62 protein-coding genes (1 of these 62 running past the window's edge) are annotated in these 57,671 nt (G+C 36.2%); 15 read left to right on the forward strand and 47 right to left on the reverse strand.

The features are described 5' to 3' along the window. A partial coding sequence (locus FF105_RS06185) for an IS3 family transposase (protein ID WP_290046486.1) occupies positions 1-125 on the forward strand: 125 nt, incomplete at its 5' end. A gap of 211 nt (positions 126-336) precedes the next feature. Here the strand turns inward: FF105_RS06185 and FF105_RS06190 are convergent. The 7 genes from FF105_RS06190 to FF105_RS06220 all read right to left on the reverse strand — a co-directional run bounded on the left by FF105_RS06190 (position 337) and on the right by FF105_RS06220 (position 7,555). Next, positions 337-1,134 carry an alpha/beta fold hydrolase gene (locus FF105_RS06190; RefSeq protein ID WP_290046459.1) on the reverse strand — a complete coding sequence of 266 codons (798 nt, stop codon included), beginning with the start codon at positions 1,132-1,134 and terminating at the stop codon, positions 337-339. Next, positions 1,131-2,534, reverse strand: coding sequence for a triphosphoribosyl-dephospho-CoA synthase CitG (gene citG, locus FF105_RS06195; protein WP_147651509.1), 1,404 nt, complete (start codon positions 2,532-2,534; stop codon positions 1,131-1,133). The genes FF105_RS06190 and citG overlap by 4 nt, the downstream gene beginning before the upstream one ends. A 79-nt stretch (positions 2,535-2,613) precedes the next feature. Next, positions 2,614-4,152, reverse strand: coding sequence for a citrate lyase subunit alpha (gene citF / locus FF105_RS06200; protein ID WP_147651507.1), 1,539 nt, complete (start codon positions 4,150-4,152; stop codon positions 2,614-2,616). Continuing rightward, positions 4,142-5,050 (reverse strand): citrate (pro-3S)-lyase subunit beta, encoded by a 909-nt coding sequence (citE, locus tag FF105_RS06205; RefSeq protein ID WP_050892381.1) that lies wholly within the window; start codon positions 5,048-5,050, stop codon positions 4,142-4,144. The genes citF and citE overlap by 11 nt, the downstream gene beginning before the upstream one ends. After that, the gene (gene citD / locus FF105_RS06210) at positions 5,050-5,343 is read right to left on the reverse strand and encodes a citrate lyase acyl carrier protein (RefSeq protein ID WP_050892382.1); all 294 of its coding nucleotides are present in this window, start codon (positions 5,341-5,343) and stop codon (positions 5,050-5,052) included. Before citD ends, citE begins: the two co-directional genes overlap by 1 nt. Further along, a complete protein-coding gene (gene citC, locus FF105_RS06215) occupies positions 5,333-6,394 on the reverse strand; it encodes a [citrate (pro-3S)-lyase] ligase (protein ID WP_290046487.1) in 1,062 nt (353 codons plus the stop codon). The genes citD and citC overlap by 11 nt, the downstream gene beginning before the upstream one ends. A gap of 9 nt (positions 6,395-6,403) precedes the next feature. Further along, entirely contained in the window at positions 6,404-7,555 is a 1,152-nt protein-coding gene (locus FF105_RS06220; RefSeq protein ID WP_290046460.1) for an NAD(P)-dependent malic enzyme, read from the reverse strand. Positions 7,556-7,818: 263 nt separating this feature from the next. Between FF105_RS06220 and FF105_RS06225 the strand changes: the two genes are divergently transcribed. Next, on the forward strand, positions 7,819-8,757 hold the full coding sequence (locus FF105_RS06225; protein WP_114667624.1) for a sugar-binding transcriptional regulator: 939 nt from the start codon (positions 7,819-7,821) through the stop codon (positions 8,755-8,757). Positions 8,758-9,110: 353 nt separating this feature from the next. Here FF105_RS06225 and FF105_RS06230 read toward each other — a convergent pair whose 3' ends face one another. From FF105_RS06230 to FF105_RS06240, 3 genes are all read right to left on the reverse strand, one after another. Continuing rightward, positions 9,111-9,944 carry a hypothetical protein gene (locus FF105_RS06230; RefSeq protein ID WP_147651501.1) on the reverse strand — a complete coding sequence of 278 codons (834 nt, stop codon included), beginning with the start codon at positions 9,942-9,944 and terminating at the stop codon, positions 9,111-9,113. After that, positions 9,941-10,258 carry a PadR family transcriptional regulator gene (locus tag FF105_RS06235; RefSeq protein ID WP_200136121.1) on the reverse strand — a complete coding sequence of 106 codons (318 nt, stop codon included), beginning with the start codon at positions 10,256-10,258 and terminating at the stop codon, positions 9,941-9,943. The genes FF105_RS06230 and FF105_RS06235 overlap by 4 nt, the downstream gene beginning before the upstream one ends. 263 nt (positions 10,259-10,521) lie before the next feature. Further along, a complete protein-coding gene (locus FF105_RS06240) occupies positions 10,522-11,643 on the reverse strand; it encodes an alpha/beta fold hydrolase (RefSeq protein WP_290046461.1) in 1,122 nt (373 codons plus the stop codon). A 113-nt stretch (positions 11,644-11,756) separates the two neighbouring features. Here FF105_RS06240 and FF105_RS06245 point away from each other — a divergent pair, with 113 nt between their 5' ends. Further along, the gene (locus FF105_RS06245) at positions 11,757-12,320 is read left to right on the forward strand and encodes a TetR/AcrR family transcriptional regulator (RefSeq protein WP_147651498.1); all 564 of its coding nucleotides are present in this window, start codon (positions 11,757-11,759) and stop codon (positions 12,318-12,320) included. 69 nt (positions 12,321-12,389) lie between these two features. Here the strand turns inward: FF105_RS06245 and FF105_RS06250 are convergent, their stop codons facing one another. The 11 genes from FF105_RS06250 to FF105_RS06300 all read right to left on the reverse strand — a co-directional run bounded on the left by FF105_RS06250 (position 12,390) and on the right by FF105_RS06300 (position 22,716). Beyond that, positions 12,390-13,982 (reverse strand): LysM peptidoglycan-binding domain-containing protein, encoded by a 1,593-nt coding sequence (locus tag FF105_RS06250; protein WP_147651496.1) that lies wholly within the window; start codon positions 13,980-13,982, stop codon positions 12,390-12,392. Positions 13,983-14,227: 245 nt separating this feature from the next. Then, complete coding sequence (locus tag FF105_RS06255; protein ID WP_147651494.1) at positions 14,228-14,743, reverse strand: DUF6622 family protein; 516 nt, start codon at positions 14,741-14,743, stop codon at positions 14,228-14,230. Positions 14,744-15,030: 287 nt separating this feature from the next. Next, positions 15,031-15,714: a histidine phosphatase family protein gene (locus tag FF105_RS06260; protein ID WP_290046462.1), complete on the reverse strand. Its 684-nt coding sequence runs from the start codon at positions 15,712-15,714 to the stop codon at positions 15,031-15,033. Positions 15,715-15,719: 5 nt separating this feature from the next. Beyond that, positions 15,720-16,436 (reverse strand): glycerophosphodiester phosphodiesterase family protein, encoded by a 717-nt coding sequence (locus FF105_RS06265; RefSeq protein WP_147651491.1) that lies wholly within the window; start codon positions 16,434-16,436, stop codon positions 15,720-15,722. Between the two features lie 3 nt (positions 16,437-16,439). Continuing rightward, positions 16,440-17,768 (reverse strand): ABC transporter substrate-binding protein, encoded by a 1,329-nt coding sequence (locus tag FF105_RS06270; protein WP_114667584.1) that lies wholly within the window; start codon positions 17,766-17,768, stop codon positions 16,440-16,442. A 49-nt stretch (positions 17,769-17,817) separates the two neighbouring features. Continuing rightward, positions 17,818-18,636, reverse strand: a complete 819-nt coding sequence (locus FF105_RS06275) for a carbohydrate ABC transporter permease (protein WP_147651489.1) — start codon at positions 18,634-18,636, stop codon at positions 17,818-17,820. Further along, a complete protein-coding gene (locus FF105_RS06280; protein WP_147651487.1) occupies positions 18,623-19,525 on the reverse strand; it encodes a carbohydrate ABC transporter permease in 903 nt (300 codons plus the stop codon). Before FF105_RS06280 ends, FF105_RS06275 begins: the two co-directional genes overlap by 14 nt. A gap of 33 nt (positions 19,526-19,558) precedes the next feature. Next, a complete protein-coding gene (locus FF105_RS06285; protein ID WP_228928844.1) occupies positions 19,559-20,662 on the reverse strand; it encodes an ABC transporter ATP-binding protein in 1,104 nt (367 codons plus the stop codon). Between the two features lie 238 nt (positions 20,663-20,900). Beyond that, positions 20,901-21,761, reverse strand: a complete 861-nt coding sequence (locus FF105_RS06290; protein WP_147651485.1) for a GNAT family N-acetyltransferase — start codon at positions 21,759-21,761, stop codon at positions 20,901-20,903. Positions 21,762-21,854: 93 nt separating this feature from the next. Further along, on the reverse strand, positions 21,855-22,211 hold the full coding sequence (locus tag FF105_RS06295) for a DUF1304 domain-containing protein (RefSeq protein ID WP_010280298.1): 357 nt from the start codon (positions 22,209-22,211) through the stop codon (positions 21,855-21,857). Between the two features lie 43 nt (positions 22,212-22,254). Next, positions 22,255-22,716 (reverse strand): MarR family winged helix-turn-helix transcriptional regulator, encoded by a 462-nt coding sequence (locus FF105_RS06300; protein WP_147651483.1) that lies wholly within the window; start codon positions 22,714-22,716, stop codon positions 22,255-22,257. Positions 22,717-22,865: 149 nt separating this feature from the next. Between FF105_RS06300 and budA the strand changes: the two genes are divergently transcribed. Continuing rightward, positions 22,866-23,573 (forward strand): acetolactate decarboxylase, encoded by a 708-nt coding sequence (gene budA / locus FF105_RS06305; protein WP_290046463.1) that lies wholly within the window; start codon positions 22,866-22,868, stop codon positions 23,571-23,573. A 144-nt stretch (positions 23,574-23,717) separates the two neighbouring features. Here budA and FF105_RS06310 read toward each other — a convergent pair whose 3' ends face one another. From FF105_RS06310 to FF105_RS06320, 3 genes are all read right to left on the reverse strand, one after another. Next, the gene (locus FF105_RS06310) at positions 23,718-24,713 is read right to left on the reverse strand and encodes a zinc-binding dehydrogenase (RefSeq protein ID WP_290046464.1); all 996 of its coding nucleotides are present in this window, start codon (positions 24,711-24,713) and stop codon (positions 23,718-23,720) included. A gap of 76 nt (positions 24,714-24,789) precedes the next feature. Then, positions 24,790-26,184, reverse strand: a complete 1,395-nt coding sequence (gene uhpT / locus FF105_RS06315) for a hexose-6-phosphate:phosphate antiporter (protein WP_147651478.1) — start codon at positions 26,182-26,184, stop codon at positions 24,790-24,792. A gap of 634 nt (positions 26,185-26,818) precedes the next feature. Further along, positions 26,819-27,790 carry a Gfo/Idh/MocA family protein gene (locus FF105_RS06320; protein ID WP_147651476.1) on the reverse strand — a complete coding sequence of 324 codons (972 nt, stop codon included), beginning with the start codon at positions 27,788-27,790 and terminating at the stop codon, positions 26,819-26,821. A gap of 259 nt (positions 27,791-28,049) precedes the next feature. Between FF105_RS06320 and FF105_RS06325 the strand changes: the two genes are divergently transcribed. Beyond that, entirely contained in the window at positions 28,050-28,406 is a 357-nt protein-coding gene (locus FF105_RS06325; protein ID WP_147651474.1) for a winged helix-turn-helix transcriptional regulator, read from the forward strand. A 90-nt stretch (positions 28,407-28,496) separates the two neighbouring features. Here FF105_RS06325 and FF105_RS06330 read toward each other — a convergent pair whose 3' ends face one another. Both FF105_RS06330 and FF105_RS06335 read right to left on the reverse strand, forming a co-directional pair. Next, the gene (locus FF105_RS06330; protein ID WP_147651472.1) at positions 28,497-29,063 is read right to left on the reverse strand and encodes an NADPH-dependent F420 reductase; all 567 of its coding nucleotides are present in this window, start codon (positions 29,061-29,063) and stop codon (positions 28,497-28,499) included. A gap of 132 nt (positions 29,064-29,195) precedes the next feature. Then, positions 29,196-30,584 carry an aminotransferase-like domain-containing protein gene (locus tag FF105_RS06335; protein ID WP_147651471.1) on the reverse strand — a complete coding sequence of 463 codons (1,389 nt, stop codon included), beginning with the start codon at positions 30,582-30,584 and terminating at the stop codon, positions 29,196-29,198. Between the two features lie 98 nt (positions 30,585-30,682). On the opposite strand from FF105_RS06335, the gene FF105_RS06340 reads away from it, so the two are divergent. The 3 genes from FF105_RS06340 (at position 30,683) to FF105_RS06350 (ending at position 33,223) form a co-directional block, all read left to right on the forward strand. Continuing rightward, on the forward strand, positions 30,683-31,366 hold the full coding sequence (locus tag FF105_RS06340) for an AzlC family ABC transporter permease (protein WP_147651469.1): 684 nt from the start codon (positions 30,683-30,685) through the stop codon (positions 31,364-31,366). Next, a complete protein-coding gene (locus FF105_RS06345) occupies positions 31,367-31,690 on the forward strand; it encodes a branched-chain amino acid transporter permease (protein WP_010280319.1) in 324 nt (107 codons plus the stop codon). A 195-nt stretch (positions 31,691-31,885) separates the two neighbouring features. Beyond that, positions 31,886-33,223: a hypothetical protein gene (locus FF105_RS06350; RefSeq protein ID WP_147651467.1), complete on the forward strand. Its 1,338-nt coding sequence runs from the start codon at positions 31,886-31,888 to the stop codon at positions 33,221-33,223. A gap of 75 nt (positions 33,224-33,298) precedes the next feature. Here FF105_RS06350 and FF105_RS06355 read toward each other — a convergent pair whose 3' ends face one another. The 3 genes from FF105_RS06355 to FF105_RS06365 all read right to left on the reverse strand — a co-directional run bounded on the left by FF105_RS06355 (position 33,299) and on the right by FF105_RS06365 (position 36,971). Continuing rightward, complete coding sequence (locus FF105_RS06355; protein WP_147651465.1) at positions 33,299-34,009, reverse strand: gamma-glutamyl-gamma-aminobutyrate hydrolase family protein; 711 nt, start codon at positions 34,007-34,009, stop codon at positions 33,299-33,301. A gap of 7 nt (positions 34,010-34,016) precedes the next feature. Beyond that, positions 34,017-35,612 carry a peptide ABC transporter substrate-binding protein gene (locus FF105_RS06360; protein ID WP_290046465.1) on the reverse strand — a complete coding sequence of 532 codons (1,596 nt, stop codon included), beginning with the start codon at positions 35,610-35,612 and terminating at the stop codon, positions 34,017-34,019. 66 nt (positions 35,613-35,678) lie between these two features. Continuing rightward, a complete protein-coding gene (locus FF105_RS06365; protein WP_147651461.1) occupies positions 35,679-36,971 on the reverse strand; it encodes an O-acetylhomoserine aminocarboxypropyltransferase/cysteine synthase family protein in 1,293 nt (430 codons plus the stop codon). Between the two features lie 660 nt (positions 36,972-37,631). Here FF105_RS06365 and FF105_RS06370 point away from each other — a divergent pair. Further along, positions 37,632-38,021: an MmcQ/YjbR family DNA-binding protein gene (locus tag FF105_RS06370; protein ID WP_010280331.1), complete on the forward strand. Its 390-nt coding sequence runs from the start codon at positions 37,632-37,634 to the stop codon at positions 38,019-38,021. Positions 38,022-38,125: 104 nt separating this feature from the next. Beyond that, complete coding sequence (locus FF105_RS06375) at positions 38,126-39,352, forward strand: MFS transporter (protein ID WP_211640423.1); 1,227 nt, start codon at positions 38,126-38,128, stop codon at positions 39,350-39,352. Between the two features lie 96 nt (positions 39,353-39,448). Here the strand turns inward: FF105_RS06375 and FF105_RS06380 are convergent, their stop codons facing one another. From FF105_RS06380 to FF105_RS06390, 3 genes are all read right to left on the reverse strand, one after another. After that, positions 39,449-39,925 carry a PASTA domain-containing protein gene (locus tag FF105_RS06380; protein WP_290046466.1) on the reverse strand — a complete coding sequence of 159 codons (477 nt, stop codon included), beginning with the start codon at positions 39,923-39,925 and terminating at the stop codon, positions 39,449-39,451. 43 nt (positions 39,926-39,968) lie between these two features. Next, positions 39,969-40,571, reverse strand: a complete 603-nt coding sequence (locus FF105_RS06385; protein ID WP_010280337.1) for a sugar O-acetyltransferase — start codon at positions 40,569-40,571, stop codon at positions 39,969-39,971. An 85-nt stretch (positions 40,572-40,656) separates the two neighbouring features. Then, positions 40,657-41,229 carry a uracil-DNA glycosylase family protein gene (locus FF105_RS06390; protein ID WP_147651458.1) on the reverse strand — a complete coding sequence of 191 codons (573 nt, stop codon included), beginning with the start codon at positions 41,227-41,229 and terminating at the stop codon, positions 40,657-40,659. Between the two features lie 149 nt (positions 41,230-41,378). Between FF105_RS06390 and rarD the strand changes: the two genes are divergently transcribed. Both rarD and FF105_RS06400 read left to right on the forward strand, forming a co-directional pair. Next, a complete protein-coding gene (rarD, locus tag FF105_RS06395; protein WP_139968582.1) occupies positions 41,379-42,263 on the forward strand; it encodes an EamA family transporter RarD in 885 nt (294 codons plus the stop codon). Between the two features lie 29 nt (positions 42,264-42,292). Continuing rightward, positions 42,293-42,688, forward strand: a complete 396-nt coding sequence (locus tag FF105_RS06400; protein WP_139968581.1) for a hypothetical protein — start codon at positions 42,293-42,295, stop codon at positions 42,686-42,688. 142 nt (positions 42,689-42,830) lie between these two features. Here the strand turns inward: FF105_RS06400 and msrA are convergent, their stop codons facing one another. The 9 genes from msrA to FF105_RS06445 form a co-directional block, all read right to left on the reverse strand. After that, positions 42,831-43,661, reverse strand: coding sequence for a peptide-methionine (S)-S-oxide reductase MsrA (gene msrA, locus FF105_RS06405; protein ID WP_188353290.1), 831 nt, complete (start codon positions 43,659-43,661; stop codon positions 42,831-42,833). Positions 43,662-43,719: 58 nt separating this feature from the next. Then, positions 43,720-45,051 carry a dihydrolipoyl dehydrogenase family protein gene (locus FF105_RS06410; RefSeq protein WP_290046471.1) on the reverse strand — a complete coding sequence of 444 codons (1,332 nt, stop codon included), beginning with the start codon at positions 45,049-45,051 and terminating at the stop codon, positions 43,720-43,722. A 184-nt stretch (positions 45,052-45,235) separates the two neighbouring features. After that, positions 45,236-45,727: a hypothetical protein gene (locus FF105_RS06415; RefSeq protein ID WP_200554207.1), complete on the reverse strand. Its 492-nt coding sequence runs from the start codon at positions 45,725-45,727 to the stop codon at positions 45,236-45,238. Positions 45,728-45,959: 232 nt separating this feature from the next. Next, positions 45,960-46,595, reverse strand: coding sequence for an ABC transporter ATP-binding protein (locus FF105_RS06420; protein ID WP_147651449.1), 636 nt, complete (start codon positions 46,593-46,595; stop codon positions 45,960-45,962). A 2-nt stretch (positions 46,596-46,597) separates the two neighbouring features. Beyond that, positions 46,598-47,212 carry a hypothetical protein gene (locus FF105_RS06425; protein ID WP_147651447.1) on the reverse strand — a complete coding sequence of 205 codons (615 nt, stop codon included), beginning with the start codon at positions 47,210-47,212 and terminating at the stop codon, positions 46,598-46,600. Beyond that, positions 47,209-47,910 carry a hypothetical protein gene (locus tag FF105_RS06430; protein ID WP_188353288.1) on the reverse strand — a complete coding sequence of 234 codons (702 nt, stop codon included), beginning with the start codon at positions 47,908-47,910 and terminating at the stop codon, positions 47,209-47,211. Before FF105_RS06430 ends, FF105_RS06425 begins: the two co-directional genes overlap by 4 nt. Continuing rightward, a complete protein-coding gene (locus FF105_RS06435) occupies positions 47,907-48,563 on the reverse strand; it encodes a hypothetical protein (protein ID WP_168441517.1) in 657 nt (218 codons plus the stop codon). Before FF105_RS06435 ends, FF105_RS06430 begins: the two co-directional genes overlap by 4 nt. Positions 48,564-48,723: 160 nt before the next feature. Then, positions 48,724-49,152, reverse strand: coding sequence for a DUF2712 domain-containing protein (locus FF105_RS06440; protein ID WP_228927836.1), 429 nt, complete (start codon positions 49,150-49,152; stop codon positions 48,724-48,726). Between the two features lie 239 nt (positions 49,153-49,391). Further along, positions 49,392-49,988, reverse strand: coding sequence for a histidine phosphatase family protein (locus FF105_RS06445; protein ID WP_010280363.1), 597 nt, complete (start codon positions 49,986-49,988; stop codon positions 49,392-49,394). Positions 49,989-50,328: 340 nt separating this feature from the next. Here FF105_RS06445 and FF105_RS06450 point away from each other — a divergent pair, with 340 nt between their 5' ends. Together FF105_RS06450 and FF105_RS06455 are read left to right on the forward strand one after the other, a co-directional pair. After that, positions 50,329-50,586 carry a hypothetical protein gene (locus FF105_RS06450; RefSeq protein WP_010280368.1) on the forward strand — a complete coding sequence of 86 codons (258 nt, stop codon included), beginning with the start codon at positions 50,329-50,331 and terminating at the stop codon, positions 50,584-50,586. 25 nt (positions 50,587-50,611) lie between these two features. Continuing rightward, a complete protein-coding gene (locus FF105_RS06455; protein ID WP_010280370.1) occupies positions 50,612-51,196 on the forward strand; it encodes a DJ-1/PfpI family protein in 585 nt (194 codons plus the stop codon). Positions 51,197-51,288: 92 nt separating this feature from the next. Here the strand turns inward: FF105_RS06455 and FF105_RS06460 are convergent, their stop codons facing one another. Next, the gene (locus FF105_RS06460) at positions 51,289-51,999 is read right to left on the reverse strand and encodes an ArsR/SmtB family transcription factor (protein ID WP_010280371.1); all 711 of its coding nucleotides are present in this window, start codon (positions 51,997-51,999) and stop codon (positions 51,289-51,291) included. Positions 52,000-52,085: 86 nt separating this feature from the next. Here FF105_RS06460 and FF105_RS06465 point away from each other — a divergent pair, with 86 nt between their 5' ends. After that, positions 52,086-52,700 (forward strand): flavin reductase family protein, encoded by a 615-nt coding sequence (locus FF105_RS06465; RefSeq protein ID WP_228927838.1) that lies wholly within the window; start codon positions 52,086-52,088, stop codon positions 52,698-52,700. Positions 52,701-52,725: 25 nt separating this feature from the next. Here the strand turns inward: FF105_RS06465 and FF105_RS06470 are convergent, their stop codons facing one another. The 5 genes from FF105_RS06470 to FF105_RS06490 form a co-directional block, all read right to left on the reverse strand. Then, positions 52,726-53,547 (reverse strand): oxidoreductase, encoded by an 822-nt coding sequence (locus FF105_RS06470; protein ID WP_147651442.1) that lies wholly within the window; start codon positions 53,545-53,547, stop codon positions 52,726-52,728. Positions 53,548-53,676: 129 nt separating this feature from the next. Continuing rightward, on the reverse strand, positions 53,677-55,641 hold the full coding sequence (locus FF105_RS06475; RefSeq protein ID WP_211640420.1) for an FtsX-like permease family protein: 1,965 nt from the start codon (positions 55,639-55,641) through the stop codon (positions 53,677-53,679). 1 nt (position 55,642) lies between these two features. Then, positions 55,643-56,398: an ABC transporter ATP-binding protein gene (locus FF105_RS06480; RefSeq protein WP_010280380.1), complete on the reverse strand. Its 756-nt coding sequence runs from the start codon at positions 56,396-56,398 to the stop codon at positions 55,643-55,645. A 62-nt stretch (positions 56,399-56,460) separates the two neighbouring features. Further along, positions 56,461-57,387 (reverse strand): sensor histidine kinase, encoded by a 927-nt coding sequence (locus FF105_RS06485; RefSeq protein WP_233610688.1) that lies wholly within the window; start codon positions 57,385-57,387, stop codon positions 56,461-56,463. A 97-nt stretch (positions 57,388-57,484) separates the two neighbouring features. Then, positions 57,485-57,671 carry the 3' portion of a response regulator transcription factor gene (locus tag FF105_RS06490; protein ID WP_188353284.1) on the reverse strand. It continues 491 nt past the right edge of the window, so only the last 187 of its 678 coding nucleotides appear in the window; the start codon falls outside the window, past its right edge; it ends in the stop codon at positions 57,485-57,487.

The raw sequence follows: 57,671 nt of genomic DNA on the forward strand, positions 1-57,671 counted from the left end.
TTCATGATTTCAAAGTGGTCGTTGATGACTTTATCAATTATTACAACAATCACCGTATCAAACAAAAACTCAATGGTCTGTCGCCGGTTCAATATCGACAACTCACCACTGAGTCCGCTAGTTAATTCTATTTTGTCCAACTATTGGGGTTCACTTCACAACCAATCCAATCCCGCTAATTTTAATTTTGTCCACAGCACCTAAAGCACTTTTGAGCTTTGACTTATTGCCGTTTGTTTCTTTTTCGTTTATCATGATTAACTTCTTTCGCTTGTTATTTTATTCACATAAAATGTTAAAAATTTTTAAAAAAATAGACACCAAACTTTTAATCATTTAAGTATTTTTAAGAAAAAAATCTATTTCACTGTTAAAGCGTTCTGCGTCTTCGATTTGCGGAAAGTGCCCTGTATTTTTAATTAAAGTTTTAAAAATATTTATATTGTTCTTTTTTTCACAATAATTACTATAATCACCTGCCCATAATGGTGATTTGTCACCGACAACAAATAATTGAGGAACTGTTATGTTAATAACGGTTGTCCGCCAATCCTGTTTCATATGATCTAATAGTAGTCCGTATCCCAAATCAGCATCAAATGGATGATCTGTTTTAAATCTATTACGAATATTTTTCAATGTTGCTGGCATCTGCTGTTCAGTCAATGGTTGCTGCAAAATTAACGGTGCCAATTCAATAAAATTATCCCAATTAAGGTTTTTTATTCCTGCTTGCCAACCGACATCATTAATTAGTTTTGGTGATTCGTCGACTGTAATTATTTTGCTAACATTTGTTTGTCCAAATATTGTCACATACGCCCAAATCACAATAGCACCCATTGAATGACCAATCAAAATGACATTTTCTAACTTTAAGGTTGTAATCAGTTCGTGTAAATCGGCAGCTAAACGCATGATTTTCATATTTTTGGCTGTATGCGCTGAACACCCATGGCTTCTCCAGTCCAAACAAATAATACGGTACCCATTTTCGGAAAAGTATTTAGATTGAAAATACCACGTCTCTTTGATATCAGAGTAGCCCGGTAAAAATATCATGGTTGGACCATCTCCAACATCACTGTAAGCGAGCCTGACGTGATCGTTTGTCACAATGTAGCTCATACTCATAAAGATCCCACCAATCTTGCTAAGAATATGGTTAAAATTAAGTTATCTGCCGCACCGCCCATGCTAAGGTTTCGTTTAATAAACATTTGATCTAAATCATTGAGAAACTTTAGCCCCTCTGGTGTGTAACTACCACCAATTTGGAAAAACGTCATTGACCAGTGCTGCATGTCTTTTGAAATCGTAGCATCACCGGCCCTTTTGATTAGATTAGTATCATCAATATTACCCGCAATCTTCATCAACGTGTTTAATAGTCGTTGATTTAAGTTACCCTGTTGCTCACAGAGAAATGGCAACGCAAGATTCATCACGATTGGAAAGCCTTTTTCAGCCTCACCACGAACACCCGGAATTTTATATTTAATGAATTGACGTTCTCCTGCTGTTTGTCGATTTTGGCTATTGCGTAAGTTGTTTTTACCTAAATCGTTTTTTACGAGATCTTGAGTCATGTCGCTAATTACTTTTTGAATCGTCAGTAAGTTAGTAATACCTTTCTGTGTTGCATACGCAACTGCCGTTACCATAATTCCTAACGAGAATACAGCACCTTTATGGGTATTGACACCATTCGTCGCTGCAAACATATCCTTTTCAGCCCTTATGCCAGCATTCCTTAATAATGAAAACATCCTAGGTAAATCTGTCCCTTTAAATTGATTACCAATACGATATGCTTCATTTAAATAAGGTTGTAATGCCAATGAGCTATCTATGAATGTAAAAACCGTCATATCTTTGTGCGCGCCATTACTGATTGGATCTACAAGGCCCGGTTTCGGGGCTAACGATACTTCATAAAGCATGCCAGTAAGTGCTGCATTAACAACTTGACTTTGAGTCATTTGTGGCACAATCATTTTTGATTTTTCAAAATTATGAAGCATCTTATTAATCTGAATGTATCCCTCTGCAAGAGAATGATTACCTTCTTTTATGCAAGTTTTGGCATCTTTTCCACACAACAAACACTTTCTTGGGGCAAATCCCAGTTCTTCGCGAGATAATTGCTTATCAGCGTTTTGACACATGACATCTAAATCAAGCAAACGTCCCAGTGGGTGGCTTTCCTCAAAAGTAATCATGATTTGCTTTACTAGTTTCAAACAACCGCTCGTGACAAAAAATATTTCAGGGCCAGTGCTTTGATCTACAAATGATGCTTCTTTAATAATTTGAAGATCTTTGAAAACTGGGTTCAAGTCATTAATTATGTTTTGGAATACTGACTGTAATTTTGGTGACGTTTTGATAGGTCCCGGCAAGTTAAGCTTGACACTAGTGATGACAGCTGTTGGGAAACTTGCCATTAACTGTTTTTGGTATTTTTCGCGCCATTCTCTATTATCAAGAACTTGCATTAAGTTAAGGCGTTCTCCACCTTCAAAATAGTCCATTCGTTTTTCCTTCTGCTTTTATTTGCTATGTACGCGAATCAAATATGATTCGCTTTTCGCCAATAAAATACGCAATCACTTAATCTGCGACTTCTTTGATAACATCAATGACTGAACCATCACGATATTCTGCCACAGCTACTACACGATCTGTAAATTTGAGGGGTGCTGGTTGGCCAACAATTTTTTCAGCCTTTTGTTGCAACTCTTCAATACTGTAAATTGGCAATCCTGGCACTTGCTTTAGCTGTTCTACCAAATCCGTTCTTTTAGGATTAATCGCAATACCAACCTCTGTGACCACAACATCAATTGAATCTCCGGGGGTGATAACAGTATTAACTTTAGGAACAATCGTCGCAATTCTGCCTCGAACTAAGGGTGCAGAAATAATAGTCAATTTGGCAGTTGCAGCGTCTTGATGTCCACCAATTGCACCTCGGATAACGCCATCAGAACCTGACATGACATTGACATTAAAGTTAGTATCAACTTCTAAGGCCGACAAAATAGCAACATCTAATTTATCAACCATTGCGCCTTTGTTAGCAGGATCGGCATACCAAGAAGCATCAATTTCTTGCTGATTAGGACTTAGCTTCATAGAGCTTGCGGCACCTTTATCAAAGTCTTGTACGTCCATTACACGATTAACTAGGCCTTCATTTAAAAGATCAACAGTAGGTTTAGTGATACCACCCAATGCAAATGAAGCCTTGATGTTTTGGGCCACCATTGCCTCTCTCAAGAATCTAGTTACAGCAAGTGCAGCACCACCTGATCCTGTTTGAAATGAGAAATCATTCTTGAAATACTTAGAATTAACAATAACGTCATTAACCGTTTTTGCTATCTTTAGTTCCTTTGGATCTTTTGTAAATCTTGTCGCACCTGATCCAATTTTGTCGGGATCACCTACTTTATCTACCTTAACGACATAGTCAACCTGAGTCTGCTTAATTGAAGCGGGTGTGTTGGGGTAAGGCATAATCGTATCTGTAATCAAAACTAGTTTATCCGCATACTGCGCATCAATTAGTGCATATCCTAGTGATCCAAAAGCAGCGTCACCATTCATACCGTTAGCATTACCCATTTCGTCTGAATTAGGTACACCTAGAAATGCAACATCAATTTTGATTTCACCAGATTCAATTGCACGTGCACGTGCGCCGTGAGAACGGAAGATAACTGGATTTTTGAGAATACCATGTGATACCGCATCACCAAGTGTGCCACGCATACCAGAAGAAGTGATATTAGTGACAACACCCTTTTTAATTGCTTCAATCACAATATCATTCATAACATTTGTTAAAGAAGAAGGCGCTAATGTAAGATTTTGATAGCCCATGTCAATAATTTTTCTCATGACTTTGTTAAAGACAAAGTCACCTTCTCGAAAGTGATGATGAAATGAAATTGTCATGCCATCTTTTAAAGTATTTGACAAGACATCATCAATTGAACTTTGAACTTTACTTTCTCCAGTAGTGGCTCGCACCTTAGGACCAACTCTTTGAATCTCAGGATTGCCATAATTTGTGCTTTCAAACACACTATCATCTAATTGTTCCAAAATAGCATCAGGAACGTCGATATTTACTTTATTTTTCAATGTAATTTCCCTCCGAATCTACTAAATGATTGGCGTTAGCTAGTTTCATCACACGTTGTGCACGCAAGACAACTGGTCTATCAACCATCTGCCCGTTCATTGATATAACACCAGAACCCTTTTGTTTGGCTTCTTCAATAGCAGCAATAACATTTTGCGCGTTGTTAATTTCTTTTTCTGTTGGCGCATAAACTTTATTTACCATCTCAATTTGACGGGGGTTAATCAATGATTTACCGTCAAATCCCAATTGATGAATTAACTGAGTTTCTCGATAAAATCCTTCTTCATCATTCAAATTGGTAAACACAGTGTCAAATGCTGCGATACCGGCGGCACGTGCAGCATGTAAGATAACATTACGTGCATACAAGAGTTCTTGGCCATCAGGATAACGATGTGTTTTCATATCAGTTGTATAGTCTTCGGCTGATAAAGCGATACCAATCATACGGTCAGAAGCATTAGCAATTTCAACCGCATTAACGACACCAAGCGCCGATTCAATAGCTGCCATCATATGTGTTGTGCCAACTGGACGACCAAACTCTTTTTCCGCGTCGGTGATTAGACTTTCCAATTCATGCATCATCGCTGCCGTTTCAACTTTAGGCAATCTAATAACGTCAATACCAGCTTTCACCATTGCTTTAATATCATTTTTATAAAACGGTGTATCTAGTCCATTGATACGCACGACTAATTCTGAAGAACCATAGTCTACTGTTTGAAGCGCTTCATAAACCAGATAACGTGCTGAATCTTTCTCAGCCAAAGAAACTGCATCTTCCAAATCAAACATGATAGAGTCAGCTCCAAAAATTCCTGCATCTTTAACCATAGCTGGGTTATTACCAGGAACAAACATCATTGTGCGACGTAATCGTTCGTTATTCATTACAAAACCTCCCAATTTGGTTGATCAACAGCATCTAAAGCTCTTTGAATCGCCGTAAGGGTACGTGCCTTGATAACCATGTCCAATGCCCCTTTATCAACAACTTTCACCACAGCATTTTCTATGCCATACAATCCCAATGTTTCTTTAATTGTTGATTTAATATCATCGGCAAATTGTTTTGCCACATCAGAAACCAAATCAAATTCCACTCCAACTGTCCCTTTGCTTAACATGATTTGAACATCGGAAGATTCTAATGTTCCCGCAATGGCTGTTTTTTTAATTTCCATTAATATTTTGTCCCTTTCTAATACGTTGTTGCAATTCTAGTAAGTTATTTGAAATAAAATGCTGTGTCGTTTCAGGCACCATTCTTTGCCATACTGTTTCATCTCCTTTATCAATTGCTTCACGGACGGTGCGTGCCGATATAACACCCAGATTACCCGTCGCTAGTTTCCTCTGAATAACATGAACTTCAATTTGCGGATTTAATTCAGAAATTAACTTTTGATTGTACAAGTTTGTGGTGTGTGATAGCGGTTCACTGCCAACATATCGACTAGTTATGCCTAAAACTGAAGCAATTTTATATTTAAACAATCTGACATCTATTGTTGTTTGATAATCAATGGCAGAATCGTTATGTTTTAGAAAATACGCAGGAAACGTCAGATAACTAATGATATAAGCACCACCATTAACCACAATGACGTTGGATAAGTCTTGCACACCTGACTTGACGAGCGCAATACGCTCATCGGTATGAAATAACGAAGCTTCTTGATTTAATACAAACACATAGACCAGTTCATTATCTCGGGATGCCTCTTCAATTAGGAAACGATGACCGTTTGTAAATGGATTGGCATTTATAACAACACTGGCTACTTTATCAATAGGTGTTTTGGGACGCGGAATTGTTGACAAGTATTCCTTAATATCTGGCAATCCTTTTTCCAGCAAAATTCCTTGTTCACATTCAGCCAACGTTTTGAACCCAATGTATTCAAAACTTTTTTGGTAAATTGGTTTGGTGAAAACAAATTGATGAAAACGTCCCTCAACGGCCATAAAGTTTTCTAGTTTTGTCATGAGTTGATTAAAGAGTGTACTGTGACCCGATATTGTTGTTTCTTGCACTGCAACGTACTTAATCACGTCCCAAGCAATCGAACCAGTCCCAACAATTTCCTCGTTTTCATACACCGCGATTGTGATATCTAAAGGATTTAACTCACTATCATCAAAATTTTTGATGCCACAAGCCATTAAAAAATTTTGCCAACCACGTCGTACTGACTTATCCTTTAAATCTATTGTTTTAATTTCATTTGACATCATATCGTTTTAAGCGTGCTGTTTAGCATAATCAACTACTGCTGTTTCTACCGAGTTCACAACGTCATTATCAAAGACAGCTGGTACAATATGGGTGGCATCTGGATCACTAATCATGTTTGCCAAAGCACGTGCAACATTAAGTTGAAGTGCCATGTCAACGTGTTTAATACCACTTTCCAGCAATCCTTTAAACAAACCAGGAAATACAAGTACATTGTTGACTTGGTTTGGCCATTGTGACGAACCAGTAGCAATAACTGCTGCACCAGCTTTTTTAGCATCATCAGGTGAAATTTCTGGTACAGGATTTGCTAATGCAAAAATGATAGGATTCTCGTTCATCCGAGCTACTTGTTTTCCGCTGAAAACATTGGCATCTGACAAACCAATAAATGCATCTTGATTTGCAATAACATCGTCTAATGATTTGCCATCTACTTGAGTAACCTCACGTACAAGCTCTTGCTGGTAACTGTTTGAATTTGCGTCGCCCAAATTAATAACGCCGTTAATGTCTACCAATGTAATATTAGAAATACCAGCCGCAATCAAAATTTTTGTTGTTGCCACACCTGCAGCACCAATACCGTTAACAACAATTTTCAAATCATGAACATTTTTACCAACAACTTTTGCCGCATTAATAATACCCGCTAATACAACAATTGCTGTTCCTGTCTGATCATCGTGATAAACCGGTATGTCAAGTTCATGGCTCAAACGTCGTTCAATTTCGAACACCTTAGGTGCCGAAATGTCTTCCAAATGAATACCAGCAAACGATGGTGCAATAGCTTTAACTGTATCAACGAATTGATCAACACTCATTTGATTCAACGCCATGGGTAAAGCGTCAACATTTGCAAAATTTTTGTAGATTAATGCTTTACCTTCCACAATTGGCAAGCCAGCTGCTGGCCCAATATTGCCTAAACCAAGAACAGCAGATCCATCTGTAATAACTGGAATTAGTTTCCCACTCATTGTGTAATCGCGTTTTTTTGACGTATCTTTAGCAATGAGTTTCGCTAGTCCAGCAACGCCTGGTGTGTATGCTTCACTTAAATCAGTTGGTGTGGTGATATCAAAACAAGATTCAATATCGAGTACACCTGTATGTGCTTGATGAACTGAAAGCACTTCATCCATATTTACCATAAATAACTCCTTTTTCTTTTTCAGTTATTACAAAACGCATAACTGATAACAAACTCATTCTATGGTTGTCATTCTAAAAAGTCAACTGTTTTTTTAAAATATTTAAAATAAATTTTGTTTAGATTTTTTATTTTTAAATATTTAAAAACGATTTAGTTTTTTTAAATTAATATTTTTAAAATCATTTATTTTTTTTGAAATAATTTGATATTTTTATAAATTATTTGTACAATTTGTAAAGATAACAAATGGAGGCATTCGTCATGCTCGAAAGAACAATACTTTCCCAAATTGCTGAGGATTATTATTTAAACAAATTGCCGTTCGGTGATATTTCAAAAAAATACAACATTAGTCGTTATTTAGTTAATAAATACCTTAATGAAGCGGTTAAAGTTGGAATTGTTAAGATCGAAATCACTGAAAATTCTAATCGTAATCCGCAGATTGAGCATATTTTGCGCGACAAGTTCAAAGACATCAATTTTTATGTGGTTCAAGATGACATTAACAATATAACAACATCCGAGCACCTTGCTAATTTTGCCGCTACCTACGTTGATGAGGTTCTACAAGATAATAATAAAATTGTTGGTTTAACATGGGGCGAAACCATCTACACCATGATTGATAGTTTAAAAAACAGACCGCTTGAGCGTGTTAAATTCACACAGTTTTTGGGAGAAAACATGAAGTATAATTCAACCGCCGGCTCAATGAGAATGGTTGAAAGAGCCGCAAAAAAAGTTTCTGGTGAATTTTTAACCTTACCAGCACCGTTGTACATTTTAAACGACAGTGTTCGAAATGGTTTGTACTCAGAGCCTTCTTTACAAAATACCATTGCGGTCGCCGATAATATGGATGCGTTGATTACCGGTGTTGGCACAATATTATCACTTGATTCTATTCCAATTTGGAAGCAAAATTTGAATGCAATTTTTTCTACTGTTAATACTCAAGAAATTGCTGGCTTGATTTATGGTCGCCCTTACGATATTAATGGTCGTTTTTTAAATCTTGAAGCCGATAAAGTGTTGGGTCTTAGCATTGACCAAATATTGAAGGTCCCAAAAAGAATTTGCTTGGTGAGAGGAAAATCAAAATATAAGCCAGTTATTGGTGCAATCAAAGGCAAATTAATTACCGACGTCATCATGACGGAAGGTATGGCGTATAAAATTTTGAATGAAACATCCTAAATTCAAGTTGCAAACTAAATTGCTACGAATCATGATCCAATCTTCGCGCCAGTGTTACATTTCGATGGCAATGCGTTTTCATTTGTTATAGCTAAGTAGGTTGAACAATGTCTTGGATTAACTGGCGCTTTTTTTGTGCTACAGTTGCTCACTTTCATTTCTGAATTCTCATGAAAGTACTTTAATTATTATCAAAAAAGCAATCTTCAATGTTTAAGAAACAAAGAAGATTGCTTTTAATGTGCTATCAACTAATTGCACATTGTCATTAAATTACTAACAAATTGTAAATAAAAAAGAAGTTAAATTTTTTAAAAAAAGTATTTTTTGGAAGAATCAGCTGCTACTTAATGTTAGTTCGTAGCGTCATTTTTCATGAGATAACGGTAAGTTCCAAAGCCAAATGCAACTGCAACGATTGGCACGCCAATTAATATAACCCATAATGCGGTTGATTTAGAAATCGGTTGTGTTAACAAATCAGCAAAACCCGGAATTCGGCTACCAATACCCAGTAGCGTATCAAGTACAATCAAAACATAAATAGTAATAAGAAAAGGCATCCGTTTACGCTCAACTAGGAAAATGGTTGTTGTGATAACAAATAAAATTAGGATAGTACCAATACCCCACCAACCCGGTAAACTCAAAGAAAGTGGTGTTTTCAGGAAAACACTTCCTATGATCAGGCCAACAAAAATCAAAGCACAAGCAGTGTAACTAGTATATTTTTTGAATTTACTTTTTTGATATGTTTCTTGCCCTATCAACCATAAAACGCCTAGAGACCAAATGAAACCAAGTACGCCAGTTATCATTAAATTACCAAGGTCAAATTTTGCTGAAGGTATTGCCATGCTGGGAATGGTAAAGAAGAGAACATAACCAAACAAGATATAGCAAGCTAGTTTGAAAGTTTCAAAAAAAGATTTGGGTAATGTTTGCAATATTTCATCAGCCAAGGCTTGTGGATTTTTACCAAAATAGCTTTCGGCAGATTGTCCATTACTTTGAGCGTCAATTAAGTCGTGCAGCATGTCTAACATGAGTTGCTCTACATCTCTTTCTCTATTAAACATTGATTTGCCGCGGATATAGGTTAGCAAATCTTCATAGTATTGTTTGTTTGCTGAATTTAATTTTTCCCGTAACTGATTGTTTCTATTAATCAAATTATCGTTGTTCATGAATCATTCCTTCTTTCATTTATTAAATCATTGACATTGAGTGACAGCGTATCCCATTTATTTAGAAATGTTTGTCGAGCTTGTTTACCATTGGCCGTTATATGGTAATATTTGCGTTGTGGTCCATCTTTCGACGGTTGCATTTTACCTATAATCAGACCTTTTTTTTCCATACTCATCAATAATGGATAGATTGTGCCCTTTGGCACATCAGCAAATCCATATCTTGAAAGTTCTTGACTGATTGCATAACCATAATAAGGTCGCTGATTAATTAGAATCAACAAACAACCTTGCAGAATACCTTTAAGCATTTGACTGGAAATATCATTTTGCGGCAAGTGATCACCCCTTCTCCTCTATTATGTATTGCAAACTAGTAGTGTAACACAAATCACTAGCTTGTAAAGCAAAATAGTAATAATAAATACATTAACGACAACATTAGATTAAATCTGCCTATACACAACAATACGATTACCTACCAATAACGCCAAAAAAGTAAGGTGACTTCATTATGTCACCTTACTTTTTAAAATGAATGTTACTAAATTACTATTAACACACTCAACTAAAATCACCCCAGAAAGTGATTAATTTTGTCAAAAGCAATTTGTTTATTGCCAACTTGACAGTGCCTCTCCCCACCACTTGCCTGATCAAATAGATAGGTGATAACCGATTTGGCATTTATTAATGACTTGGCTACGTCATCAACTGTTTTTGATGGCACATACATATCATGATCACCCGCTAATAATAAGACATCTTGTGTAATCTTGTCCTCGATACCAGCCATTGTAAACTTTGAAATAGCTTTGATTAAATCCGATGGCTTTTTTGTATGCATCACTTCATTGCCTTTTTGAATTTTAAAGGCCATATCCACATCGTTTTGCGTTGCCGCCATGATTTTACGATTAACTAGGGCTGCAATCACTGGATTGTTGATTTTATGGACTGCATTCACTGCCTTATCAGGTAATTTCATTATCAAAGAATCCATCATACTATAATAGACATCAAAGGCGATCACTTTTTTAATTCTAGGTTCAAACGCAGCGGCCCGCATTGACAGATAACCACCTAAGGACATCCCCATCAAGTCAGCTTCCTCAAGGTTATAATAATCAAGAACAGCCTTAACAGGAAGCTCCCATTGGCAAGTCATTGGCAAACCAGATTTTAGCGACATCCCCTGACCTGGCCCTTCAAATAATACAAAATTGTATGACTTTAATGCTCCGATACAATGAGTCAATACCAAACGGATCAATTCCTCCAAGTAAGAATCAAAGCCACCGTGAAAGACCAAAGTTTTTGTAGCACCCACCTGACGGATAATTGCAACTGGTATTTTACCATGTTGATAAGGTATTTGGTCAAACTCAATTTGAGATTTATCAATGGATTGATAATAATTTGACTTAAACAATGAGTAAGTTTGTGCTTTAATTGGATCATCTTCGCCGACAAAAAAATCTGCAAGTTGGTAGTAAGCAGAAGACAGTGCGTACTGCTTTGCATCATTAGCTTTCTGTCCTAATGCCATCCAAACCGAAATCCAGCTTTTAACATCAGTAATGTGCTTTGCAGCAGCATAGACATCAGCCTGAACCGTTTCATTTTCATAAAAAGGTTCAATGAATCGGTTGATTTGAAAATTGAATTGTTCGTCTGTATGATAATTCTGATACATATTGTATCCTCCTTTTCCTAAATACTACGATAACGAACTATTTAGATAAAAACGAGTTACAATCACGGGCAAATTGTTACATTCCCACCATTTTTGAAAGGATAAACGCTACTATGACAACTAGATTTGAAATCACTAACCAAGAAATTCAAACTGCCTTTTTAAATGTACTCAAGTCAACTGATTTTTCTAAATTAACCATCAATCAAATTTGTGACGAGGCTGGTATTAGTCGTATTACTTTTTATCGGCACTACGCTGACAAATACGATTTACTCTCCGCGATTAATACTACCCAAATCAACACGCTGAAAAAGTATATTCAAAATAGACTGCATCAAAAAGATATTTCAAATGCCCTATTACAAATGACCGAATTTCTTGAGCATGATGCTGAAATAATGAAGCGACTCTTTGAAATAAAACATATTAACCATCAAGACAGTTTAGAATATAAACTCAAAAACTTGTTGTATGACGAATTCTATGATTACATGCTTCAAGAACAGCAAATTGATATCATCAAAGGCATGCCAGTAGCCTATTTTTCAGAATTATATGCTGCTAATGCAACGATTTTTATCAAATATAGTCTTGATAAAGGACCAAATCCACAACTGATTACCTCTTTGAATCAATTGCAAAAATTTGTATTTGAGTTCTTAAAATCAGATTAGGCCGTTATTGATAATAGTAAGAAAAAAAATCGTAGTAAAAACTACGACCTTAGCAATTATGCAACTTAACTAATCTAATGATTGCAAATTATATCGTTCAACTAAGCTAATCAATGTACTAGCATAGGTTGGTGCAGTCGCATACCCTGCTGCTTGTAAGCCATTAGCCATCGCCACATAATTTTTGGCATTAATCACCCCGTTAGCAGCGTAGCGACTATTCGTCAATAAGAAATTCGTGTGGTCCTGAAACGAAGCCATCTGTGAACTATATGATCTAAATGGCGCCAAGACTGTCACCCACTTGCCATTCACATATTCAGACGTGTTCATGTTTACAATTGAACCTTGCCAGCCAGTCCCTTGCTTAATGCCAAATAAGTTATAATATGGTGCTGAAGCTAAAGTTGATTGCCCCCAGCCACTTTCAAGAATTGCCTGTGCCACTGTAACCGAGGCTAATACACCTGTCCCAGCTGTGGCAGCTTTTGCATCAGCCACAGCAGTATTTAGCCAAGCAGCTTGGGTAGCGCTCAATCCAGTAGTTAAAATACTTCCCCCTGTTGACGTTGCTAAATTTGTAGTATTAGGAGTAGTAGTGGTAGCTGTTGTTGCAGCAGTTTTTAATACTTGCCCGACATAAATTGTACTTGACAAATTCAAGCCATTTAAAGACAACAATGTATTAATATTTACTCCTAATTTCGCAGCAATGGCATAAAGTGTATCGCCAGAATTAACCTTATAACTACCGGTTGTTGTCGTTGTACTGGTACTGGTAGTTGTTGTTGCCTTAGAAGTAGTGGTTGATGATTGATTAGCACTCGTAGTAGTTTGGGAAACTTTCAAAACCTGCCCAATACGAATCGCATTGACATTGCTTATTTGATTTAAACTAGCAATTTGCGTAAGGCTCATATTATAGTTTGCAGCTATTTTAGAAAGTGTATCACCCGATTTAACTGTATAGGACGCTGTATTACTAGTACCAGTAGTTGTATTACTAGTACTAGTTGACGCGCTTGTTGCAGACTGAGCTGCGGTAGTTGTTTGCGTCACTTTTAGGACTTGACCGACCTTGATCATGTTCACATTTGTTATGTTGTTTAGCGAAGCCAACTGTGCTACCGTCATTTTATTTGAACTAGCAATTTTGGAAAGTGTATCACCTGATTTAACTGTGTAAGTGCCTGTGTTAACCGACACTTTACTAGTGGTAATATTCGTCGCACTACTTTGGCTAGTCGTTGCACTTGTACCAGCTACTTTTAGAATTTGACCAACACGAATAACATTAACATTACTTATTTGATTTAAAGTAGCAATCTGAGATACGCTCATACCATAGCTTGTGGCAATCTTTGATAATGAATCACCAGATTTAACCGTATATGTATTACTAGATTTTGTCGAAACTGTGGTTGATGCAGTCGTGCTAGATGTGGCTGATTTATCTAATATTAACTTTTGCCCAGAATAAATAGTGTTTGAACTCAAATGATTTGTTAGCTTAATCTCATTAACACTTAAATTATTTTTTAATGCAATGGCATATAAGGTATCACCCGTTTTGACATTATACGTTGTACTAGCAGAAACCTCAATTACCTGTCCACTAACAACTGAGGCCGCAACAGCACTTACTAACAAAGATTTTTTCATACATTCTTTCTCACTTTCAAGATCACTGGATAATTAAATTATAACACATTTGATAAGAATGTTAAGAATTAATTAAGATTATAAACGACATTTTTGCTAACATTATAACTATAAACTGTCAAAAAAAAGCAAATCAGCATTAACTGATTCACTAAATTTGTCACATTCCTGCTATCTATTATGTCAATGATTGATGAATACATTACCATAGTGTGCCTGCCAAACCTAATTCTATTTTAAGATGATTATTTCGTTGTGAACATTTGTTTCTGCGCAGTAAGCGTTTTGTAGATACCCCCAAAGAATAATCCTACCGTAAATCCAGAAATAATACCGTAAAAAATATTAAATTGCATTTGGTTATACAAAGCCGGGTGCATCGCCGTTAAAACATTCAAAAAATATTTTACGAAAAAGTTTGATAGCATGATCGTGATTGGCAATTTACTCCCCGCTTGGATTAACTGCCCATTCTCGACATAAAATTTGCGATTCATATATAATAAATAGCTTAACAAGAATCCTGGAAGCAATGATACAATATAAAATCCCAAAATCACATCAGGATCTGCAAACTTTGTCACTACTGTATTTAATCCCCACACAATGAAAATTAGTGGCATAATAACTGACTTTCCCAAAGAACTAGGACCATCATGCATTAATGCAGTTCCTCGTTTAACAAGTATGATTAGCACCACCCAAACCCAGAAAGGTGTGTTGTGAATTATTTGAAAAATAATTTCTAAAATATTTGCCATGATAAAAACTCCTTTTGATCGTTTCAAGATTTCCAAAAGCGATTTGTTCAATTTTTTGATCGTATACCTTTAGATTGTTTTACTTGAACACTGACTATCATAGTTGAAAAAAGTTTGCTGATGTTCATTTGCTGGTTAAGTGGTTCGAAAGCAACGATGAGCGGTTCGTGACGGAAGATAAGTGACTGTTCTAATTAACTCAATTAAAATAAAAAATCTCTGATGGCAACCAGAAAATTAGTCCATATTTCTGGTTAACATCAGAGAATGTCAAAAAAATAAAATATTTATAAAGATGATTTCCTAGATACTAATTGATCGTATGAAACCAATTTCATGCACTTTGTTTCATCCATTTCAAAAATTGATAAAGAAGCATTGTCAGGATTTTGATGATAAGTGCCCGTAAAACGTGTTGCCAATTTTCTAATGAGGGCACCGTGGGTTATAATCAAAATTTTGTCACCATCATGCGCTTTCGAATAAACATAATTGAATCCCTGATCCACTCTTTTCCAAAATTCTGAAGCATTCTCAGCTTCATGAGTTGGATCAACTAATTTGAATTGATTCATAATGTCATCTTCAGATTTGAATTTAGCTAGTTCACTATCATTGACAACCGATGACAACAGTTTATCATCATCCTCAAAAAGCTGTGATAGCATGTTGAGATGGTCACCTTCAAATGAGCCAAAGAATTGTTCTCTAAAGTTAGGCACTATTTCTAACTCATCCATCATCTTGTCATGCCTAACAGATAATACTATATCTGCCGTTCCCTTGGCGCGACCTAAATCACTGCTATAAACTTTTGAAAACGGTAAATTTTTTAGACCGTCACCTAAAATAGCTGCTTGATTGACACCAGCTTTAGTAAGTAACGAGTCAGACCAGCCTTGAATTTTTTGACAGGTATTAAAATATGTCTCACCATGTCTAACTAAGTATAATTTAATGTTTTGTGTCATGATTACTAACCACGGCAATTTCTAATCTGCATGGCATGAACAAAATCGTCCGTAAACACGCCTGCCACGCCAAGATCAATTAATTTAGCAAGCTCGCCGTCTTCATTTACAGTCCAAACCCGCTGTATAACATCACCGTCTTGCACGCCTTCAAGAGCTGGATGTAAAGCATTTAAATGATGCACTTGCATGAAATGGGAAAAATCATTTACTGGTTGCTCACTTAAATAAGCTAAATTTAAGGTTTGATCAATGGCATACAGTCGATCTAAAGTGTCAATGTTAAAGGACGAAAAAATCACCGGTTGGTCAAAGTGGAAATGAGGGATTGTATTCAAAACAATTTTTTCAATACCTGAATAGTCAAAGTTATCCGTTTTTAATTCAATATTCAACTGTATTTGTGTATCACTAAACACTGCTAAAACGTCATCAAGTGTCGGGATGCCTTCATTTTCTTGCACTAATTGCTGTTCACGATTCACATCATTGATTAGTTGAAAGCTTTTTAATTCCTCATAGTTAAAATCTTTGATGTATCCTGATCCATTTGTCGTTCGATCTATTTTTTCATCGTGCATGATAACAGGTATGAGATCTTTGGTTAAATGCACGTCAAACTCTACTGCCTCACCATGGTCTGCCAAATACTTGAATCCTGACATGCTGTTCTCAATGTATTTTTCAGGAATACCACGATGACCAAAAACTGTCGTCGTCATTCTTTATTCACCTGCTTGCTCATTAGCTTGTTTGATATCAGATGTGGTTTGTTTTTCTGCTTTGCTGAGTTCTGAATCAACATCCTTACCATTAATCACATTTTCCATTGCGTTTTGGGTGTTAACACGCTCCTTTGGCATAGCAGTGATCAATGCGCCTTTACTTGCTGCATTAATTTTTGTAGCTTTCAATTGGTTGACTGGTGCCGCTAAAATAGGTGTCTCTTTGAAGGCATCTTTCAATTGTTTTGTGTCATATGATTTAGTGTTAACCGCAAAGTAACCAGTGTCGATAGACCATTGTGCCTGTTCTTTAGCTGATGTCGCAAACTTCAAAAATTCAAAAGCACCTTTCTGAACCTTAGTAGATTTTCCTTTTGACATCCAGATACTTGCTCCACCAATTACAACACCATTAGCTTTTGTACCTTCTGGTCTTGGTAAATAGGTCACACCAACATTGAACTTAGCATCTTTTTTGATGTTGCCAAGAGATGCTGATGAATTCATAAACATATCAATTTGCCCAGATGTAAAGGCTGATAACTCAGTATCACCTGCGTTTGCACCTGTACCGTAATCAACTAATGTACCAGCACTTGCATTAGTCTTGATCCAGTTCATAATATTTTTTCCGGCTTTATTATTGAAAGTTGCTTTAGTAGCGGTCTTTTTACGACCGTTGCCATTATTAACAAGTGTCTGGTTTTGATTGGCTAGTAATTCTTCAAAAGTCCACCCATAAGGTAGAATAGACAACTTCGCACTACCGGTCTTCTCTTTCAACTTTTTGGCCGCAGCAGTGACTTGTTCATACGTCGGACTAGTTGGTAGATCATCAATTCCAGCTGCCTTGAAGGCATCTTTGTTGTAATACAATACTGGCGCACTTGAATTAAAAGGCATTGAATATAACTTACCATTGATAGTATAGTAGTTCAAAATATTTTTTCTAAGATTTTTTGTACTATATTTATATTTTTTAATGAGCGTCTGCATTGGCTCAATCATGCCCGAAGTAGAGAGTTGTTTCGTAGAAATTTCGTTCGATTGAAACAAATCAGGTGCTTTACTGGTACCACCCACGGATAAAAACTTTGGAAGGGCTTCAACATATTGCCCCTGAAATTCTGGTGTCACCTTGTATTTTGTCTGTGAAGCGTTAAAATCATTCACAATGCGCTCAATGGCTTGTTGATTCTGACCCGTCATAGAATGCCAAAAGACAATATTTTGACGTTTTGAATCAGCAGCATGCACCTGAACCATTGGAACAACAGCACTCAAACCAATTGTGGTCAACGCAACGTATTTGGCTACATTTTTAAACATTATTTTTCTCCTATTCTCATTCTCGTTCAACTAAAACCTAAAACAAACTTTATTTGATAACACCATTTGTCAAACCTTTTTTAAAGTATTTTTGCCCTAAAAAGATGATTAACAATGTTGGAATAACAGACACTATTGTTGCTGCCATAATTAATCCCCAATTGCTGGCGGTATCTTGTGATCGCAATTGTCTTAATCCAATTTGCACAGTTCTCACATTATCATTAGTTGTGGCGATCAATGGCCACAAATACATATTCCAATTAGTCAAAAAACTATATAAAGCAAAAGTAATAATGCTAACTTTTGTATAAGGCATGACTACCCGTGTTGCAAATTGAAAATGGCTCAGCCCCTCAATGTCACTTAATTGCTTTAATGCTGTTGGAATTTGTTCAAAGCTCGTCTTCATCATAAAGGTACCAAAAGCTGACGCTAAGAAGGGTAATCCTATTGCAGCGTAAGTATTTAACAAATTCAAATCACGCATTGTTGCAAAATTAGGAATAATTTGAGCCTCAAACGGCAACATCATTGTACTTAAGAATAAAATAAATGCCGCCTTTTTGAATCTAAATTCCAAAAATACAAACGCATACGCAGCCATGATTGATAATATAACTTGACCAATCATAACCGAACCTGAAATGATAAAACTATGCCATAGAAACTTTGTCATCGATGTGCTTGTAAACACTTTGACATAGTTCGCAAATTCTAAGTGATCAGGTAACAAATGTCCTTGTGCAATTGACTGACTAGATGACAAACTTAGAGAAATACCCACAAATAATGGCAATAATAATAATAGTGTTAGCACAATAAGTGTTGCTAAACGAAAACCCTTTTTAACGTTACTCGTTTGCATAATTTGCTCCTTTTCTGTTTTTCACGTAAAACTGAATCATAGTAAAGAGCATGATAATAATTGTCAAAATAACTGACTGTGCGCTGGCACGACCAACGCTATGATTAACAAACGCGTCTTGATAAATAGCATATACTAACAAGTTAGTATGATAATCAGGACCGCCAGATGTCAAAATATCAACCTGACCAAACGTTTGAAAAGCGTTAATTAAAGTAACTACCGTAACGAAAAAAATAGTTGGGCTGGTTGCCGGAATCGTGATTTTTCGTAATCTCATTAGCCATGATGCACCATCTAAATCAGCTACTTGATACAAATCCTGAGGTATGGCTTGGATTGCACCGAGCAAAATCAGGAATGCAAATCCAAGATTCATCCAAACGGTCGTACCAATAATGGCCACTAATGACCATGTTGGATCAGATAAAAAATTGATTTGTGGTAAGTGTAAAAATGTCAATATTTTACTGAACATACCAATTTGTGGGTTAAACATAAATAACCAAAGTATTGATGCTACTGTTACCGAAACACCCATAGTTGACGAAAACATTGTTCTAAACACAGCGATACCCATAATTTTTTGACTTGCACTCATTGCCATCAAATATGCCAGCACTAGCGTCAATAGTGTTGAAAAGAAGACAAAAATAAGTGTAATCGTAAAGGACGTCATAAAACTATCAGATGTAAACAAATTTGAAAAATTTTTAAATCCAATAAATTTAATTGGATTACCCATTAAATCTGTTAATTGTGTACTTAAGAAAAATGTTTTTAACATTGGATAGAAAACAAAAATACCCAGAATGATAAATGATGGCAGTAACAATAACCAGCCTAATACTAATTGGTTACGAAATTTCAAATTGCTTGTTTTTTTCATAATATATTAATCCAACTTTGTAAAACGAAATATCTAAATTACTGCCGATACTGATTTTCCAGTATTAAGCAGTTGACCACTCGGCGTGAATAGTAGTGCTCTATCTATCAAAACATTGAAAGACACTACATCCCCCAAAGTCAAGTCCAGTTGTTCGCTAACTTTGATTCTCACGGATTGATTTTGCCCAATGTTTACTTCAATGTTGGTCCCATCACCTAACGGTTCTATATGAGTCAGCTCTCCTCGCAAAGCACCATTTTCACTGATGACAATATTTTCAGGCCTAACGCCCAATATATATTGACCCTCATCAATATCAACATTGGTTGGCATCTCAAACTGGTCGTTTAAGTGAAAGCTATTTTGTCTCATTTTCACGTCTAATAAATTAATGGAGGGCGATCCGAAAAAATCAGCAACAAAAGTATTAGCTGGCGCATTATAAAGTTCTAACGGCGAACCAATTTGTTCGATTTTACCTTTGTTCAGAACCATTACTTGATCGCCCATTGTCATTGCTTCAGTTTGATCGTGTGTGACATAAATAACAGTGATACCCAGTTGTTGCTGTAAAGCCCTTATTTCTTTTCTCATCTCTGCGCGAAGTTTTGCATCCAAATTTGACAATGGTTCATCCATTAAAATAATTTGTGCATCTGAAACCAGTGCACGAGCTAAAGAAACACGCTGCCGTTGGCCACCGGATAAGTTGCCCGGTTTTTTATTTTTATATTCTTCTAAATGAACTAGATTTAAAACATCATTTAATTTTTGTTGTTGAATATCTTTTGCAGTATGTCTAGCCGCCAAGCCAAAGACAATATTCTCAGCCACCGTAAGATTAGGCATTAACGCATAGTTTTGAAAAACCATTGATAAATTACGGTCTTTTGGCGGTAACTGAGTGACATCTTTTTCATTAATCACAACAGCACCATCGTTTATCGGAATAAACCCTGCAATAGCATTCAAAATAGTGCTTTTCCCCGAACCCGATGCGCCCACCAGTATGTAAAACTGTCCATTTTCGATTGTTGCATTAATATCAGTTAAAACTTCTTCGCCGTTATCGTACTTCTTTTTCAAATGTCTCAATTCAATCGTCATGTATAGCTGTACTCTTTCAAATGCCATCGATGTCATTATTATTATTGTTGTTAACAAAATTATTGTAACAATCTGATGTAAACTCGTCATAACGATGACGTAAAGATTAAAAAAAGCATTATATGAGCGATAATCACCGTCATATAGCACTTTTTTTATCTATACATCAATCTATTAATTAAAAATAATGAATTCATCTTGACACTTTTTACAGTAACAATATATAAAACGTAATAATTCTCCTTAAAAAGTTTGGTTTCGATTTCTACTTTCTTAACATAGCCGCAACGTTTGTCTCTATGCATTGAAAATCTAATCGTTGATATAAATTAAATGCTGCAGCAGCTTTTTGATTTTGAACCAGTGAGAGACGTTTGACGTGCCTAGCAACCAAATCGTTAAAAATGGCTGTTACTAGTTGCTTAGCTCCACCCTGCCGTAAATATTTAGTCTGTGTACCGATAAAATCTAGATGTGCCGTCTCACCACTCTGATTAATATCGATAATCGCGTAACTGACAATGTCATTTTGTTCATGCAGAACACATACAAAATGGTACGGTGACAGGTTTTTCAATAACGTATCCATCCCTCTCTGGGGATGATGAAAGACACAATTATGAATATCATTCAACTCATTTGCAACATCAGAATTGATTGTCTCTTGATAAAAAGAGACATTTCCAGAAACCACATTTTGCGGTAGATCTATAAGTGATTTGCACCATAAATTTTCTGTCGTAAAATCAGCTCGCCGCAATTTGAGCTGTTCGAATAACCAAGTATCAGTTGGCTTGAAGAAAAAATTGGGCTGTGCAGACGCAACTTTGTTTTCTAAATAACAATCAAACAAATGTTGACGAACCGAATCATCGTACGGCAACGTCAGTGGTCCCCATACCTCGTCAATTAAATTGTCACCGCTACGGTACCTATCGACAATTAATGCGCCAACTATATCCCCATTCTGATTTAATTTGAGGCATGAGTTATCAATATCAATCGTTTTCAGATCTTGCGTAATCTCTTGCGCTTCATCAGCAATCATGACGCACGTTTGTCTCTGATCAAGGTTAGCCGCCATTAAAAACTGACTCAATTTAGAATAGTTGACATCACTTAACACGCTGTTTCTCCTAATTTATAACCCAGTCTGAAACGCCACAAAACTGATTTGTTCTCAATTGCTAAAGGGTTGCACTTACCGTGCCAATTCACCTCATAAAAATAGTGCAATCAAAGCAAGAAATGCGGGTAATCCTTGCATCACAATAATTTTTCTTGCTGCTGTCAAACTACCATAGATGGCAGCCAGTAGCACAAATACCATTTCTAATTTTAACATCAGTAGTTGTTGTGGCCCAGTCAAAAGCAATAATGTGGCAATAATTAATGCGCCAAACAAACCATTGTATATACCTTGATTAGCTAGTAATGTTTTAACTTCTGGTATTTTGACAAACGACTCATCTAGTTCAAAGGCATTCGCTTGCTGTTGTGCTGACCCAAACATTTCTAGCAACATAATGCCGATTGCCTCAATACTGACAAGCACTACTAAAATATATCCAATCATAATTTTCTCCTCTGTTCAATATAAAACATCATCACTAGCCATCTCAATCATCCCTATGATTTCGCGTTGCAATCATTTTCTGAAGGGTTTCGTTTAATGCTTGGTTTTCCTTAATCATTGCAGTCACAGATCTTGTGCTATTAGCAATCAATTCATCTCGAATAACAGCAACATCGGATAAGATTTCTTCAAAAATATCTTTTTTTGAATCTGCTATCTTTAAAGATTTCACTCGCCGATCCAACTCACTAGGTATTTTGATTAACCATTCTTTTTGGACTAATCTATCAATAACTGGTGTTAGCGTATTACTCGATAACTCTAATTTATTACCAATGTCCATCAACTTAGCCGATCCATTTTTGTAGATGATCAGCAATGACATATACTGCAAATAGGATAAGTCATATTCTGCTAAAACATCCCCGTAAAGCCGATGAAAATAGCGATTCGTATTATATATCGACAAACATAATTCATCATACAATTCGTTTTGATCAACCATACCAGAAATCCTCTTCAACTATTATATCGTGCACGATATAAATTCGCAATTAAATTTTGCTCCTTTTACAACTTGGCGTTGCAGTTATTAAAATTGATTTAATCTGGCTATTGTTTACTTATAGTAAGTAAACAGTAAAAGGAGTTATTATGGCAACGATATTTCAACATGGTACGTTAGAACTCATTATGAACGGTCTTTATGATGGTACCACCTCTTTGGCCACTATTTTAGATAACGGCGATTTTGGTATCGGCACTTTGGACCGCCTAAATGGCGAGCTGACAATAATGAATGGCAAAGTATACCAAACTAATGCCGGTGGCATCACACAAGAAATTCGAAAACTGGAGCTCACAACACCGTTCTCATCATCTCATTTTGAAGCAAGTAACAATCGTTTTGTTCAGGAACCAAAGCTGTCTTTCTCCGGACTTGAAACATTAAACCACTATGTCTCCCAAAATGTACCAAACAGCCTGCGATTAAACGGTTTCTTTAAATCATTAAAGGTCAGAGTAGCGCCAAAACAAGCAAAGCCTTATCCAGATTTCCTATCAGTAAGTGCCGAGCAGCCTACTTTCGAATATCAAAACGTTGAAGGCACCTTAATTGGCGATTTTGGTCCAGACATATATACAGGTGTCATGGCAAATGGATGGCATTTACATTTTTTGAGTAACGACTTCACCATAGGCGGTCATGTATTAGACTTCTCTGCTGAGCATTTGAGTGGTACCGATGATACTTTTGATACAGTTAAAGTATCCATGCCGATTCACAATGATTCGTTTATGTCTCACAAGTCAAATATTTCCGACATTCGACAAGCAATTGCAAAGGCTGAGGGCGAATAAAAAACCTTGCACTTTACAGCAACAAGGTTTTCCAAAATTTTCCTGCTATGCGTCAGTTAAATTATTTTTTCAAATCCGAATAATTGTAAAATCACAATTATCTCACGACTTTGCATAGGCTATAAAAACATTTTGATATGAAATCTACGACAATTTAACAACTATTTTACCGGTTACTTGAGATGCTTTCAAAGCGCTTAACCCATCAACCAAATTGTCAAATGATATTATTTTTCCAATCATAGGGTCAAGCTCGTTATTCGCTATCATTTGAACAAGTTCTTGGGCCATCGTAGCTAAATCCGCTTTTTCAGACAACGTATGAAATCTGTGAGCGCCACCCAAATTCAACGCAGAAATAGTTAAGCCTTTCTCCGCAAGATCCAGCATATTAACATTAAAAGGCGAATTTGTTAAAGAAATAACCTGACCATTATAAGCTAACCGATTAAGAATATCTTGCATAATTTCTTCATTAGAAATTGAATTAATACTAATATCAACCCCTTGACCATTTGTTAATTTTAAGACGTGCTCAGTCACGTTTTCAGTTTGATAGTCAATAATATGGTCTGCACCAGCCATTTTAACGAATTCAATTTTTTTGCTTGAAACCGTTGTTATCACTGTTAAGCCTAGTCTCTTGGCCAATTGAATAGCCACAGAACCCACGCCGCCCGCACCACCGTGGATTAAGATGGTGCTTTTACCCGTTAAATTTGCTTTTCTATATAGGGCTTGAAACGCAGACATACCACCACATAAAATACTTGCAGCTTGTTCAAAAGTTACTGTTTCAGGTATTAAAGCAAGTGAATAATCATGCATTAATACATATTCACCGAAAGTGCCATTCTCTTCAAGGTTCGCATGACCACAAACTCTGTCACCTACACGAAGGCTAGTTTTAGCATTTTTGCCACATGCCACAATTATCCCAGCTACATCTACACCTAATACATGAGGAAAATGCCAGTTTTGATTGCCATCATCTGCTAGTTTGTAATCGACGGGATTTAATCCTACTGCTTCAGTTTGAACTAATACAAAGTCATCTGTTGCATTAGGAGTTGGGATGTCCATCAATTTCAAATTATCCGCGCCTAAATTTTGTGGCCCAGAAATAATATATGCTTTCACTTAGATATCTCCTCTATCATCAAATTTTTTTAATGCTTATGCCTAAAAATTTAACTATTTTTTCAAAAATACTCGATTAAACCGATTGTTTTTCAGTCTGTCTAATCTTACGTTCTTCCGCAAACGCCACAAAAATGAGTAAAATAACTGCAATGATAAGAGCAGCATACATGACAACAAAAGTTGAGGACCAACCATGCAATACTGTGCCAAATATCTTTAAGCCATTTGATTTTGGGTCGGCAATATATCCTAATCCTACCTTTGCCAAGGAATCCCCAAACAGATAAGCAAAAGTACCGGTCAAACCATTTGCCACAGATAAAGCCTGTTTTGGCACAAATCCGACAACCGAAACGCCGATTAAAAGTTGCGGACCAAAAACCAGCCATCCCATCACAAACAGGGCCACAAATAGTGCTGTCTCATTGTGAGCCACAGTATAAATATGAAGCACAAAAAACTGAAGAAATACAGAAAATAGTGCCACAACAATACGACGTCCTTTAAGTAGATCTGATATCCAGCCCCAAGATAATGACCCCACTAGTGCACCCATTTCAAAGTAGAAAATAGTCGATACTGCTGCGGTGTTGCTCAAATGTAAAGCTTGTACAGCATATAAGGGTGCCCAATTATCAATACCAATGCGGACAATATACACAAAAACATTGGCGATTGCTAACAACCAGACCCACGGATTTTTCAAAACAAATTCTTTCAATATTTGTTTTTTAGTCATCGTGGCTGCTTGTTGATTTTGAAGTGATTCAGGTTCATTGAATATAATTGGTGCTGAATCCCATCCAAGTTCCTCAGGTTCATCTTGACCCACAAACATGCCAACAATACCAATTATTAATACAATAAAGGCGGGAAAAATGAACATCCCAGCGACATTACCATGAAACAAATGATTGGCACCCCACAAAGCTAGTATGCCTGCCAGCCCACCACCAATATTGTGAGATGTATTCCAAAATCCTAGCCATCTACCACGTTTCGTTTCTGGTGTCCAACGTGAAATTGTAGAATAAGAAGCTGGCCCACCAGGCGATTGGAACAAACCATTTAATCCCCATAAGGCAATCAACACACCAGTCATGGCGTTATTAATTAGCAATACAATACCAAATAAAAGTGATAAAAATGCTGAGATTGTTAGAAAAAACGAAATCATGCGCTTAGCGTTGTGCCCATCCACAAACGTTGACATCAAGGTCTTTCCAATCCCATAGGTAATTGAAAATGCCAGACCAATCACCCCCATTTGAGTTGTCGTGATCGTACCATTTTCAACGAGCAATGGTGTGGCAGCTTTAATATTGTTTCTAACCAAATACATACCAAAATACACAAAAAAAACGACAGCAAAAGATTTGATAAATTGCTTAAACCAAAGCTTCCGTTCCTCGTTGACAGAAATATTTATTTTATTTGGATGGTGCAACGCAAAAAATTGATTTAACATTTCATACTCCCCTAATTCTTTTTCTGAAGGGATTGCAGCAGAGCCTTCACCTGCTTTGTATGTAAACGTTTACATTGTTATTATACACGTTTATGGTTAATTTGTGTTTATTTTATGTTTATAAACGATATTAACAAAACAGTATGCCGGATAATCACTTTGCAGCAATTCACCGTATTAGGCAGAATGGTCTTGGATTTCACCTTGATTTTTACTAATCAAAAGTGACTCATTTTGTAGTCAATTTTGATATCATCTTTTTTGACATTCGATAATTTTACAATTACGGTGAAACGAGTTTACGTTTAGGCAAATGTCAACCTATATTCCACATGTTTAAAATTTGTAATTCGACCATATTTTACTGTTATGGTGATTATTTAGCTTAATAGAAAAAAATCTTTCAAAAGTAAATACAGTGAAAGATTTTTTTAACTCAATAAGAACATCCAAAAAAGGAAAATAATTTATATAACCTAAAGTACTGCCATGTTTTCAACTATTGGTTACAACATATTTATAAAACAAAGTCTTGCTCGCTAAAATAAAGCCAACTCTATTTGAGTCAACGGTCCAATGTTCCCCAAGTTTGAGTAGCAAACACTTTTTTGACAAGAAACAAATTAGATCTTATTTAGAGTGTCAAAGTGAATTTTTTAGCTGTTTCAAGTACTTCCAATACAGCTTGCGTATGATTAAGCATCTCTGACATCAGGACATAATCATCTTCACGAATACTTTTTTCAAACGTTTCAAACTCATAGTACATACGATGTTTGGCTGTGTGTAATGTCTCGGTCTGGCTTTCAGAACCCACTAATGAAATATCAGCGAGCTCATTAGATGGACTCTCAATTTTAATATACCCTTGCTCACCTTCAATTACGCTGTTAGATTGTTGGATTGAAACAACATCCTTGCCAGCAAACGCAGAACCAATGGCTTCATGATATTTGAGTGTTAGAATACCAGAAGTATCAACCCCTTTTGCCATATTAGGTAAATAGCGTATCGCTTCTGGCTTTCCAAAGAGACCAACTAACACATGAATATTATAGATATTTAAATCTTGTAATGCGCCCCCGCCACGATTCGGATCAAACGCTGGTAAGATTTCCCCTTGCTTAAAAGCATCGTAACGAGATGAATACTGAGAATAATTCAAAAAACTAAAATGGATCGGTGCTATTTTTGAAATCCAACTCTTGAGCATGTTAAAGTTTGGTGAATACTGATTACTAATCGCTTCATACAAATGGCGATGCTTAACTAAAGCAAGTGCTTTTAAAGTTTCAAATTGATCTAGTGTTTGCACAAAAGGTTTTTCAACGATAACATGTTTTCCAGCCTCTAATCCCCTTTTGGCATATTCAAAATGTAAATCATTTGGCAATGCAATATAAAGCGTATCAATATTCTCATTTTCTAGTAACTGATCATAGTCGGTGAAAACACGATCAATATGATTCGCCAGCTGCATACGCTTCAATTTATCTAGACTTTTTTCTCTACCGTAAATCGCAGTTAAGTGAATTGCGGGTAGATCACCGATAAATTGAAATAAATCATCCACAATTTTACCTGACCCAATAATTGCTAAATTCATAGAAACCACCTTTCTCTGCTTTCAGACTCATCCCAAAATGAAATGGCTATTCATTAAAATACTGCAAAATGCCAACTATTTTCTGGGAGTATTTTTTTAAATATATCTAATCGTTAACCCAAAGTCAATCAAACTGTTTTTAGAGCGCCTTTACAAGCTAAATCTTGCATACTTGAGGTATAGCCATTATAATTTCATATAGATACTTTTAGTGACCTAAGGTATTATAAATACCGAAAATTGATGATAAGGTGATACGATGTCAAAAAAATTACTCGAAGAAAACGGCATTTGCCCGGTAGCAACCACGATTGACTTATTAAGTAGCAAATGGAAAGTTCTAATCATTCGCGATTTACTACCTGGTACAAAACGCTTTACGCAATTAAAAACAAGTGTAGCTGGCATCAGTCAAAAAATGTTAACTCAAAGTTTGCGCGAAATGGAGCATGATGGATTAGTTGTTCGACAAATTTTTCCTGTCGTACCGCTTAAAGTCGAATATAGTTTATCAAAACTTGGTCGGAGCATGGAACCAGTCATTAATTCGATGGCAGAATGGGGAAATTTTTATCTTGATCAAAATCCAGATAAACGCAAAGAACTACCTAAATAAAACACTAATTAATCAAAATATTTTGAGATAAACAGAACCCGATAGCATTGAATGTCAAGCTATCGGGTTCTGTTTATTTGACTAGTTGTTTCACTTGATAGTCGCAAAACCACCAGTCCAACCAATTTGCTCATTAGCTGCAAGTGTCATTTGTAAAAATCCAGTTGCTTCAAGTTCACGGGCACGCTTTAAGGCCCCAGCATCTCTTACTTGAAGAGAAGAGCCAGTTAGCGCAGTAATCAAAACCTGTTTGGCAGCACTATCTCCAGCTACTAAAACAGTCGTAGCTTCGTTACCTATTTTGCCTGTTGCTAATGTACTAGCAAAATTAGTATTAAACGCTTTCAATACAGTACTTTCGGGTAAAAGAGCCTGCAATTGTTCAGCCGCAGAACTGTCAGCCGGCACGACTAATCCATCCCATGTTTCAAAATTCAGAGGATTTGAAATATCGACTACAACTTTACCTTTCAGTTCTTTTTGATATTTTTCAGCAATCGTTGCCAAAGCAGGATATGGCACTGCCAAAATAACCAGTTCACCCAAATCACTTGTTTCTGAACTTGAGTCTAAAAGTGTGATTTGATGATCGCCATTGGCTAAATTTTTAGCAATGGCCTGTCCCATATTACCTTTTCCAAAAATCGTAATATCCATGATACATACCTCTCTTTTATTTAATTTATCTTACATCGATAACTATAATCTAGTTTGGCACTAAATGGAAGTAGGCAGTTAAAAGTGTTTTAGTATATTTAAGTAACTATATGTAATTACTTATATTATCACTCAAAGTATGATTGACTTTAACCTTTTAAGAGCATTCGTCAAGTCATTTATTTCTTCAACAGCAGACAACGAAACCCTTAAAAATGAATTGTCTGGTCGTGGCCCTACCAAAAAACGATCGGAATGGAATATTCTGATGCCATTATCTAAACATAATTTTTCAAGCTCATCACCGCGCTGTTTACTTTTTAAGTGTAATGGTCGGAAAAAACTTGTGGCATTGTACGCATTAACTTGTTGTTCAAATACACGATCAAATATTTGATTTGCGACCAATAGTTTATTTATTTTACGATGCATAATTTTATTTGCTGTGCCATTTTCTAATGCCTCTGCAACAATTGCCGCATCCAGTGCAGAAGTTTTAACAGTACTGTTAAACATTGCTAATTCAATCTGCAATTTGTATCGATCGGGCACACGCATAAATGCTACCCGAAGTCCAGAAGCCAACGGCTTCGACATGCTGCATATATATACACTGTTTTCCGGAACTAATTCACTTAATTTAATCACAGGTACTTCACGAAATAAATTTAGAAAGTTGGCATAGTCATCTTCGATGAAAGTCAAATCATAGTGTTTAATAATCGTAGCAATTTCTTTACGACGTGACAAAGTAATTATCTCTGTTGTGGGATTGTTACAATCAGGCATTAAATAAATACCTTTAATCACATCGTTTTGGCAAGCTTTTAATATTAAGTCAGATCGAATGCCATCATTGTCCGAAGGAATCGGAATTAACTTGACTCCTCGTAATCTGCATAGCTCAATGAAGTTAACATATGTGAATTGGTCAACTATTATCTTATCTCCTGGATTAAAAAGACCCAGTAAAGTTATTGTCAGCGCATTTTGGCCACCGGAAGCAATCAATGTGTTCTGCTGATTAACGTTCATACCTATCTCACGTAAATACCGCGTTGCGATCTTTTTGTGTCGCGGCATACCGGTTGGATGCTCATAATTTAATAGCTCGGCAAATTTTTTCTGCTTTGCGATGTTAATAATCGTGGATTGGAGGGCGCCATTTTCCGACTCAAAGGAGGAGACAAAACCCAGCTCTTGAATATTTTTGTTGTCTTGATGTGTAATTGTTAGATCAGTTTTGACGTTTGGAGAAACGTAAGTGCCTTTACCAACAACCCCATAGGTCAACCCCTCGGCCTGACTTAGTTTATAGGCCCTCGTTATAGTTGTAAAACCTACATCCAAGTAGTCCGCAAGTTCTCTTTGTGGGGGTAGTTTTGTGCCTGGTAAAAGTAGACCATTATTAATATCTGCCCGCATCTGTCTTGCCAGACCCTGATAGTAAGGTCTTGTTAACGTTGCTTTAACCGGTTTCCAACTTAAAGGATAATTAGAAAAAAGATTAATTGACATCATTGTCCTCTCAAAAAAACATTGTAATGAATACAATTATATCAATAAATGTATTCAAATAAATGATAAAATCATCTTACTATCATTGAAAAGAGATTTTTATGTCTAGACACGAAGTATTTCATTTTGCACTGAAAAAAACAATTCCCATTATGACTGGTTTCATATTTTTAGGAATTGCTTATGGCTTATATATGCACCAGCAAGGATTCAACGTTATTTATCCAACTGTCATGGCAATGACAATTTTTGGCGGTTCAGTTGAATTCATCATTGCCAATCTGTTACGCGAACCATTCAATCCGTGGCCAGTGTTTTGGCTAACACTAATTGTAAACTCGCGGCACCTATTCTACGGTATTTCAATGCTGGAAAAATATCGAAATGCGGGTCGTCAGAAAAAGGTATTAATTTTCGGATTATGCGACGAAACATTTTCAATTAATTATGCTATCAAATTACCAAGCAATGTCAATGCGATCACATTCTATTTTGATGTCACTTTATTAAACTATTTTTACTGGGTTTTAGGTGCCTTTCTTGGTGGTCTGCTTGGACAACTTGTGGTCGTGAAATTAGAAGGATTATCCTTTGTGCTCACAGCATTGTTTTTAGTTTTGTTTGTGGATCAATTGCAACGTGAACAAAGCCATTTCAGCTCAATTAGCGGCATTATTACTGCGCTCACAGCGTTACTAATATTTGGTCACAACTTATTTTTGCCAATTAGTATGCTGTTAGTTGTTTTCATTTTTAGCATCAGAGAGCATTTTTGGAGTAAGTAAATGACAATTTTAGAACAAATTATAACTATTGGTATCGCCGCGGTCGTCACCATGCTAACACGATTTCTGCCATTCTGGCTTTATCCTAATGATCAAAAAACACCCAAATATATTCATCTGTTAGGTAATTTTTTACCCCCAGCAATTTTAGGGATACTAGTCATTTATTGCTATAGCGACACCTTGACTTCAGTTAATCTAGCAACTTATTTGAGTGTGATTGCTGGAATAATTACAGTTTTCTTACAGTTATGGCGAAAAAATATGTTGCTATCCATTTTTGGCGGCACATTTTGCTATATAATTTTGTTGGCATTGTTTTAATTTTACAACAGACTAGATCAGGGACGACTTTCGCTGTTATCCCTTCGTTTGGCTAATAATCAAGATGATTAACATTTTAAAAACAAAATTCAAATAAAAACTAAACAATTAGTCCTTATAGTATGAATCATCATCAACACAAGTCGTGCTGATGCAGCGCAAATACCACTGATGACACTATTAAGGAGACTAATTATGTTAACTTTAGAAACGGCCACACCAACCTATCAAGACATTTTTGAATCAAAAAATGGTCAAACTTACCTAGAATTACTACCAACAATCGCAAAAATCACCTCTGGACAATCTTTTCTGTACCGACAAAATGGAACTGCCAGTATGGTTATTGATATACGGCTCACGGAAATGATTGATCCAACAATTTTACAGTCGGCACTGAATTTATCACTTCAGCGCTATCCCTACCTCACAAGTAAATTAGTCGAAAAAAATGCCAACTATTTTTTAAGTTATAATGAAAAACCAATCATCATAAGCGAAACTGCTGAATTACGCTCCTTAGGTAGTTTGGTTGTCAACGAACACTTGATTGATGTCACTTACTCAAAAAATACATTGTTTGTTGCTTATCATCATGCCATAGCTGATGGCAGAGGTATTATGCCATTTGTCAACACCTTGTTATACTACTATTTTGGTACGAAAACACAGGTTTGGCCAAAAGTCGATGGTGTTAACTTAATCAGTGATACTATGAAACCAAATGAAATGTCTGAACCGTTTGAAAATCTTAAAAAAGAAATGACAAATCGCCAAGACACACCTAATTTGCAACATGACGGTTATCAATTATTAGAAACACACAATTCGAAAGATTCAGCCACCAGTTATCGTTACGAAATCGTAATTGACCAAGCAAGTTTCATGAAATTTGCTAAAGCTCATAACGCTAGTCCGGCAATTGCTGTTGCAATCATGATTGCCCAAGCCATTCAAAAATCCTACCCTAACTTTAATCTACCGATTATTGCTCATATGGCTAGTGATTTGAGATTAGGCACTACAAATCAGAACACTTTCAGAAACTGTGTCGGCAGTATTGTCTTACCAATCAACCAATCAATCGAATCAGATGCACAATTTGCAGATGTAGCCACAACATTTAGACAAATTATCAAAGAGAGTAAGCAGCCAGAGGCACTACGTAGTAGCATTATGCAAATGATTAATTTGTTTGATAAGTTGGATTCGCTACCTACGCTCAAAGACAAGCAACAAATGTTAGCTTTTTTTGACAACTTACTCTTAAATACATTTATCATAAGCTATTCAGGACAGACAAAATTGGGTCCCTTTGAACGCTACATCAAAGAAATGCATACGTACATGAGCGGCACAGCTGGTCTATCAATCGAAATGTTAGCTGTAAATGGTGAAATATCAATTGACATGTTGCAAAGTTTTGAAAGTGATGTTTATGCCAATACATTTACTCAGATATTATCTGATCATGCTATTGCGTATCATATTAATCAGCCTACAGTTTTCACAACACCAAAAGATAATATTTAAGTATACATTTTTATCATTAAGACAATCAAAAACACGCGTTGAAACAAAACAACGCGCGTTTTTATTTAAATGTTTTTATTTTAAAACAAACGTGTCAAATAATTTTTGAGCTTCGGGATGCTTCATTAATAGCATTTCAGGATGCCATTGAACAGCATAAATGCGACGTGATTCATCTGAAAAAGCTTCAACAACATTATCGGTACTAACTGCATCAAGTTGTAAACCGTCACCTAATTTTTTGACAGCCTGATGGTGAAATGAGTTAACAAGTGATTGATCATCTAAAAAGTTTTGCAACCAACTCACACGTTTCAAGATTAAACGGTGTGTCGGCGTGTACCACTTGGTAGGATATTGATTGTGTCTAACGTTCAAGCCTTGATATTGGCTGTTTAAATCCTGATAAAGCGTACCACCAAGCGCGACATTGACAATTTGTAATCCACGGCATATCCCTAAAATTGGTTTTTCTTGTTTGATTGCTTCCAAAACCAAGGCCACTTCAAAGGCATCACGATCGCTATCAGTTTCGTGAAGATTGATTTGAGGATCCTCACCAAAATATAAAGGTGATACATCTTGCCCGCCCGCTAAAACTAAAGCATCCACACTATCAATATAATTTTTAGCTAACTTTGGGTTCCCAATTGGTAAAACAATTGGAAGTGCATTAGCATTTGTGATGCCATCAATATAATTTTTTTGAATGTAATCAACATAGTTAGTGCCAAAAGGCGAATTAGGATGAAGAAGATTATTACTTGGGATGCCAATTTTTTTCATGGTTGCCTCACTTTGCATATTTATAATTTTGATAACCAATCAATGGATAGTTCAGGTTTTTGATCGACGACTTTAGTAGGTGAACATTGGCGACTTGATAAAGTGGCGTCACGCCGTTTAACTCATTATTGCGTTTGGCTGCCAGTTTTTCCAATTGATAACGAGCATCATTTGCTTCATGCTGATCAGATATTTTGTCGATTAATTTTTCATATTCTGGATTTGACCAATTAGTAAAATTAATAGCGCCCTTAGAATAAGCAATATCTAAAAAGTCGATAGGATCATTATAATCAGTTGACCAGGTTAACGTTCCTGCTTGAAAATTATGGCTCTCAAATGCTGAAATTTCAGCATTCAAAGGCAACTGTTTCAAATTAATTGTCACATCTGGCAAAGTAGCCTCGATACTTTGTTTTAAGTATACACCTAACGCTTTGTAAGCGTCGGTGTCGGCAGTATTTAGTGTAATGCTTATCTTTTCTTGTTTAAGCTCAGTTTGCGCCTTTTTGAGATATGATTGTGCTAGCTTTTTGTCATAAGGCAACGAAAGACCATCGTTGAAATCTTTACCTTTAATGGTCACTTCACCACTCGGTACAATTGATTTGGCAGGTGTTGAACCATCGCCCAAAGCTGATTTTGTCAATTCTTGACGATTAATAGCCAAACTCAAAGCGCGTTTAAGATTAGTATTGCTAACAGTTTTATCCGAAGCGTTCCAAACAATAAACGCAACACGACCTTTTTGAGTCGATTTAATATCTGAAGCGTGTGTTTTTTTCAAATCTGTAAGAATACTACCTGAAATTTCGGCTTCATCAACTTTTTTTGCTAAATATTGTTTTGCCGCTAAGGTGGCGTCCGTCACCTGTGCTACCTTAATGGTGTCATAGTGAACTTTGTCGGCACCAGCATAATATTTATTCTTCACGAATTCCCACGACGTTGAAGACTGGTTCCACTTCTTAATTGTGTAAGCACCATTAGAAATTGTTGTCTTGGCGGTTTGACCGTATTTACTACCGTATAATTTTAATTTGTCAGCGTTAATCGGATATAACTGATTTGCCAGAATAAAGTTAAAATACGGTACTGGATGAGATAATTCAATTTTAACCGTGTATTTGTCGGGCGCACTAATGCCTAATTTGCTAATATTGGCTTTGTGATTGTACACTGCATCATACCCGGCGATGTCTTTAAAATGGTTGGCACGTGTTGATTTGGTAGTAGGATTAACTTGCCTTCTAACAGAATTAACAAAGTCAGCTGCCGTCACGGTTGAGCCATCAGACCATTTCTGATTTTTCTTCAATTTAATTGTATACACTTTATTGCCTTGTGTTGGCCGAACCACTTTTGTCGCGACACCAGGAATAATTTTACCTTTAGCTGATGTTGTGTATAAGCCTTCTAACGTTTGTACTTCAGCCCAATTGGCGCCTACTTGATCAGCTAAATTTGGATCAAGCGTGGAAATGTTATTTTGAACCGCCACTTTCAATGTATGCTGATCTGATGAATTGGATGGCTTTGTAATCACGTAAACGCCCGCAATGACAGCTACCGCTACTGCGCCAATCATTATCTTTTTATTCATATTCTCTCACTTCTCATTTTTATAAATGACTATTTTTCTGTCAGTCGATGTGTTCAAACTGTTAATTTATTCAACATAAGTCAACGCTTCCTCTAGCGCTGCAATTAAATCGTCAACATTTTCTATACCAATAGAAATACGAATTAAGTCAGGCGTGATACCAGCTGCGGCCAGTTGATCATCAGATAGTTGCGCATGAGTGGTTGATTTAGGATGAATAATAAGTGATTTTGCATCACCCACATTAGCTAGTAGAGAAAAAATGTCCAAATGGTTAATGAGGTCCTCTGCCCCTTTTTCTCCAGCCTTCAATCCAAACGTAAAAATCGAGCCAACACCTTTTTCAAAATATTGATTTGCTAATGCCTTGTACGGCGATTCTTCTAATTCTGGGTAACTCACCCAAGCGACTTTGTCATGCTGGTTTAAATATGACACGATTTGACGTGTGTTTTCAACATGCCGTGCCACACGCAGTGACAATGTTTCTAACCCTTGCAGCAAATAAAAAGCTGACTGAGGTGATAATGTTGCGCCTGTGTCACGTAAATGTTCCGCACGAATTTTTGTCACAAACGCGGCACCTTTTAAATCGGACCAAACAATACCATTGTATGATGCTGTTGGCTTTGTAAAATCCGGATACCGACCGGAGGCATTATAATCAAAATCACCTTTTTCAATAATAAGCCCACCTAAGGTTGTCCCGTGACCGCCAATAAATTTCGTTGCAGAATGAACGACAACATCAATACCGTGTGCCAAAGGTTGTACCAAATAAGGCGTTGCAAAAGTGGAATCAACAATTGATATAATACCATGTCGTTTTGCAATCGCCGCGACAGCCTCAAAATCAGTTATATTGATTTTGGGATTACCTAAGCTTTCAAAGAAGATTACTTTAGTATTAGACTGAATTGCAGCTTCAAAATTTTCGGGATTATCAGGGTCAACAAATGTTGTCTCGATGGCTAATTTTTTCAAGGTTTCCGAGAACAACTCAATCGTGCCACCATACAACGTAGAAGCTGCGATAATATGGTCTCCCGCACCAGCAACGTTGAGAATGGCGGCAGTAATCGCTGCAGCCCCAGAAGCAAGTGAAATAGCTGCCGTACCACCTTCTAATGCCGCAATTCTAGTCTCCAAAACTGAGTTTGTCGGGTTAGTCAAACGACCATAAATATTGCCGGCATCTGTTAAAGCAAAACGTCCAGCCGCTTCTTTGGCATCTTTAAAAACAAAAGAAGTTGTTTGATAAATAGGTACTGCTCGTGCACCTGTTGCTAAGTCCGGCTCTTCCTGCCCCGCATGAAGTTGTTGTGTTTCAAAAGCATATTTCTTGTTTAATTTTGTCATATTTGTCTCCAATTTTGAGTTTCTATTCGCTTTTTCGTGTTCATTAACATCAGCAAAAAACACATTCGGCTGTGCACCAGACCACAACCTAAAATTTGACTCAAAATTCTAGTAATATCAATGAACGCCTGCTTTATGCTATTATTCATACTCAATTCCTCACAACACTTAGCTAAATACTGGGTAATAAAAAAACCGCAGTCCAAACTATTTGGACTACGGGACGACGCATCGTGTTACCACCCGACATTTTTGTGTTTCATACACTGAAATACAACTCATCTCCAATCATCAAGTGCTACAAAATTTTCTAGTATCCAGTAACACTGAGAATTGGCGACGCAATAACGGGCGCACCCGGCTATAGCTCATTCTTGATTATAATATAATCAATACACTCACGATAACAATAACTCCAAGACCATTTTCCAAACTGCAACAATACTAAATTCCACCAACCATTAGTTCTCTGTTAAATGCATTCGTAAGTACTTATCTCTTCACTGTTTTATATTAGAATTATTATATGATAATGCAAAACTGATGTCAATACTCTAATTTTATAAAATGTTATTTTGAGGTGCCGGTTGACTACCATAATATTTATTCGACAACAAACGCTCTGATATAATTATCTTAACTTCAGAAAGGCGACACAAAATGACAAACAATAGACACAGAGACAGAATCAAGCATTTCACAGCTTTTGGCCAAAATTTACCACACGCTAAGGTCTATTATCGAGAGGATTGGCAAATCATCTATTTTGAATTAGCGGGTAAAATGTTTGGTTTGATGTCACCTACACTATCTGATACAGCAATTATTACACTAAAAGGAAACCCTGATTCAAACGAAGAACTGCGTGATTTATACGCTGACATCAGTGCTGGTTACCATGTCAATAAAAGACACTGGATTTCAGTGAAGCTTAATACGGAAGAACTCTCTGATCAAGAAATTGATGCCATGATTAAGCAATCGTATTTATTGGTTGTTAATAATTTACCAGTAAATATCAGACAAAGAATAACTGAAAATAATTTGTAATGCTAAAAAATAATCTCACAAGGTAAAAATACATCTACTATTCTTGACGTATTCTGTACATGAATTAAAAAAAATTTTGGTAACCTTGTTTTAAGAGGTAAGATATGTCAAAAGTAATACAAAAATTTTCATCAGCAGAAAAAGGTTGGATGCTCTATGATTGGGCTAATTCTGGGTTTAGTCTAATTGTGGTTACTGCGGTATTGCCATTGTGGCTAGAAAGTGTAGGACATAATATCAACCTTTCAACTGCACAAACAACATCATGGTGGTCTTATGCCAATTCATTTTCAACGTTAATCGTGGCATTTTGTTCGCCAATTCTGGGTGCATTAGCAGACTTTAGAGGTTGGAAAAAGCCATCTTGGTTCATTGCCACAGTCCTGGGTATCGTGACAACCCTATCATTAGCGCTTGTCCCCAACGATGGTTTTTGGCTACTGCTGTTTTTATTTTTGTTAGCCAATATTGGTTTCAGCGTAGCTAATATTTATTATGATTCTTTTCTAACAGACATTACAACGCCAAATAAAATGCCAACAGTTTCTAGCTGGGGATTTGCGCTAGGTTACTTGGGTGGCGTTATCCCATTTATTTTGTTTTATTTGGTACGAGGGTTGATGACAACCCACCAATCAATTATATTGGCATTTATACTCTCAGGATTGTGGTGGGCGCTTTTTTCAATACCTATGTTACTAACTGTCAAACAAAGAAACGCTATTCCAGTACCACACAACCCGTTGAAACAAGTCTTTAGGCGCTTAGTGAACACCCTAAAACATTTAGCCCAGTATCCAAAAATCGTCGGTTTCTTGGCGGCGTATTTCTTTTATATAGACGGTGTCAATACAATAATTACTGAAGCTTCTTTATTCGCAGTTTCGCTGGGCATTAAAATGACTGAATTGCTAACAATCTTGTTATTTGTACAGCTAGTTGCCTTTCCTGCCTCTATTATTTTTGGTCGTTTAACTAAATATTTTACTGAACGTTTCATGATTTTAGTCGGCATTAGTATCTATTCAATCATCTGCCTGCTATCGCTTTTTATCACACAAGCTTGGGGATTTTGGATAATGGCATTTCTAATCGGCTCCGCCCAAGGTGGCATTCAAGCAATCAGTCGCTCCTATTTTGGGAAAATTATTCCTCAAGAATATTCAGGCGAATTTTTCGGTTTTTATAATATTTTTGGTAAGTTTTCAGCAGTCCTAGGTCCACTTGTATTTGGTGGCATTGCTGCACTTACCGGTAGTGTCCAGTTAGGATCGGGCTCATTGCTGATTTTCTTTATTCTAGGCGGTTGGATTTTTGTTAAATATGCTTAAACTTAATGCATTAGTCAATGACGCTCGATCAAAAAATTTTTTTATCTAAAAGAAAGAGATGGTCACAGTAGCCATCTCTTTCTTTTCATCTAAGCATCATTTACTAACATGACGCTTTTTTGTCAACTTTTCAGTTACTTTCGTTGTTTGTTGGACAATCTTTTGCATATTTTTATGATTTTTTTCTTTTTTGATCGCTTTCATTTCACGTATTTTGTTAGCTAAAATAACACTTTCTGAAATGGTAGCAGAATCAACATAATAAACTTTCAAAAAAGTTGTAGCTGGTACATTAGATTTTGCTCTAGGGACTAACTTGATAACTTGATTGTCCGTACTGTTTGAAAATTGCGGACTAGCCGTCGCTTTTATTAATGAATGTTGAAACCCGTACTTTTCTAAAACCATTGCGGCTTCTTCAACTGGCAACCCAGTAACATCTGGAATTTTAACATAATTTTGTCTTTTTTCCAGTTCTCTATTCAAGATCTTTGCGCCTTGATTTAAAGCTTCAGGTATTAGTGCACCAGCGGTTAGCTTTCCCAACACTGTAAAAATTTTAGTTTTACCCATTATTTAAATTACCTCTCGTTAGCTAGTCAATCAAATAAAAAGATTATTTTACTTGATTAACCGCTATTGCTTGGTTTTGCCATTTTAACTCATCTTGCGTCGTAATTTTTCTGATCACGCGGCAAGGATTGCCAGCTGCAATAACATTGGCTGGTATGTCCCTAGTGACTACAGATCCTGATCCAATCACAGTATTGCTACCAATGGTTACACCAGGATTAATGATAGTATTCCCACCGACCCATACATCGTCGCCGATAACAATACTTGTCCCGAACTCTAAACCACTATTTCTGACTTTTGAACTAATGGGATGTCCAGCTGTATATATACCAACTCGCGGCCCAAGAAGCACATTGTTACCAATATGAATCTCATTTACATCTAGCATAATACAATCATAATTGGCATAAAAATTGTTTCCTAAATGCACGTGGCAACCATAATCACAATGAAATGGTGGTTCTATATGAATTGAGTGCCCTGCATTAGGAATTATCGTTTGAATTAATCGACTTTGCTCATCCTCGCTCGTTGCGCGATTAAACTGTGCTATTTTCTTCTTATTCTCAGCCATTAATGTAGCCAGTTCTTCATCCACTTTATACAATTTTCCGGCTAACATATTCTCTTTTTGGGTACTCATCGCTAGTTTCTCCTTGTTAGTGATTTTATCATATTATTATTATAATTTAATAAAATATGGCTTATCTTAAAGTCAAAATTTCACTTCACTGTTCCAAAATAGATGCCACTTTAGCACGTAACATAGGTGTAACATCTTTTTCAAACCACGGATGTCGAGAAAGCCAAATATTATTTCTCGGTGATGGATGAACAATTGGGAAAAAAGTTGGTAAATAAGTGTCAAAATGCTGGACTACCTCAGTTGTTTTGATATTACGGGGTAATTTTAAATAATATTTTTGCGCAAAAGAGCCAACCAGTAGCGTCATTTGAATGTTTGGCATTTCTTGCAAAATAACAGGGTGCCACTTATCAGCAATACCTTTTCTTGGCGCCAAATCACCTGACTTACCCTTACCTGGATAATAAAAGTCCATTGGCAAAACACCAAATTGCCCAGAGTGATAAAATTGATTTTCATCTACGCCTAACCAAGATCTTAACCGTTCTCCAGATTGATCATGCCACATAATACCTGACGTTTGTGCTTTCATGCCAGGGGCCTGACCAATAATCAATATTTTTGCCTGATGGGGCGCCGAATAAATTGGATACCATCCCCGATTAGTAAAATGTTTGTTCAAATCATCCGCAAGAATATCATCAAAGATTGACATATGAGCTCCTTTTAAAATTATTGTAATCCTCATCAATGAATAAGTAAAATAATGATGTGATCAAAATTGTTTTATAAATATAACGCGATTAATAAACGTCGAAAATGGTATTATATTTTTAACACATCATCAAGGTTTAGGAGTGAATAATGGAGAATAAACAAGTTGGTATCATTTCAGCCGTGTCAGCCTATATATTGTGGGGCGCCCTCGGTGTTTTTTGGGAACTATTAAATGCGGTCCCTGCAATGGACACACTCGCTTATCGTGTCGTTTTTTCAATCGTTACAATTGCTGTTGTGCTAACAATGCAACGTAATTGGTCATTACTTTGGCAAGAAGTTTTACAGTTAATCCATAATCGAAAAATATATTATATTATTTTAAGTTCCTTTTTAATAGCCATCAACTGGTTTATTTATATTTATATGGTCACACATCATCAAGCCACCGAAGCTAGTTTAGGTTACTATATCATGCCACTAATGAATGTTGCTGTAGCCGTTATCATTTTGCATGAAAAACTATTGAGATACCAAGCCCTTGCTTTGGTACTAGTCATCATTGGTGTGCTATCACTCACATATTTGACAGGCAGTTTACCGATCAACACGTTATTAATGGCAGCTTCTTTTTGCTTTTATGGTTTAATAAAAAAACAAGTGCCGCTTCCAGCAACGATTTCATTGGCACTTGAAACATTCTGTGTGGCGCCAATTGCTATTATTTATTTATGGGTATCCCCACACACTTTGACCCAAAACGGTCCCTTTGTGACTGTAATGCTTCTAAGCAGTGGCATCATCACTGTAATACCTTTGCTACTATTTGCTATCGCAAATAAAAATACCGACTTCATCACACTTGGATTTATTCAGTACCTTAATCCTACCATTCAACTATTGATGGCCATTTTTGTCCTTCATGAGCGTTTCCAAATAAATCAAGCCATTGTATTTATATTTATCTGGGCCGGTATTCTCGTATTTGTCATTGGCAGCGTACGTCAATTCAAACATATTAAGTCATCTTGAGAACTTTAAAGGACCTATTGGAGGTTATAATGTCTGAATCAGTTAATCAAGCATTACTTATCAAGGTTATTGGTAAGAAACTATTTTCATCAACTTGGCATGATTATGCCCATCCCTACCTTGCTTCGTTACTTTTAGGTGGCATTTTTATCATGCTAATTGCTGACGCATTAATTACCTATTTTTGGATCAAAAACACCAAACGCTTCCCCTTTTTAAAAAATATTATACTGGTAGTTGGTAACGTTTTAGTCATAATTTTACTTGGCGTTGTAGGCAATAACATGCCAAGAATTGGTGGAACTAGTTATCAAGGATACATTAAATATCTTAATACACGGACTCATGGTATGGGGGCTGAAGCTGCTCGAGAACTGTGGAACGCACATGTCAACAATCATCAATTTATTGACCCAAATCAGTAATCACGTGAATGACTAAATTGAAAAGCATGCTTCCAGTCGCTAATGTATTGTTGTTAAAGAAATCTATTGTCAGTTAATTAATTTGATTAAATCATTGACAAATTAGTTAAACTTATAAGTTGTCGAGTTGCAAGTAAAAAGACTATTCACGTATTGTAAAAATACGATGCATAGCCTTTTTTGTTTGTAAAAGTTTCAAAAAAATCTTTCTTGATCTCTTAATGGCTCGATAACGACTAACATTCTTTTTGTAAAAATCCTGATGATAGTTTTCAGCGGGCCAAAATTTTAATACCTCTCGTATGTCAACAACAATTGGTTTCTTGAACAACTGAGAATTAATCATATCTGTTTTTGATTTTTTGGCTAACGAGAGTTGAACATTGTTTGTAACAAAAATAACGGGTTTATAACTTTCTCCACGATCATCGAACTGACCATATTCGTCTGTCGGGTCAATCAGAGACCAATAAATTGCCAACAATTGTTGATAGGTTATTTGACGCGAATCAAATATTATTTCAACCGATTCTATATGACCAGTTATTTGTGAAAACACTTCATCATAAGATGGATGAGCAATCAATCCACCGGTATAACCTGAAATGACGTCAATAATACCTGGCAATTTGTCAAAGGGTTCGACCATACACCAAAAACACCCACCGGCAAAAATAGCACGTTCTTGATAGGGTAAATCAGCTTGGTAATGGCGGCTCATTTTATCACGAGTATCTATTTGTTTTTCACCTGTTATGCTTAAATAAAAATCCATCACATCTGGTGTCAAATTACGTCGCACTGCCAAAGGTTTTAATTCAGACTTCAGTTGATCTAACTGAGTGTTGAGTGAAAAACCATTAACGTTATCTTTCGTCTCAACAAGAACTTGTCGTTCCCATTCTCTTGTTCTTGGATTAAGAATTAGATTATAAATTTGCTGCCAAACTAAATCATCTGCTTGTGTTATCATGTCCTTATTCTCCGAGAACATATCATTTTTATCTCACAAAACAATCATGTAAAATATGCTAAATTTGTCCCCAACTCGCTGCGCTGATTGAAGGAAAGAGATGCACGAGTCGATTAATTTCTGACGTCGAAAATTTAAATTCAATTGCCGGCAAAAAAGTATTAACAGAATTTTCTGCTACTTCACTAATTTCTGTCACCCCAACTAAATGATGTTGTTGATCAAAGACAAGCGCGTTTTGAGCCAGTTGATCATTAGCAACTTGACGATACCAGTCATCTTTCAAATCATTTTTCTGAATTTCATAATTTTTGGACTGTTTTGAATCAATTTCAACGCCTGCTTTTGCAATTCTTGGTGATGTAAACACAACAGACGGAATTACCGTGTACTTTATTTCTGAACTAATTTTGTCCGAAAACAGATTAAAAAGATAAGTCGATTCGAAAATAGCCGTTGGCGTCAATTTAGGCTGGACTTTATCAATAACATCTCCAGAAGCATATATATTGTCAACAGTCGTTTGTAAAAAACCATTAACTTCAATACCATTTTCATTATACTTTACGCCTATTTCATCCAATCCGATATTGTTGACATTAGGCACACGACCACTAGCGTCAAGGATATAATTGACTTTTAATTCTTGGTCATTAGCATAGTGAACCACTTGCGATTGACCACTTTGGGAAAATGATGAGACATTAGCATTTTGAATAAAAGAGACCCCTCTTTTTTCTAAATCATTAATCACCTGTCGCACATATGGTGAATAAAACTGTCTCAAAGCTCGATTACCATGCATTAAAACAGTTACTTTCGAACCAGCTGCGTTAGCAATTGTGGCAAATTCCATACTAATATAACCAGAACCAATAATAGCGATTTTTTCCGGAAGTTGACCCAAAGACATAAAGTCACGACTATCATGCGCTAGCTCTTTACCAGAAACTGCTAATCGATGTGGATGCAAGCCAGTTGCAATAACAATTTTTTCAGCAGTTTTGATATCACCATTAACTGATATTGTATGCTTGTCAATAAATTTGCCATAGCCATTTATAATTTCGACTCCAGATTTGACTAATAAATTGCTTATCATGGCTGGTAATGGGTCAATAATACGTGATTTGTTTTTAAAGTTTTGTTGCCAATCAATTTGTAAATCGTTTGCTGTAATTGAACTTAAGTTCTCAAGAGCTCTTTTTAAAACCACAGGTTGATCAAGAGCTATTTTTGCATTACAACCGTAATTTGGACATGTGCCCCCGATCATATCTGTCTCAATAACGCCAACTTTTTTGCCAGTTTGTGCGAGAGGAATAGCCCCATCAAAGGTTCCATGCCCGCTACCAATATAGAGTACATCATAATCATACGTTTTTGCCATTTCAACCTCTTTCATGATACTTCTTTGAGATATCGACTGATAGATATATCGATTGACTTCAGTATATTCTTCCGACAAAACAAATACCAACAATTTGCTTATGCCGCTAGATCAAAACTTTTTTAAATCCCCTTACTTACTATTGCTGCTTTTAGTAATTGGTGTTAACAAAATTGCAATATTTTTATCGACAACATTCATCATTGACACAGTTACTAAACGGTTTTTTTTGTACTGACAGCAGCCCATTATCATTACCTGAGTCCTTTCCCTGTGCTTCATATAGCGTGACATTAAAATTATCCTCCTGTGTACTTTTTGGAATAACTGTTCCTTCATAAGTTGTCACTGACAGTGATAATACTGATCCTGCCTTAGCTGACGCACTAACTTCTTGACTAATTAAATTACCTCGGTACGTAACTTGATACTCGCCAGCTGGTATCTGAATATCTGGTAAATAATTACCAGGATTTGTAACAACATAACTTTGTCCTTGCCTCTTTAATTTGGCAAATTTAGCAGGTGTAAATTCTATTTTAGTCCCGTCTTCTAAATTTATTGGGTCAGTATTATTTAACAAACGGCCATACTCATCCTTGCTGTTGGATAGACCATTTGATGATAAAAATTGTGTGTTTTTACCAGTTAAATGTACGTCGTAAAACCCTGGCATATAACCCAGGTCTTTCAAACTCTTACCACCATTTATGGGTCCCGTTAATGTAAATGATCGCGCAGGATTTTTTATATTTTTACCATGAATTTTATGTTTATCTTTTTTTGATTGGTGTTCTTGAAGATATTTTCTACTGACATTTTTATTGTTTTTGCTATAAATATAGTTTGCTAATATAGTGCCTAGCAATAAAAGAAGTACACTCACAAATATGCAGAAGGTAGATTTCTTACTGCTTCTCATTAATCACACTCCCTTCTGTCATGACAATAATTTCATCAGCTAAAACGTTCAAATCTTCAGGATTATGACTAGCCAAAATAATACAAGCGCCTCGCCTTTTTTCATTGTCGAATATCTTGCGCATTTCTCTTACGCCTTCCACATCAATGGCATTAGTTGGTTCATCTAATAATATTAAATCTGGTTTTTCGAAAATAGCTTGCGCAATCGCAGCGCGTTGCTTCATACCCAAAGAAAATTGACGTACTTTACGTTTGTCATTCGGATTTAGTCCTACCCTTAAGATTGCGTCGTCAATCATCTCATCGGTCGCAATTTTTTTAATTTTGGCCAATAATTGCAAATTTTTTTTTAAGGTGAAGTCTGGTAAAACATTATTATTTTCAATTAAAATACCCAAACTTTTTGGAAATGAAATCTCCTTCTTAATTTGCTGATTGTTAATCAGAATCCGTTCTGAATCCAATCTAATTAATCCAGCAATTGCTCTAAGTAACATCGTTTTGCCAGCCCCATTTCGACCACGAAGACCATAAATTTTTCCCTCTTGAAAATCCAAATTAACAGCTTTTAACACGATGTTGTTACCAATTTTTTTCGTAGCTTGCTCAACTTTAATCATATCTAAATTCCTTTACCGTAAAAATCTTTTTGATTCAACTTTTTCAAAAAAAATGTCATTATAGTTATTGTCATAAATAATGTGAGAATAGTCTGATAAATACTCGTGTTGCGATGAAATGTAATTGAACCTAATAATGACAGATTATTTTTGCCCAATGCCACAATTAATAGGAGAGCACACAGTGATAATACGGCCGATGTGCTGCTAAACAGTAATTCTAAGACCATATAAACCGATGTATAGAACATATAACTACCAACTAAATTCAAAATGTTTTCTATTGATCCAGTATTACCTGTCAGTAATGCATTGATTAACAAACCAATAAGCACAATACCCAAAACGTGGAATAAGTTTATGAAATAGGTGGATATCACTATTCTGTGTAGTTTATCAGTTCTGACAAGCTGGTTGAGATACGAACCGTTTTGCCATTTATCAATCGTTCCAACGAGGTACAATAATGGCGCACAAACCAAACCGAACCATGTCACTTTTACTACTAACGAACTCGTAGCATCTTCCACAAAATAGCCTAAGGTATCATTTTTTTGTAAAAGAAAATTCAACATCACAACTACTGTTACAATACAAATAAACGCACTTTTTTTCATTTCTTACACTCCAGCCGCCAAATATTTTGTTCGATAACAAGTCGAAAAAACGTTGAAAGCACAGCCATTAAGACAACGGTGCTGATAAATCTGACTAAACCGGATTGGTAATTATTATTTCTAATCATTGCTGTAACTTGTGTGTCAGAAAATAACGATTGGTTCATTGGCCAAACATGCAGTAAAAGTACAATAGCGATAAGCAGCGATAATCCCGTGAACAATATATTCTTCTGCAAATATGTGTGCACAATCAATATTAGTTGAATCACTACTACTTCCCAAAAAACCGAAATGAGTACTTGGCAACTCCAAAAAAACGAAAATAAGACAAACTGCTTCGACGTTGGCTCATACATCATTATTCTGAAAAAAGGTATTGACCAATATATAAAACCAAATACACCTGAAATGGCAAATATTCTTGTCATCAGCATATGACTAACTTGTTGACATGTTTCTAAGCGTATCATCTGCTGTACCGGAACTTCATAATTGACAACCCAGTAAAGTAAAAAGACAATACTCAATATCACTTGCCAAGACCAATTTTGAAAATAATTACCCCCATTAAGAACTTCCAAGCTCAACCAATCATCATAACTTAGCGCTTCCCAACTCATACTAAAAAGATAAAAAAAAGTGATGAAAATGATCAGAGAAAAAGTAGAAAACCAAAACTTTCTTTCGCCAATCATGCTAACTCACCATGACAACGCCAAAGTAAAATCAAACTATTAACTATCAATAATACTATGATGAGATCTGACCAACTCAATAACCAACTCTGCCACGTCATTAATTGGGCAAAAGATTGCAACATCTTCCCAATGTCGAATACTTGGCTTCCCAATAATATAGTGCCTAAACTCACTAGAGTTAAAATTTGATAAAAATTGCCAAATACTAAACTAATGGCTGCCATAAACATAGTCGTTACAAAAACTGATATCAAAAACACGAACAGATACACCATAAATGTTAATGCTGGGTTTTCTAATTGCCACCACACAAAGTGATATTTTTCTAAATTAGGAATACGTGGCTTGTCAATTAATAAACTCATTTGTCCATCAAATGTTTTCAGAGGAAATAATTGTATGATCCAAATTACAATTAAATTCAATAATAAAGGCACTGAAAAAAGTAGGGTACCTGCTAGTCCCGCTGCAATAAATTGATGGTGTAAATACTTTGAAACCCCTACTCGACTGACAACGTTATATGATTGTCCCGTTTTAAAATCTTTCAACAGCGCGAACCCGCCCCCAAGTAACAACCAAATAGGATATAAACCAAGCAGAAAAGTAGTTAACAGATGCCCATACATACCACCTAGACTACTTGCCATAAAGGTGTTTAACCACATAGATTTGGCTAATGAAAACCCATTCAACATTATGACATGCTGAATGGCATCTAAAATAGTGATAATACACATAATGAACATTACAGTTAAAAATTGTTTCGTTTGTATAATACGATTTAGACTATAACTTAGCATGACTTAATTACCAAGTCTCTTCATCCCAAGCACCGGTGATATAAGGCGCGATTTTATTTGTCCATTCCGGATTGAACATCACCAATCTGACATTCGTTTGATTGGCATTTGACTTTGCAGTTGTATAAACATACGGATAGCCAGGTCCAGTATACACAGTTGCAAATGGTGAGGCTGCTGCACGATTTTTTTGCCCCATCAAATAGGCTCTATAATACGATCCATTTCCTTCCGCTGAAGTATAGACACCTACTTTCCAAGGATTTGCGTTCGACGCTGTTTGACGATAGTGATATCCAGTTGAAGCCTCCTCTTGATACGTACCTAATTTCATCTGAAATCCGTATAAATCATCAGATGCAAACACTGGCAAAACCAGACTACCTGTTACAGCCCAAGCGATTGCTAATGCAATCAATATTTTTTTGAAGTTCATAATATCTCCCCCTGAGAAAAAATTTTTTATAGCCCCTTCAAGACTATTCAACAATGTTATCATTTATGATTTTAATCATCTATCATTTTTTGTAACATAATATTCTATTTTTGATAAAATTGTAGAAAAATAGTTTAGTTGACAACATAATAGGCTTACAAGAAGGCGTTTTGTAAATATTTTTGCACAAAAAAAAAGACCTGCCTTATGGTCTCTTTTTGAGAGTTCATCCCGCCGCTCTAAGCTAAGCCTTCCGATTTATCGATTATTAAAATTTCGCTTTGATCAATTAAATTTTGATTCATCCCAAACGTCACTTTTAAAATATACGGCGTGAACATCTCCAATCGCTTAAAATTTTGATAACCAAAAGTATCATCGTAAAAATTTAGAATCGCACTTAATGCTGCCCCGTGAGTTGAAAATAATATCGTCTGTCCTGTGTACCGCGATAATATGTTAGTCAATGCACTTATGTTGCGTTTTTGTAGACTGTTCATTGATTCACCCTGTGGTTCATGAAAGTCAAAATCCAACCAACGCCGTCGCTGCAGTTCATCCCCTTGATTTCCTAGTTTTCCCCTTACCCTTTCTTTTAATCTTTCATCTGTTCTTAATGTCAACTTTTTTTGGTCACATGTTGGCTTTATTGTTGCTTGCGTACGCACATAAGGACTAGAAATACACATGTCAAAAGAAACATTCTTCAATACTTCTGCCACAATAACAGCGTCTGCTTTGCCTTCAGCTGTCAGTGGCATATTTCTATCATCTTCACAACTATAATCTGGCCGCGCGTGTCGTACAAAATAAACTGTCGTTTTTTCTTCACTCATTGCAATGCAAACCTCTTTAACTAACTTTTTTAAACAAAGCGCTTAAACTAGCACTCATAACAATATTTGAATATCATTATCAATCAAATCATCTACTATTGCAAGTGGCAATGAGTGATCCTATTTTTATCCAACTCATCTAATATCTTAATTTCATTTTTCCATCTATATAAATAGTCAACACCAATATGTCGTTAGTGCAAAAAAAGAACTCTTTGTATAAAAGTAAGATTAAGTGCGTTATAATTTAGATTACAATTATAATAGCATATAGAAAGTGAGACAAACCTTGTTCTTAACAATTTTAGTAAAAGTGATTATTTGCCTGTACGCATTTTTGATGGCTTTTGCGTCAATGAAAGAAATCAACTCTTCAGCACGCATCCCTAATTTGCTCAACATCATTTGTGCCATTATCTTATTGATTGCCTGTTTTCAAACAATTGATTGGTTCAAAAGCACAGCTGTCATTGTGTTAGTCGTATTTCAACTCACTGCTATCACAAATGGTCTCAAAAATAAAAGTTTTCACTTTCAACATCATATTTTCCGTCTCATTTTAACGGCAATTCTCATCTTTTTTGTTTTTCTAACTTAAGCGAAATATTAGCAGGAGACTCATGATGGATATCAATATTTTATTATTTGACGAATTCGAACCCCTAGATGTTTTTGGTCCGGCGGAGGTTTTTCTACATGCGGAACAATTTAACGTTCAATATTTTACTTTGTCGAATAAGCGGGCGATTACCAGTTATCGTTTGCCTATTGTCGACCTATTATCTGATGAAGAAATTGACACGAGCGGTGTTCTTTTAATTCCTGGTGGACCTGGCACGAGACTCTTAGTCAATGACAAAAATTTTATTGAAAAACTTAAAATTTTAATAGATAAGTCAACCTACTGCTTGTCCATTTGCACAGGCTCAGCATTGTTGGCAATGACAACCACGCTTGATCACAAACGCGCAACGTCAAATAAATTAGCGTTTAATTGGGTAACCAGTTTAAATTCTAAAATTTTATGGCAGCGACATGCGCGTTGGACAATGGATGATAAATTTTACACCTCATCTGGCGTTTCAGCTGGTATTGATATGAGCTTTGCTTTTCTAGAGCATGTCACAACACGTGATTTCGCTGACAATGTCGCTCACGACATTGAATATGTTCGAATTAGAGATAGTCAGTCTGATCCTTTTTCATAGTAGAAGGTATCGAATCAATTAAAAAACAACCTGCCAATAATTTCAGTCCCCAAAAGTTACTTTAACTTTCGGAATTGTTAGCAGGTTGTTTTTTATTCAACAAAATCACAAGAAACGCGTCTATTTTTGTTTAATTCATCCCACATCATTTCACCTTTACTTGTAACAGTTAGATGACGATCTTCGCTATTTCTCTTCACTAATCCTTCTGCTAAACATTTGTCCAAAAGCAGCCTTCCCAGTCGACCAGATAAGTGAAAACGGCGTTCTGTCCAATCCAAACATGGTTTAATAAAATTAGCGTCTTTTTTTTCTTTTGAAATATCAATGCCTAATGATTTAAACAATTCTTGCCCTTCACTCGTTAATTGCAATTCGTTTTGATATCCTACCAGAAAACCGGAATTGATTAAGTAGTCATAACAATCAACCCCCACCTTGCCTGCCATATGATTATAACAACTTCTGCAATAAGCAATTTTATTAAGAGCTACCCTTTGATGATATGACTGTGTTGGTTTTTTAGGGCTAATCACCATTAATTGTTCAATTAAATGCGCAATATCTAGACTACTCAACTGGTAATAAACGAACTTACCGCGTTTATAATAATCCAACCACCCCTCATTATAAAATCTTTTTAAATGATAGGAAGCTGTTTGATCCTTTATCGTGGCAACTTTGGCGATTTCATGAACTGTGTGAAATCGGCCATCCATGAGAAATGTTAGAATCGTTAAACTAGATTGATCAGCAAGTAATTTAGTTATATCAATCATATTTGGTAAACCTTGTTCTGTCATAAAATTCCTTTCAAAAACATATCGATGCGCATCGAACAATCTTTCATATAAAATAACTGTATCATATCGAAAAGGATGACATCAAAATGTTCAAACAAATTCACAAAGACAGCCTCTACTATGGTTTCCCAGTCACACTTTTAGCAACACAAAGTATTGACGGCACAGACAATATTTCGCCTATCAGTTCCTCTTGGACACTAAATAATCATGTTGTACTTGGTGTAAGTTTAGAGGGGCAAGCTTATCAAAACATGCTCACAACGAAAGAAGCAACTATCAACATTGCCGATAGTAAAATTTGGTCCAATATCGAGCGTATCGCAAGAACAACTGGAAAATCACATATTGATCGTAATAAAAAAATGATGGGTTATCAATACTGTTCTGACAAATTCCAGCTTGGTGGTTTTTCCAAAATCCCCAGCGCAACTGTCAAAACAGCTGCTATACGTGAATGCCCAATTCGAATTGAAGTAATCATTAAAAATATTGCACCTCAGGATGATTTTGCCATTGTTATTTGCAAAATTAAAAGCATTTTCGTTGATACTTCAATTCTACATGACAATAATCACATCGACGTCACAAAATGGAATCCTCTACTTTATCAATTCCGATCATACACAACAACATCCGCTAGTTTAGGACAAAATTTTCGATTTGAAGAATACTTGAATGTCACCAAACCAGCCAACTAATCTGTAAAATATATTGATGACACTATCAAACAAGCTTTTGAATGATCTTGTCAAACGCGCGTGTTGGCAAAATAGTGTGTAATGCAACTAATGCCTTGGCACCGTAACCAACTAAATATCTTGTTTTTGTTCGTTTATTGATGACAGACTTCACAATTGTATCTGCTATCACTTCTGGAGCAGTTAACTTATCTGATGAATAAAGTTGTCTCATACGTTCTGATGCCGCTAAAGCATGTTCTTGGTAAGCTGTTCCTTGAGACGTTTTTTTAAGATTATCAGCCGCGATTATCCCCCAATTCGTTTTAATACCACCGGGTTCAATGAGCACGACATCAATACCAAAAGGCTTTACTTCCATTCTCAGCGCATCACTAAATCCTTCTAGTGCATATTTTGTGGCATGATACCAAGCACCCATATAAGTTGTCATTCTACCAGCCATCGAGGATACATTGATAATGCGACCAGATTGTTGCGCTCTCATGTAAGGTAAGACTAGTTGTGTCAATTTGGCTAATCCAAATAAATTAGTGTCAAATTGTTTTTTAGCCTCCGAAATGGGCACGTTTTCAATGGCACCATAGGATCCGTACCCAGCATTGTTGATTAAAACATCAATTCGTCCAGACGCCTCAATAATGTGCGCCACTGCTTTAGTAATCGTCTCATCATCGGTAATATCCATATAAATTGGTGAGACACCTAACTGAACTAATGATGCCAGCCTGTCTACACGTCGAGCCGCACCATAGACTTTGAACTGTTGAGTCGCTAATTTTTTAGCTGTTTGATACCCAATACCACTGCTAGCTCCCGTAATCAAGACCACTTTTTGTGCTACCATCGTTTTTATCCTCCGCTTGCTTGCCTTAGATTTTAGCATGTTTTGGCAGACATAAAAAGCCACGATTCAGCGTTAACCTCATCATGACTAAAAATGAAAAATAATTTAAATTGCGCGTTTCATTACGATTTAATTTTTTCGTGCTACTTGTTTAAAGTATGTTTTTGATGTCTTCAGGTAGATACCAAAATATATTAGCACGACCCCAGCAATTGTAAGACTCATTGTTGTATACACCACTGGTCCTATCGTTACCCCGAATATTTGTAAAATTTTATTGATCATTGGCATTGCAAAACATAAATGTGTAATGGCAACCACAACCGGCAATCCAAATACCCATACAACTTGTGATTTGACCGTACGTTTCACCTCACTATGAGACATACCTACTTTTTGCAAAATGTCAAACTGCTTCTTATCTGAACGTCCCTCGGAAATCTGCTTATAGTAAATAATGAGTCCTGTTGCCATAATAAAGCTGATTGAAAAAATCAAACCAATAAAGAAGAATCCCCCATAGAAACTTTTTAGCACTGACATAGTTTCTGATTTACTGTCAACAATAATATTTTGTTCACCCTTAAATGTTTTTAAGAACTTGTCTTTTTGCTTGTCTGAGCCTTTGATATCAAACAAAAGTTGGTTAGTATACGAAATAGATTGTTTATTCTCACCCAAATCATTGAATGCTGAACCAATTTTGTCTGTCACAGTCTTAGACGGTATCACAATAATCATTGAGTGAGTCATGCTAGCTTGCATACTTGGCACGCCATCGATTTTAGATAAATGTTTTTTGACATGATAGCTTTGATTCAAGAATTTGATCGTATTATTCTTAAATGTACCTTGCCGATCATAAGCATAGACTTCGTTTGCCGCTAATGTCCCACCATGTTGATTTGTCAACTGATTAAATTGTTGGATTGTCATAAATAGAAAGTCTGACAAATTATCAGCTCTTGTAACTGTTGTACCACTTAACGGCATGGCATGACCACTGCTGGTTAAATAACCCGTGATTGGATTACTGATTTCCATGTGATACATTTTACTGAGCACCACATTATTATCAGCAGCAGCTTGTTTCACCTTATTTTCCGATATGCTTTGATTAGCCACGTTAGTCATCATAACATCACGTGGAAATTGTTTATTGACATAATCTTGCTGTCCTACAAACATTGATACCGTCGTGACAATCACAACTAATGCCATTGTAGTGAGCAACGAAATACTTGCCAAGCCGGTGGCATTTTGTCTCATCCGAAACAACATATTAGAAACAGTAATGAAATGATCTGTTTGATAGTAGTAATTGGTGTGCTTTTTCATTGTTTTTAGCACAATAGTAGATGCCACAATAAATAGCAAATATGTCGCTATTACAACCATGATTACAGCTAAGAAAAAAATTCTCATTGCCTTTAAAGGGGAGTCGACAGTTAGTGAAATATAGTACCCCCAACCCATCAGTACGATCCCCAAACCAAATAACAGCCAATGGCTTTTAGGTTCACGATCACCCTTTTGTGACGCTTGAAGGAGCGATATTGTTTTCAACCGCCAAATCACCAAAATATCACTTAATAGCAGCAGCATAAATCCTAAGCCAAAGAATATCGTGACGAAAATGATTGCACCTAAAGCAATGTTGAGTTGAAAGTTATTGCCCCCAACTAATTTAATAAACAGCAATAATAATAGTTTACTAAACAGCACACCAGTCACAACCCCAATCACTGTGACAATCATGTAGTTGATCAATTGTTGTCGCCAACTAATTTTGATGAGATCTCTTTTTTGCATCCCTAAAATGCTGAATAGCCCAAATTCCGATTGTTTGCGTTTATTTAAAAAGCTGTATGTATATAGCAAAAAAATGACAGACAACAGACCAATAACGATTTGTCCAAACATAAGCAACTCTATGACTGAGCTACTCGCTCTTAGTGTTTGGACACCTTTTGAATAAATCAATAATTGAATGACCAAGTTCAAAGCCACCGCAGCAGTACCAGCCAACATAAATGGTAAATATTCTAACTTATTTTTGACAATTGATTGCCAAGCTAATTTCCAATATAACATGTCACATTGCTCCCCCAAACAAATTCGTTGTGGCATCATTGATCGTGATTAACATTTCTTGATCATTACGATTACCACGATAAATTTGATGAAAAACCATCCCATCCTTGATAAATAAAACGCGCTTAGCACAGCTTGCCGCTAACGCTGAATGCGTCACCATCAGAATTGTCTGATTACTTTCATTGTACTTCCTAAATAGCGACAAAATTTCAGCCGCATTTTTTGAATCCAGTGCCCCAGTTGGTTCGTCACCTAGTAAAATATCAGGATTGGTAATCAAAGCGCGGCCAATCGCCACTCGCTGCATTTGTCCGCCTGATAATTCAAATGGATATTTATTAAGCAAATCTTGAATACCTAATTGTTCCGATAATCGGTGCAATTTTTCTGCTTTATTTTTTGTTCTGTTTGCCAAAACGAGTGGTAAATAAATATTGTCTCTGACTGACATTGTATCTAGTAAGTTAAAATCTTGAAAAACGAAGCCCAAGTGATCACGTCGATAGCTTGCCAATGCTTTATCAGATAAGGTAGTCAAATCCTCGTTATTAAGCATGATTGTCCCTGTTGTTGGCTTGTCTAATGTTGCAATACAATTTAATAGCGTCGATTTTCCGGAACCAGACTCGCCCATGATTGCAATAAATTCACCAGCTTCAACTTCAAAATTGACGTCAGCCAATGCCGTAACCGTATTGTTTTTAAATTTACCTCGATACTCTTTTTTGAGATGCTCAACTTTTAGTAATGTCATAAAATGAATTCCCCCTTTGTTATGTCTATATTCATTTTAAATGAAAAAAGAGGTGAGTTGCCTTACACCTCATCACTAAAGCTTACAGTTTCGTAAGGTTGTGTTTTTGTCTGCTTAAAATCAATTGTTACCGTGGTGCCGCTTCCCACCACCGACGCAATTTTGATATCATGTCCAAGCTCACTTAAAATTTGCTTCACCATGAACAGCCCCAAACCACTACTGTTATTTTCAAGCCGACCATTTAGTCCCGTATAACCTTTGTCAAATAATCTCGGCAAATCACTGGCTGCAATGCCAATACCAGTATCTTCAATCACTACTTGATGCTGATTAACAAACATCACTTGAATGCGACCTTGTGGTGTATACTTAATCGCATTAAAAATAATTTGTTCTAAAACAAATTGCACCCATTTAGGATCACTCACAACTGTAAAATCATCGCCCACCATTGAAACCGATAGATTTTGGCGGATGAAAAACAATTTATACGCTTTAATCACATCACGCACAATTGCCTGCAAATGGATAGGTTTGAATGTCAAGTCTTGATGTAAATTCTTGAGACGAATAAATTGTAGCATCATATTCAAATATTGATTCACAATGAGCAATTGGTTACTCGTTTCATATTTTTCAATCGTATCGGTTTGATTCATCAAATCCAACACAGACAATGGCACTTTAATTTGATGTGCCCACATGGCATAATAATCTTGAATGTCTTGTATGGTGTTAGCCTGAGTAGCTAACGCTTTTTTCTGCTGAAGTGCCTGTTGTTTGAGCAAATCTTGGTACAAATGAGCCACGGAAGAAGTCGCTGGTAAGCTTAAATTATCGACCGACAAGCAATCATCTGACAAAATATTTTTTAAAGTTTTTCGTGTTTGGAACCATCGCCAAAACAATAACAATGTCATACCAAATAAAAAATACAAGCCCACATAAAGTGCATCAATTGCAGCATCAATATCTAGAGAGCGCATCACAACACTCCAAAATAAAGCCCCAAAAATGAAAACAAAAAGCAGGTAAAAATACCAATAATCCAGCAAAAATAACCAAATTGATTGCAAACATTTTTTAATCATTTAACGACAACCCTTTCCCTTTAACCGTGACCAAAAATTTTGCAAATCCGATTGTTGCAGTTTTTTGACGTAAACGTGCCAAAGTCACTGACAACGTATTGCGATCAATAAAAATATCATTGTCCCATAAATTTGACATAATATCTTCGCGAGACACCACTTGATATTGATGACTAAAC

Source organism: Leuconostoc sp. UCMA20149, from assembly GCF_030400235.1.
Classification (GTDB): domain Bacteria; phylum Bacillota; class Bacilli; order Lactobacillales; family Lactobacillaceae; genus Leuconostoc; species Leuconostoc pseudomesenteroides.

Excerpts from the sequence above, each read along its gene's own strand:
- FF105_RS06440 (WP_228927836.1), bottom strand. The coding sequence starts at position 49,152 with ATGAACTTCAAAAAAATATTGATTGCATTAGCAATCGCTTGGGCTGTA.
- FF105_RS06325 (WP_147651474.1), top strand. The coding sequence starts at position 28,050 with ATGTCAAAAAAATTACTCGAAGAAAACGGCATTTGCCCGGTAGCAACC.
- FF105_RS06345 (WP_010280319.1), top strand. The coding sequence starts at position 31,367 with ATGACAATTTTAGAACAAATTATAACTATTGGTATCGCCGCGGTCGTC.
- FF105_RS06335 (WP_147651471.1), bottom strand. The coding sequence starts at position 30,584 with ATGATGTCAATTAATCTTTTTTCTAATTATCCTTTAAGTTGGAAACCG.
- FF105_RS06235 (WP_200136121.1), bottom strand. The coding sequence starts at position 10,258 with ATGCTTAAAGGTATTCTGCAAGGTTGTTTGTTGATTCTAATTAATCAG.
- FF105_RS06225 (WP_114667624.1), top strand. The coding sequence starts at position 7,819 with ATGCTCGAAAGAACAATACTTTCCCAAATTGCTGAGGATTATTATTTA.
- FF105_RS06250 (WP_147651496.1), bottom strand. The coding sequence starts at position 13,982 with ATGAAAAAATCTTTGTTAGTAAGTGCTGTTGCGGCCTCAGTTGTTAGT.
- FF105_RS06295 (WP_010280298.1), bottom strand. The coding sequence starts at position 22,211 with ATGATTGGATATATTTTAGTAGTGCTTGTCAGTATTGAGGCAATCGGC.
- FF105_RS06460 (WP_010280371.1), bottom strand. The coding sequence starts at position 51,999 with ATGACAGAACAAGGTTTACCAAATATGATTGATATAACTAAATTACTT.
- rarD (WP_139968582.1), top strand. The coding sequence starts at position 41,379 with ATGGAGAATAAACAAGTTGGTATCATTTCAGCCGTGTCAGCCTATATA.
- FF105_RS06360 (WP_290046465.1), bottom strand. The coding sequence starts at position 35,612 with ATGAATAAAAAGATAATGATTGGCGCAGTAGCGGTAGCTGTCATTGCG.
- FF105_RS06475 (WP_211640420.1), bottom strand. The coding sequence starts at position 55,641 with ATGTTATATTGGAAATTAGCTTGGCAATCAATTGTCAAAAATAAGTTA.
- budA (WP_290046463.1), top strand. The coding sequence starts at position 22,866 with ATGGCAACGATATTTCAACATGGTACGTTAGAACTCATTATGAACGGT.
- FF105_RS06435 (WP_168441517.1), bottom strand. The coding sequence starts at position 48,563 with ATGGCAAGTAGTCTAGGTGGTATGTATGGGCATCTGTTAACTACTTTT.
- FF105_RS06410 (WP_290046471.1), bottom strand. The coding sequence starts at position 45,051 with ATGGCAAAAACGTATGATTATGATGTACTCTATATTGGTAGCGGGCAT.
- FF105_RS06300 (WP_147651483.1), bottom strand. The coding sequence starts at position 22,716 with ATGGTTGATCAAAACGAATTGTATGATGAATTATGTTTGTCGATATAT.
- citE (WP_050892381.1), bottom strand. The coding sequence starts at position 5,050 with ATGAATAACGAACGATTACGTCGCACAATGATGTTTGTTCCTGGTAAT.
- FF105_RS06370 (WP_010280331.1), top strand. The coding sequence starts at position 37,632 with ATGACAAACAATAGACACAGAGACAGAATCAAGCATTTCACAGCTTTT.
- FF105_RS06220 (WP_290046460.1), bottom strand. The coding sequence starts at position 7,555 with ATGGTAAATATGGATGAAGTGCTTTCAGTTCATCAAGCACATACAGGT.
- FF105_RS06380 (WP_290046466.1), bottom strand. The coding sequence starts at position 39,925 with ATGGGTAAAACTAAAATTTTTACAGTGTTGGGAAAGCTAACCGCTGGT.
- FF105_RS06425 (WP_147651447.1), bottom strand. The coding sequence starts at position 47,212 with ATGAAAAAAAGTGCGTTTATTTGTATTGTAACAGTAGTTGTGATGTTG.
- FF105_RS06190 (WP_290046459.1), bottom strand. The coding sequence starts at position 1,134 with ATGAGTATGAGCTACATTGTGACAAACGATCACGTCAGGCTCGCTTAC.
- FF105_RS06275 (WP_147651489.1), bottom strand. The coding sequence starts at position 18,636 with ATGCAAACGAGTAACGTTAAAAAGGGTTTTCGTTTAGCAACACTTATT.
- FF105_RS06365 (WP_147651461.1), bottom strand. The coding sequence starts at position 36,971 with ATGACAAAATTAAACAAGAAATATGCTTTTGAAACACAACAACTTCAT.
- FF105_RS06340 (WP_147651469.1), top strand. The coding sequence starts at position 30,683 with ATGTCTAGACACGAAGTATTTCATTTTGCACTGAAAAAAACAATTCCC.
- citG (WP_147651509.1), bottom strand. The coding sequence starts at position 2,534 with ATGGACTATTTTGAAGGTGGAGAACGCCTTAACTTAATGCAAGTTCTT.
- FF105_RS06350 (WP_147651467.1), top strand. The coding sequence starts at position 31,886 with ATGTTAACTTTAGAAACGGCCACACCAACCTATCAAGACATTTTTGAA.
- FF105_RS06255 (WP_147651494.1), bottom strand. The coding sequence starts at position 14,743 with ATGGCAAATATTTTAGAAATTATTTTTCAAATAATTCACAACACACCT.
- FF105_RS06375 (WP_211640423.1), top strand. The coding sequence starts at position 38,126 with ATGTCAAAAGTAATACAAAAATTTTCATCAGCAGAAAAAGGTTGGATG.
- FF105_RS06265 (WP_147651491.1), bottom strand. The coding sequence starts at position 16,436 with ATGACGACGACAGTTTTTGGTCATCGTGGTATTCCTGAAAAATACATT.
- FF105_RS06430 (WP_188353288.1), bottom strand. The coding sequence starts at position 47,910 with ATGATTGGCGAAAGAAAGTTTTGGTTTTCTACTTTTTCTCTGATCATT.
- FF105_RS06400 (WP_139968581.1), top strand. The coding sequence starts at position 42,293 with ATGTCTGAATCAGTTAATCAAGCATTACTTATCAAGGTTATTGGTAAG.
- FF105_RS06330 (WP_147651472.1), bottom strand. The coding sequence starts at position 29,063 with ATGGATATTACGATTTTTGGAAAAGGTAATATGGGACAGGCCATTGCT.
- FF105_RS06230 (WP_147651501.1), bottom strand. The coding sequence starts at position 9,944 with ATGAACAACGATAATTTGATTAATAGAAACAATCAGTTACGGGAAAAA.
- FF105_RS06385 (WP_010280337.1), bottom strand. The coding sequence starts at position 40,571 with ATGAGTACCCAAAAAGAGAATATGTTAGCCGGAAAATTGTATAAAGTG.
- FF105_RS06270 (WP_114667584.1), bottom strand. The coding sequence starts at position 17,768 with ATGTTTAAAAATGTAGCCAAATACGTTGCGTTGACCACAATTGGTTTG.
- FF105_RS06320 (WP_147651476.1), bottom strand. The coding sequence starts at position 27,790 with ATGAATTTAGCAATTATTGGGTCAGGTAAAATTGTGGATGATTTATTT.
- FF105_RS06420 (WP_147651449.1), bottom strand. The coding sequence starts at position 46,595 with ATGATTAAAGTTGAGCAAGCTACGAAAAAAATTGGTAACAACATCGTG.
- FF105_RS06285 (WP_228928844.1), bottom strand. The coding sequence starts at position 20,662 with ATGGCATTTGAAAGAGTACAGCTATACATGACGATTGAATTGAGACAT.
- FF105_RS06280 (WP_147651487.1), bottom strand. The coding sequence starts at position 19,525 with ATGAAAAAAACAAGCAATTTGAAATTTCGTAACCAATTAGTATTAGGC.
- FF105_RS06260 (WP_290046462.1), bottom strand. The coding sequence starts at position 15,714 with ATGACACAAAACATTAAATTATACTTAGTTAGACATGGTGAGACATAT.
- FF105_RS06450 (WP_010280368.1), top strand. The coding sequence starts at position 50,329 with ATGGCTTTTGCGTCAATGAAAGAAATCAACTCTTCAGCACGCATCCCT.
- FF105_RS06485 (WP_233610688.1), bottom strand. The coding sequence starts at position 57,387 with ATGCGCTCTCTAGATATTGATGCTGCAATTGATGCACTTTATGTGGGC.
- FF105_RS06245 (WP_147651498.1), top strand. The coding sequence starts at position 11,757 with ATGACAACTAGATTTGAAATCACTAACCAAGAAATTCAAACTGCCTTT.
- FF105_RS06390 (WP_147651458.1), bottom strand. The coding sequence starts at position 41,229 with ATGTCAATCTTTGATGATATTCTTGCGGATGATTTGAACAAACATTTT.
- FF105_RS06445 (WP_010280363.1), bottom strand. The coding sequence starts at position 49,988 with ATGAGTGAAGAAAAAACGACAGTTTATTTTGTACGACACGCGCGGCCA.
- uhpT (WP_147651478.1), bottom strand. The coding sequence starts at position 26,184 with ATGTTAAATCAATTTTTTGCGTTGCACCATCCAAATAAAATAAATATT.
- FF105_RS06415 (WP_200554207.1), bottom strand. The coding sequence starts at position 45,727 with ATGCCAGGGTTTTACGACGTACATTTAACTGGTAAAAACACACAATTT.
- citD (WP_050892382.1), bottom strand. The coding sequence starts at position 5,343 with ATGGAAATTAAAAAAACAGCCATTGCGGGAACATTAGAATCTTCCGAT.
- FF105_RS06455 (WP_010280370.1), top strand. The coding sequence starts at position 50,612 with ATGGATATCAATATTTTATTATTTGACGAATTCGAACCCCTAGATGTT.
- FF105_RS06470 (WP_147651442.1), bottom strand. The coding sequence starts at position 53,547 with ATGGTAGCACAAAAAGTGGTCTTGATTACGGGAGCTAGCAGTGGTATT.
- FF105_RS06355 (WP_147651465.1), bottom strand. The coding sequence starts at position 34,009 with ATGAAAAAAATTGGCATCCCAAGTAATAATCTTCTTCATCCTAATTCG.
- FF105_RS06480 (WP_010280380.1), bottom strand. The coding sequence starts at position 56,398 with ATGACATTACTAAAAGTTGAGCATCTCAAAAAAGAGTATCGAGGTAAA.
- FF105_RS06465 (WP_228927838.1), top strand. The coding sequence starts at position 52,086 with ATGTTCAAACAAATTCACAAAGACAGCCTCTACTATGGTTTCCCAGTC.
- msrA (WP_188353290.1), bottom strand. The coding sequence starts at position 43,661 with ATGATAACACAAGCAGATGATTTAGTTTGGCAGCAAATTTATAATCTA.
- FF105_RS06240 (WP_290046461.1), bottom strand. The coding sequence starts at position 11,643 with ATGTATCAGAATTATCATACAGACGAACAATTCAATTTTCAAATCAAC.
- citC (WP_290046487.1), bottom strand. The coding sequence starts at position 6,394 with ATGTCAAATGAAATTAAAACAATAGATTTAAAGGATAAGTCAGTACGA.